The 56,379-nt window shown below is 70.9% G+C and carries 52 protein-coding genes (1 of these 52 cut by a window edge); 19 read left to right on the forward strand and 33 right to left on the reverse strand.

From position 1 onward, the window contains the following. Nucleotides 1-149: 149 nt before the first annotated feature. Together ACFYQA_RS23915 and ACFYQA_RS23920 are read right to left on the reverse strand one after the other, a co-directional pair. Complete coding sequence (locus ACFYQA_RS23915) at nt 150-800, reverse strand: TetR/AcrR family transcriptional regulator (RefSeq protein ID WP_388921295.1); 651 nt, start codon at nt 798-800, stop codon at nt 150-152. Continuing rightward, nucleotides 801-1,661, reverse strand: a complete 861-nt coding sequence (locus ACFYQA_RS23920; RefSeq protein ID WP_388921298.1) for an alpha/beta fold hydrolase — start codon at nt 1,659-1,661, stop codon at nt 801-803. A gap of 187 nt (nt 1,662-1,848) precedes the next feature. On the opposite strand from ACFYQA_RS23920, the gene ACFYQA_RS23925 reads away from it, so the two are divergent. After that, the gene (locus ACFYQA_RS23925; protein WP_388921301.1) at nt 1,849-2,721 is read left to right on the forward strand and encodes a VOC family protein; all 873 of its coding nucleotides are present in this window, start codon (nt 1,849-1,851) and stop codon (nt 2,719-2,721) included. Between the two features lie 77 nt (nt 2,722-2,798). Here the strand turns inward: ACFYQA_RS23925 and ACFYQA_RS23930 are convergent, their stop codons facing one another. The 5 genes from ACFYQA_RS23930 to ACFYQA_RS23950 form a co-directional block, all read right to left on the reverse strand. After that, nucleotides 2,799-2,987 carry a ferredoxin gene (locus ACFYQA_RS23930; RefSeq protein WP_388921304.1) on the reverse strand — a complete coding sequence of 63 codons (189 nt, stop codon included), beginning with the start codon at nt 2,985-2,987 and terminating at the stop codon, nt 2,799-2,801. Continuing rightward, complete coding sequence (locus tag ACFYQA_RS23935; protein WP_388921307.1) at nt 2,971-3,819, reverse strand: NAD(P)-dependent oxidoreductase; 849 nt, start codon at nt 3,817-3,819, stop codon at nt 2,971-2,973. The genes ACFYQA_RS23930 and ACFYQA_RS23935 overlap by 17 nt, the downstream gene beginning before the upstream one ends. An 81-nt stretch (nt 3,820-3,900) precedes the next feature. Beyond that, the gene (locus ACFYQA_RS23940) at nt 3,901-4,713 is read right to left on the reverse strand and encodes a mycofactocin-coupled SDR family oxidoreductase (protein ID WP_388921310.1); all 813 of its coding nucleotides are present in this window, start codon (nt 4,711-4,713) and stop codon (nt 3,901-3,903) included. Nucleotides 4,714-4,720: 7 nt separating this feature from the next. Further along, entirely contained in the window at nt 4,721-4,993 is a 273-nt protein-coding gene (locus ACFYQA_RS23945) for a hypothetical protein (RefSeq protein ID WP_388921313.1), read from the reverse strand. Beyond that, the gene (locus ACFYQA_RS23950; RefSeq protein WP_388921316.1) at nt 4,990-6,135 is read right to left on the reverse strand and encodes an amidohydrolase family protein; all 1,146 of its coding nucleotides are present in this window, start codon (nt 6,133-6,135) and stop codon (nt 4,990-4,992) included. The genes ACFYQA_RS23945 and ACFYQA_RS23950 overlap by 4 nt, the downstream gene beginning before the upstream one ends. Before the next feature lie 203 nt (nt 6,136-6,338). Here ACFYQA_RS23950 and ACFYQA_RS23955 point away from each other — a divergent pair, with 203 nt between their 5' ends. Then, nucleotides 6,339-7,202, forward strand: coding sequence for a mycofactocin-coupled SDR family oxidoreductase (locus ACFYQA_RS23955; RefSeq protein ID WP_388921319.1), 864 nt, complete (start codon nt 6,339-6,341; stop codon nt 7,200-7,202). A 12-nt stretch (nt 7,203-7,214) separates the two neighbouring features. Here the strand turns inward: ACFYQA_RS23955 and ACFYQA_RS23960 are convergent, their stop codons facing one another. From ACFYQA_RS23960 to ACFYQA_RS23980, 5 genes are all read right to left on the reverse strand, one after another. Beyond that, nucleotides 7,215-8,195, reverse strand: a complete 981-nt coding sequence (locus tag ACFYQA_RS23960; protein WP_388921322.1) for an NADPH:quinone oxidoreductase family protein — start codon at nt 8,193-8,195, stop codon at nt 7,215-7,217. Further along, nucleotides 8,192-9,439, reverse strand: coding sequence for an acyl-CoA dehydrogenase family protein (locus ACFYQA_RS23965; protein ID WP_388921325.1), 1,248 nt, complete (start codon nt 9,437-9,439; stop codon nt 8,192-8,194). The genes ACFYQA_RS23960 and ACFYQA_RS23965 overlap by 4 nt, the downstream gene beginning before the upstream one ends. Beyond that, nucleotides 9,436-10,203 (reverse strand): SDR family NAD(P)-dependent oxidoreductase, encoded by a 768-nt coding sequence (locus tag ACFYQA_RS23970; protein WP_388921328.1) that lies wholly within the window; start codon nt 10,201-10,203, stop codon nt 9,436-9,438. The genes ACFYQA_RS23965 and ACFYQA_RS23970 overlap by 4 nt, the downstream gene beginning before the upstream one ends. A gap of 11 nt (nt 10,204-10,214) precedes the next feature. Beyond that, the gene (locus ACFYQA_RS23975) at nt 10,215-11,363 is read right to left on the reverse strand and encodes an acyl-CoA dehydrogenase family protein (RefSeq protein WP_388921331.1); all 1,149 of its coding nucleotides are present in this window, start codon (nt 11,361-11,363) and stop codon (nt 10,215-10,217) included. Between the two features lie 114 nt (nt 11,364-11,477). Further along, nucleotides 11,478-12,977: a FadR/GntR family transcriptional regulator gene (locus ACFYQA_RS23980; protein ID WP_388921334.1), complete on the reverse strand. Its 1,500-nt coding sequence runs from the start codon at nt 12,975-12,977 to the stop codon at nt 11,478-11,480. Between the two features lie 212 nt (nt 12,978-13,189). Between ACFYQA_RS23980 and ACFYQA_RS23985 the strand changes: the two genes are divergently transcribed. Beyond that, a complete protein-coding gene (locus tag ACFYQA_RS23985) occupies nt 13,190-14,425 on the forward strand; it encodes an acyl-CoA dehydrogenase family protein (protein WP_388921337.1) in 1,236 nt (411 codons plus the stop codon). 94 nt (nt 14,426-14,519) lie between these two features. Here the strand turns inward: ACFYQA_RS23985 and ACFYQA_RS23990 are convergent, their stop codons facing one another. From ACFYQA_RS23990 to ACFYQA_RS24035, 10 genes are all read right to left on the reverse strand, one after another. After that, complete coding sequence (locus tag ACFYQA_RS23990) at nt 14,520-16,199, reverse strand: OB-fold domain-containing protein (RefSeq protein ID WP_388921340.1); 1,680 nt, start codon at nt 16,197-16,199, stop codon at nt 14,520-14,522. A gap of 12 nt (nt 16,200-16,211) precedes the next feature. Further along, a complete protein-coding gene (locus tag ACFYQA_RS23995; RefSeq protein WP_388921343.1) occupies nt 16,212-17,357 on the reverse strand; it encodes a thiolase family protein in 1,146 nt (381 codons plus the stop codon). Further along, nucleotides 17,354-18,610: a CaiB/BaiF CoA transferase family protein gene (locus tag ACFYQA_RS24000; protein WP_388921346.1), complete on the reverse strand. Its 1,257-nt coding sequence runs from the start codon at nt 18,608-18,610 to the stop codon at nt 17,354-17,356. The genes ACFYQA_RS23995 and ACFYQA_RS24000 overlap by 4 nt, the downstream gene beginning before the upstream one ends. Continuing rightward, complete coding sequence (locus tag ACFYQA_RS24005; RefSeq protein ID WP_388921349.1) at nt 18,607-19,371, reverse strand: crotonase/enoyl-CoA hydratase family protein; 765 nt, start codon at nt 19,369-19,371, stop codon at nt 18,607-18,609. The genes ACFYQA_RS24000 and ACFYQA_RS24005 overlap by 4 nt, the downstream gene beginning before the upstream one ends. A 25-nt stretch (nt 19,372-19,396) precedes the next feature. Beyond that, nucleotides 19,397-20,713 (reverse strand): MaoC family dehydratase N-terminal domain-containing protein, encoded by a 1,317-nt coding sequence (locus ACFYQA_RS24010; protein WP_388921352.1) that lies wholly within the window; start codon nt 20,711-20,713, stop codon nt 19,397-19,399. Between the two features lie 36 nt (nt 20,714-20,749). Continuing rightward, nucleotides 20,750-22,246 (reverse strand): class I adenylate-forming enzyme family protein, encoded by a 1,497-nt coding sequence (locus ACFYQA_RS24015; protein ID WP_388921354.1) that lies wholly within the window; start codon nt 22,244-22,246, stop codon nt 20,750-20,752. Between the two features lie 132 nt (nt 22,247-22,378). Next, entirely contained in the window at nt 22,379-23,497 is a 1,119-nt protein-coding gene (locus tag ACFYQA_RS24020; protein ID WP_388921357.1) for an acyl-CoA dehydrogenase family protein, read from the reverse strand. Nucleotides 23,498-23,520: 23 nt separating this feature from the next. Further along, nucleotides 23,521-23,988 carry a VOC family protein gene (locus ACFYQA_RS24025; protein WP_388921360.1) on the reverse strand — a complete coding sequence of 156 codons (468 nt, stop codon included), beginning with the start codon at nt 23,986-23,988 and terminating at the stop codon, nt 23,521-23,523. Between the two features lie 14 nt (nt 23,989-24,002). Continuing rightward, the gene (locus ACFYQA_RS24030) at nt 24,003-25,202 is read right to left on the reverse strand and encodes a cytochrome P450 (protein WP_388921363.1); all 1,200 of its coding nucleotides are present in this window, start codon (nt 25,200-25,202) and stop codon (nt 24,003-24,005) included. Between the two features lie 79 nt (nt 25,203-25,281). Further along, nucleotides 25,282-26,514, reverse strand: coding sequence for a CaiB/BaiF CoA transferase family protein (locus ACFYQA_RS24035; RefSeq protein WP_388921366.1), 1,233 nt, complete (start codon nt 26,512-26,514; stop codon nt 25,282-25,284). Nucleotides 26,515-26,715: 201 nt separating this feature from the next. Here ACFYQA_RS24035 and ACFYQA_RS24040 point away from each other — a divergent pair, with 201 nt between their 5' ends. After that, nucleotides 26,716-28,035 (forward strand): acyl-CoA dehydrogenase family protein, encoded by a 1,320-nt coding sequence (locus tag ACFYQA_RS24040; RefSeq protein WP_388921369.1) that lies wholly within the window; start codon nt 26,716-26,718, stop codon nt 28,033-28,035. Next, on the forward strand, nt 28,032-28,808 hold the full coding sequence (locus ACFYQA_RS24045) for an SDR family NAD(P)-dependent oxidoreductase (protein ID WP_388921373.1): 777 nt from the start codon (nt 28,032-28,034) through the stop codon (nt 28,806-28,808). The genes ACFYQA_RS24040 and ACFYQA_RS24045 overlap by 4 nt, the downstream gene beginning before the upstream one ends. Nucleotides 28,809-28,863: 55 nt before the next feature. On the opposite strand, the gene ACFYQA_RS24050 is transcribed toward ACFYQA_RS24045, so the two are convergent. Beyond that, entirely contained in the window at nt 28,864-29,832 is a 969-nt protein-coding gene (locus ACFYQA_RS24050) for an enoyl-CoA hydratase/isomerase family protein (protein ID WP_388921376.1), read from the reverse strand. 55 nt (nt 29,833-29,887) lie between these two features. Here ACFYQA_RS24050 and ACFYQA_RS24055 point away from each other — a divergent pair, with 55 nt between their 5' ends. From ACFYQA_RS24055 to ACFYQA_RS24070, 4 genes are all read left to right on the forward strand, one after another. Continuing rightward, the gene (locus tag ACFYQA_RS24055) at nt 29,888-30,940 is read left to right on the forward strand and encodes a CoA transferase (RefSeq protein ID WP_388921379.1); all 1,053 of its coding nucleotides are present in this window, start codon (nt 29,888-29,890) and stop codon (nt 30,938-30,940) included. After that, the gene (locus ACFYQA_RS24060; protein WP_388921382.1) at nt 30,934-32,214 is read left to right on the forward strand and encodes an amidohydrolase family protein; all 1,281 of its coding nucleotides are present in this window, start codon (nt 30,934-30,936) and stop codon (nt 32,212-32,214) included. The genes ACFYQA_RS24055 and ACFYQA_RS24060 overlap by 7 nt, the downstream gene beginning before the upstream one ends. A gap of 178 nt (nt 32,215-32,392) precedes the next feature. Continuing rightward, nucleotides 32,393-33,658, forward strand: coding sequence for an amidohydrolase family protein (locus ACFYQA_RS24065; protein ID WP_388921385.1), 1,266 nt, complete (start codon nt 32,393-32,395; stop codon nt 33,656-33,658). 201 nt (nt 33,659-33,859) lie between these two features. Continuing rightward, entirely contained in the window at nt 33,860-34,369 is a 510-nt protein-coding gene (locus ACFYQA_RS24070; protein WP_388921388.1) for a DoxX family protein, read from the forward strand. A 135-nt stretch (nt 34,370-34,504) separates the two neighbouring features. On the opposite strand, the gene ACFYQA_RS24075 is transcribed toward ACFYQA_RS24070, so the two are convergent. From ACFYQA_RS24075 to ACFYQA_RS24085, 3 genes are read right to left on the reverse strand one after another with little or no spacing between them, the layout of a single operon-like run. Continuing rightward, nucleotides 34,505-35,530, reverse strand: coding sequence for a phosphotransferase family protein (locus ACFYQA_RS24075; RefSeq protein WP_388921391.1), 1,026 nt, complete (start codon nt 35,528-35,530; stop codon nt 34,505-34,507). A 31-nt stretch (nt 35,531-35,561) separates the two neighbouring features. After that, nucleotides 35,562-37,085, reverse strand: coding sequence for a class I adenylate-forming enzyme family protein (locus tag ACFYQA_RS24080; RefSeq protein ID WP_388921394.1), 1,524 nt, complete (start codon nt 37,083-37,085; stop codon nt 35,562-35,564). 16 nt (nt 37,086-37,101) lie between these two features. Further along, on the reverse strand, nt 37,102-37,416 hold the full coding sequence (locus ACFYQA_RS24085; RefSeq protein ID WP_388921397.1) for a hypothetical protein: 315 nt from the start codon (nt 37,414-37,416) through the stop codon (nt 37,102-37,104). 144 nt (nt 37,417-37,560) lie between these two features. Between ACFYQA_RS24085 and ACFYQA_RS24090 the strand changes: the two genes are divergently transcribed. From ACFYQA_RS24090 to ACFYQA_RS24100, 3 genes are all read left to right on the forward strand, one after another. Beyond that, nucleotides 37,561-38,334, forward strand: a complete 774-nt coding sequence (locus ACFYQA_RS24090; protein WP_388921400.1) for an enoyl-CoA hydratase/isomerase family protein — start codon at nt 37,561-37,563, stop codon at nt 38,332-38,334. A gap of 66 nt (nt 38,335-38,400) precedes the next feature. Continuing rightward, nucleotides 38,401-39,405 carry an LLM class flavin-dependent oxidoreductase gene (locus ACFYQA_RS24095; RefSeq protein ID WP_388921403.1) on the forward strand — a complete coding sequence of 335 codons (1,005 nt, stop codon included), beginning with the start codon at nt 38,401-38,403 and terminating at the stop codon, nt 39,403-39,405. Between the two features lie 28 nt (nt 39,406-39,433). After that, on the forward strand, nt 39,434-40,912 hold the full coding sequence (locus ACFYQA_RS24100) for an aldehyde dehydrogenase family protein (RefSeq protein ID WP_388921405.1): 1,479 nt from the start codon (nt 39,434-39,436) through the stop codon (nt 40,910-40,912). 36 nt (nt 40,913-40,948) lie between these two features. Here ACFYQA_RS24100 and ACFYQA_RS24105 read toward each other — a convergent pair whose 3' ends face one another. Next, on the reverse strand, nt 40,949-42,202 hold the full coding sequence (locus tag ACFYQA_RS24105; RefSeq protein ID WP_388921408.1) for an ABC transporter substrate-binding protein: 1,254 nt from the start codon (nt 42,200-42,202) through the stop codon (nt 40,949-40,951). Between the two features lie 224 nt (nt 42,203-42,426). Between ACFYQA_RS24105 and ACFYQA_RS24110 the strand changes: the two genes are divergently transcribed. Genes ACFYQA_RS24110 through ACFYQA_RS24120 form a run of 3 tightly spaced genes read left to right on the forward strand, consistent with a single transcriptional unit; the run spans nt 42,427 to nt 46,006 of the window. Further along, nucleotides 42,427-44,379, forward strand: a complete 1,953-nt coding sequence (locus ACFYQA_RS24110; RefSeq protein WP_388921411.1) for an ABC transporter permease — start codon at nt 42,427-42,429, stop codon at nt 44,377-44,379. Then, nucleotides 44,376-45,287: an ABC transporter ATP-binding protein gene (locus ACFYQA_RS24115; protein ID WP_388921414.1), complete on the forward strand. Its 912-nt coding sequence runs from the start codon at nt 44,376-44,378 to the stop codon at nt 45,285-45,287. The genes ACFYQA_RS24110 and ACFYQA_RS24115 overlap by 4 nt, the downstream gene beginning before the upstream one ends. Beyond that, entirely contained in the window at nt 45,284-46,006 is a 723-nt protein-coding gene (locus ACFYQA_RS24120; protein ID WP_388921417.1) for an ABC transporter ATP-binding protein, read from the forward strand. The genes ACFYQA_RS24115 and ACFYQA_RS24120 overlap by 4 nt, the downstream gene beginning before the upstream one ends. Before the next feature lie 219 nt (nt 46,007-46,225). Here the strand turns inward: ACFYQA_RS24120 and ACFYQA_RS24125 are convergent, their stop codons facing one another. The 3 genes from ACFYQA_RS24125 to ACFYQA_RS24135 all read right to left on the reverse strand — a co-directional run bounded on the left by ACFYQA_RS24125 (nt 46,226) and on the right by ACFYQA_RS24135 (nt 49,297). After that, entirely contained in the window at nt 46,226-47,065 is an 840-nt protein-coding gene (locus ACFYQA_RS24125; protein ID WP_388921420.1) for a sugar phosphate isomerase/epimerase family protein, read from the reverse strand. A gap of 70 nt (nt 47,066-47,135) precedes the next feature. Then, nucleotides 47,136-47,894 carry an SDR family NAD(P)-dependent oxidoreductase gene (locus ACFYQA_RS24130; protein WP_388921423.1) on the reverse strand — a complete coding sequence of 253 codons (759 nt, stop codon included), beginning with the start codon at nt 47,892-47,894 and terminating at the stop codon, nt 47,136-47,138. A 230-nt stretch (nt 47,895-48,124) separates the two neighbouring features. After that, nucleotides 48,125-49,297 carry a thiolase family protein gene (locus ACFYQA_RS24135; RefSeq protein ID WP_388921426.1) on the reverse strand — a complete coding sequence of 391 codons (1,173 nt, stop codon included), beginning with the start codon at nt 49,295-49,297 and terminating at the stop codon, nt 48,125-48,127. A 119-nt stretch (nt 49,298-49,416) separates the two neighbouring features. Here ACFYQA_RS24135 and ACFYQA_RS24140 point away from each other — a divergent pair, with 119 nt between their 5' ends. From ACFYQA_RS24140 to ACFYQA_RS24150, 3 genes are read left to right on the forward strand one after another with little or no spacing between them, the layout of a single operon-like run. Then, nucleotides 49,417-50,547 carry an acyl-CoA dehydrogenase family protein gene (locus ACFYQA_RS24140; protein WP_388921429.1) on the forward strand — a complete coding sequence of 377 codons (1,131 nt, stop codon included), beginning with the start codon at nt 49,417-49,419 and terminating at the stop codon, nt 50,545-50,547. A gap of 40 nt (nt 50,548-50,587) precedes the next feature. Beyond that, on the forward strand, nt 50,588-51,361 hold the full coding sequence (locus ACFYQA_RS24145) for an SDR family NAD(P)-dependent oxidoreductase (protein WP_388921432.1): 774 nt from the start codon (nt 50,588-50,590) through the stop codon (nt 51,359-51,361). 46 nt (nt 51,362-51,407) lie between these two features. Further along, nucleotides 51,408-52,163 (forward strand): SDR family NAD(P)-dependent oxidoreductase, encoded by a 756-nt coding sequence (locus ACFYQA_RS24150; protein WP_388921435.1) that lies wholly within the window; start codon nt 51,408-51,410, stop codon nt 52,161-52,163. A 236-nt stretch (nt 52,164-52,399) separates the two neighbouring features. Here ACFYQA_RS24150 and ACFYQA_RS24155 read toward each other — a convergent pair whose 3' ends face one another. The 3 genes from ACFYQA_RS24155 to ACFYQA_RS24165 are packed head-to-tail and all read right to left on the reverse strand — an operon-like array spanning nt 52,400 to nt 54,882. Continuing rightward, complete coding sequence (locus ACFYQA_RS24155; RefSeq protein WP_388921438.1) at nt 52,400-53,140, reverse strand: hypothetical protein; 741 nt, start codon at nt 53,138-53,140, stop codon at nt 52,400-52,402. A gap of 30 nt (nt 53,141-53,170) precedes the next feature. Beyond that, nucleotides 53,171-53,692: a flavin reductase family protein gene (locus ACFYQA_RS24160; protein WP_388921441.1), complete on the reverse strand. Its 522-nt coding sequence runs from the start codon at nt 53,690-53,692 to the stop codon at nt 53,171-53,173. 8 nt (nt 53,693-53,700) lie between these two features. Next, the gene (locus tag ACFYQA_RS24165) at nt 53,701-54,882 is read right to left on the reverse strand and encodes a hydroxylase (RefSeq protein WP_388921444.1); all 1,182 of its coding nucleotides are present in this window, start codon (nt 54,880-54,882) and stop codon (nt 53,701-53,703) included. A gap of 351 nt (nt 54,883-55,233) precedes the next feature. Between ACFYQA_RS24165 and ACFYQA_RS24170 the strand changes: the two genes are divergently transcribed. Then, nucleotides 55,234-56,379, forward strand: partial view of an MFS transporter gene (locus tag ACFYQA_RS24170; RefSeq protein WP_388921446.1) — the 5' portion only. Its footprint extends 312 nt past the window's final position; only the first 1,146 of its 1,458 coding nucleotides appear in the window; the start codon lies at nt 55,234-55,236; its stop codon lies off the right edge, out of view.

Genomic DNA, 56,379 nt, shown 5'->3' on the forward strand with positions numbered 1-56,379 from the left:
GGGGGGGGGGGGGGGGGGGGGGCCGCGGGGCGGGGCCCCCGCGCGCCCGCGGGGGGGGGGGCGCCCCCCCCCCCCCCCCCCCCCCCCCCCCACGCCCGTTGTCCGCCACGCCCCTTGTACGTCCATGAGCGTCCATGGGCGCACAAGGGTCACGCGTTCCGGTCGCCGTAGGGCGCGAGAATCAGGCGCACGGCGAGTCGCAGGTCCGCCTCCACCTGCTGGGGCGAAGTCTCCTCGGTCTGGGCCGCCACGAACAGGCCCCACCAGCTGTAGAGGAGCAGCCTGATCGTGCTGCGGTCCTGGTCCCGGGGTTCACGGATACCGAGCAGCCGCAGGATCGTCAGCCCGAGGCAGCTGTCGGCGATGTCGTAGCGGTTCGGGATCGCACTCGCGTACTCGGTGAAGGACGACAGTGCCACGGCCGAGGCAAGCAGTGGACTGTCCAGCAGCTTCACGGTGAGCGCGATGAGTGTGTCCGCCACGTCGCTCGCCCCGTCGGCGGTGGCCGCCTCGCGGTAACCCTCCAGGAACATCTCGATGTGCCATTCGAGGACTGCCGTGAACAGATGTGTCTTGGACGGGAAGTAACGGTACAGCGTGGCGATCGCGACGCCGGCCTCCTTGGCCACGTCGAGCATCTGCACACCGACGAGCCCTTCACGCGCCCCGAGTTCACTGGCGGCCCGCAGGATGGCCACCCTGCGGGCGAGCTGCCTGCGCGACACCGGAGCGGCAGGCTGCCGCGGCTCGGCGGTCCTCGCCACACCGTCTCCCATGTCGTCGAGTGCTCCCGCAGACACTCAGGAGGTCTCCGGGCGGGTCAGGAACGCCAGGACCGCACTCTCCCAGGCCGCCTTCTGCTCGATCATCGCCCAGTGCCCGCAGTCGGGCAGCACGTGCAGCTCCGCCTTCGGGATGGTGCGCATCGGCAGTAGCGCGTTGTCCAGGGGTGTGACCCGGTCGTCCCGGCCCCACGTTAGCAGCGTGGGTGCGGTGATCTTGTGGAGAGCTGCCCAGACCGGCTGGTCGGAGTGGGCCTGCGCGGCGAGCATCGCCGCCATCGCGTCACGGCCGTAGATCCTGCGGGACGCTTCGAGGGTGGCAGGGTCGGTGGCGCTCTGCCAGCGCTCCTCGACGAGCTCGTCGGTGAGGAGCGCTGGGTCGTGGACCATCGACCGCAGCCACTGGACGAGCGCCTCGCGGGTCGGGTTCTCGGCGAACTCCACGAGGAGGTTCAGGCCCTCGCTGGGCGCGGGAGAAAGGATGTTGCGGCCCACACCGCCGATCGTCACGATCCTGCCGAACAGGTCCTTGCGTGCGACAGCGAGACCGACCGCGACATATCCGCCCATGGAGTTGCCGATGACGTCGACGTGCTCCAGTCCCAGGCCCTGCAAGAAGCGCAGCACCGCCTTCGGAGCCGCGACCATCGGGTTCTCGGCGGTCGCGTCGCTCACGCCGAAGCCGGGAAACTCCAGGGCGAGGCAGCGGAACCGCCGCGCCAGCACGGGAAGGTTGTGACGGTAGTTGCGCCAGCCGGTGACCCCTGGTCCCGAGCCGTGCAGCAGCAACAGGGGTGGTCCTTCGCCCGCCTCGTGGTAGCGCAGAGTGCCCTCTTCTGTGTCCAGCTCGCGCAGGGTGTCCTCTGCGGTAAGTGTCATGGCTGTGCCCTCCGGTCGACAGGTGACAGCCAGGTTTCCGTGCCCCGGTCCGTCGGCGTGCCGACGGCTCCCGATCAGTGGGACGGGACCGGGCCCCGGGCGCGCCCGGCTGATTACCGTCGCCCGAGGGGGCGGGACTCGGGGGCCCGCACCGACCGGCACTTGACCACTGTGATGGGAGATACGAATGGGCGTTCGCTCGCTCGGATATCTGCGGCTGGAATCCACCGGCATCGAGAAATGGAAACAGTTCGGCGGTGACTTCCTGGGGCTGATGCCCGTGGAGGGCCCGTCTCCCGAGTCGCTGTACTTCCGGCTGGACGGCCATCCGGCCCGCATCGCGGTCTCCCCGGGTGCGCAGGACAGGATGACATCGCTCGGCTTCGAGGTCCTCGACGAGAGGGAACTGGCGTCCCTGGTCACGGATGTCGAGAAGGCCGGCATCAAGGTGACCGCCGGCACCGAGGCCGAGTCCCAGGAGCGCCGGGTCACCGGATTCGTCCACTTCAGCGACCCGGGTGGCAACACGGTCGAGCTGTTCTACGGACCCATTCTCGACCATGTGCCCGTCAGCACACCGCTGGTGTCGAAGTTCGTCACCGGTGACATGGGCTTCGGCCACGTCATCATCTCGGCCGAGGACGCGCGGGCGACGTTCGACTTCTACGTGAACGTCCTCGGCTTCATCGAGCGCAACACGATGCGGTCGCCGGCCGGCACGACCTGGTTCCTCGGCTGCAACCCCCGGCACCACACCCTGGGCATCACGCCGATGCCCGGTCCGGGGCGCCTGCTGCACTTCATGGTCGAGGGGGCGACTCTGGACGACGTGGGGCTCGCCCTCGACCGGGCGGCGAAGTACGAGATCCCGATGATGCACTCGCTCGGCAAGCACACCAACGACCACATGGTGTCCTTCTACGTGTGGTCGCCGGAGAACTACGCCGTCGAGTTCGGCTGGAACGGGCTGCAGGTCCCTGAGCCCGTGCCCGTCTACGAGATCACCGACGGCGCCTTCTGGGGCCACACGTTCACTCCGCCGCCCCAGCCGCCGAGCTGAACCGACGGCCACCGGCCTGGGCAGGCCGGTGGCCTTTCTCGTTGCCCGGTGGAGCGTTCGAGCGGTCGGTGGGCCGCTCAGTGGAGGGTGATCGCCCGCTCCGGGCAGGCCCGTTCGCCGTCCCGGGCGGCCTCCTCCAGGTCTTTCGGCACCTCACCCTCGATGACCAGTGCATAGCCGTCGTCGTCGAGCCGGAAGAGTTCCGGGGCAGCCGCCGCGCACCGGGCGTGCCCGGAACACGCTGTCGTGTCAACGGTGATCTTCATCGAACCGCTCCGTTCTCGTGGTTGACGGGTCGCCGAGGCGCATCGGCCCGTCGTGCGCCGCGGCCAGCAGCGTCGTCAGGTCGGCTCCGGCTTCGGCCGCGACGGCACGGCAGGCCGCCACGTCCTTGCGCAGGTACGGCGTGACGGTGGCGGTGAAGGGCTCGGCCCCGCCGCGGGCGGTGATGTACCGGCCCGCCGTCGAACCTCCGCTGCCGGCCGCGAGGGCTTCCAGCAGAGCGCTGTCCTCGACGCCGAGCACCCTGCCCGCTTCCAGTGTGCGCAGGGTCAGTTGGGAGATCGCGGCGAACAGCAGGTTGTTGAGCAGCTTCACGTGCAGGGCGGAACCGCGCCCGCCCGTCGTGAGCACGGGACGGGCGTACGCGCCGACGACCTGACGGGCCGGCGCGAGATGCCCGGGATCGCCTCCCAGGTAGACCACCAGACGGCCGGCGCGCACCGCGTCGGGCGTACCGCTGAACGACGCGTCCACGATCGCGGCCCTGCCCCCCGCCGCGTAGGTGTCCAGCCGGTCGAGCGTGCCGGGTAGCCCGGTGGTGTGCGACACGAGCACTGTGCGCGCGTCCATGGCCTCGACGATCTCGGGCAGCACGTCGAGCATCTGCGCGTCGCTGTAGAGGCAACTGACCACGACGTCGGAGGCGGCCACGTCGGCTGCCTCGTCCACCGGCTGCGCCCCCGCGGCCGAGAGCCGGCCACGGACCTCCGGCCGTCGCGCGTACAGGCGGACCCGGTGACCGGCCGCGAGCAGTCGCTCGACCATGGGCTCACCGATTTGACCGGCGCCGAGAAATCCGACCGTCAGCGTACCCAACTTCCCTCCCGGGTCTCGGATTCGACGGATGTGTGGCCTTCACCGGATGCGTGGCCTTCGACGGGTGCGTCACTGCCGTGGCTACGGTTTGTTCGTCGATCCGGCGTCCACGGTGAACTGGAGCCCCGTGACGTACCGCGCCTCGTCCGAGGCCAGGAACAGCACAGCGTTCGAGACGTCCCGCGGTTCGACGTACGGCGCGAGGGGGTTCATCGCGGCGAGCGCGAACAGCGGTTCCTGTGCGGCGAGTTCCTCGACCGGCACGCCGACGGTGATGCCGGTGTCGCTGACCCCGGTGGGGTGGACGGTGTTCACCCGGATCCGGTGCGGGGCGAGTTCGTTGGAGAGGGCCTTCATCAGCCCGACCACCCCGTGTTTGCTCGCCACGTAGTGGGCGTACGGCACATGGCCCCGGATGCCGGCGGCGGAGCTGGTGATGATGACGGAGCCGCCCTCCCCTGCCTCGATGAGATGGGGGATCGCGGCCCGTGCGGTGTTCCAGGCGCCCTTGAGGTTGACGTCCACGACGACGTCCCAGGCTTCCTCGGACAGCTCCCAGGCGGGTCCGATGCTCATGACGCCTGCGTTGGCCACGACGATGTCGAGCCGGCCGAACTCGGTCGTCGCCGCGTCGACGGCGGCCCGTACCTCGGTGACCGAGCGGACGTCGGCCTGTACGGCGAGGCACCGACGGCCCGTGGCCCTGACCGACTCGGCGGTCTCCTCGAGCTGTTCCTTGGTCGCCAGCGAGTACGGCAGCTCGTCGCTGATGTCGTGGCAGACGTCGGTGACGACGATGTCCGCGCCCTCCTCCGCCAGCCGTACGGCGTGGGAGCGGCCCTGACCCCTCGCCGCTCCCGTGATGAGTGCGACCTTGCCTTCTGTACGTCCCATGCGCACCTCAGTTCCTCGTGTTGTCGGTCAGTGCGTCGGCGGCCTCGCGCAGGGCGCTCAGCCGCGTTTCGATGAGTTCCCGCTCGGCCTGGCCGGGGTCGGGGTGCGCGTCGGAGCCGGAGTCCGCGTCGAAGCCGGAATCGGAGCCGAGGTCGCCCAGTTCGGCCAGGTGGGCCTCGGTGGCGGCGATCTCCTCCCGGAGCCTGCCGTACGCCTCTTCGCGGGTCAGCAGGTCCAGGTCGGTCCAGTCGGACCGCTCGGGCTCGGGGCGCCCGCTCACGCGGGAAGGTTGTAGAGACGGCGGGTGTTCAGCTCCACGATCTTGTGGACCTCGTCGTCCGGCACGTCGGCCAGCACCTCGGCCGCGTATGCGCGGCTCTTGGGCCAGTACGAGTCGGAGTGCGGGTAGTCGCACTCCCAGGTGATCTTGTCGACGCCGATGTGGTGCCGTACCTCCACACCGAAGCGGTCGTCGATGAAGCAGCCGTGGAAGTGCTTGTGGAACAGCTCCGAGGGCCGCACGCGCTGGTTGACGTTCTGGTAGAAGCGGTGCCGCTCCCAGGTGCCGTCGCTGCGCTCGAGGAGGTACGGGATCCAGCCGATCCCGCCCTCGGACAGCCCGATCTTCAGCTCGGGGTGTCTGTGCAGCACCGGGGAGAACAACAGGTCCGCGGTGGCGTACATCGAGTTGCAGCCGAACAGGGCGATCGTCACCGCGAACGGTGCCTCCGGGGCGGTTTTCGGCGCGGCGCCCGAGGTGCCGAAGTGCAGGCACATCGGCATGCCGGTCTCCTCGGCCGCCGAGAAGACCGGGTCCCAGTGGTCGGTGTGGAAGGACGGCAGCCCGAGCGGCGCCGGGTTCTCCGGGAAGGAGATCGCCTTCGCGCCCTTGGCCGCGGTCCGCCGGATCTCGGCCACGCAGGCCTGGACGTCCCACAGCGGAAGGATGACCAGCGGTATGAGCCGGCCCGGCGCGGTGGCGCACCACTCGTCGAGGACGTAGTCGTTCCACGCCTGCACGCACAGCCGGGCGAGTTCGAGGTCCTGCCCCTCCAGGAACACGGTCCCGGCGAAGCGCGGGAAGGACGGGAAGCACAAGGCCCCCCACACCCCGTCCAGGTCCATGTCACGTATCCGGGCTCCGGGGTCGTAGCAGCCCGGGATCATCTCGTCGTAGCGCGTCGGTTCGAGACCGAACTCCTCGGGCTTCTTGCCCGCCACGGCGTTCAGCCCGAGGTAGGGATAGATGCGGCCCTCGTACGTCCACACCTCGGCCGGCGCCTCACCTTCTCCTCGCGCCCGCTCGATGATCCGCGGCCCCGCCTCCCGGTACTTGGCCGGCAGCCGGTCCGACCACAGCCGGGGCGGCTCGATCAGATGGTCGTCGGTCGACAGCAACTTCATCCAGGGTTGCAACGGCATCGTGGTGCTCCCTCGAACGCAAGCGGTACAAAGCCACGGACCAGCGCGGCACCGGCCCGGGAACGTTACACCCGGTCACCTATTGCGTGCACTGTATGGGTCCCGCTGAGTGGGAGCCTGCCCCTCGATTACCATTCGAACCTGCAAGGCTACTAGCGGAACTCTAATTGAGGTCACTCTTTTGCGACGGAAGGAGACCCTCGATGGGTCGAGTGGACAACAAGGCCGTCTTCATCACGGGTGCCGCGCGGGGACAGGGGCGGGCGCAGGCCCTGCGACTCGCCGCCGAGGGAGCCGACATCATCGCGGTCGACCTCTGCGAGGACATCGCCACCAACGGCTACCCGCTGGCCACCCGGGACGACCTCGACGAGACCGTGCGCCAGGTCGAGGAGCTGGGGCGCCGGATCGTGGCCCGCAGGGCCGACGTACGGGACCCGGCGGCGCTCAGGGCGGCCGTGGCCGACGGGGTCGCGGAACTCGGACGGCTCGACGCCGTGGTCGCCCAGGCCGGTATCTGCCCACTGGGACCCGGACAGGGCCCGCAAGCCTTCCTCGACGCCGTCACCGTCGACTTCAACGGCGTCGTCCACGCTGTCGACGCGGCCTTCCCCCATCTGCCCGACGGTGCCTCGATCGTCGCGACCGGATCCATCGCCGGGCTGATCCCGGCGACCACGGACAACCCGGCCAACGGGCCCGGTGGACTGGGCTATTCGTTCGCCAAGCGACAGGTGGCCGCCTTCGTCCACGACCTCGCCACGGTCCTCGCCTCCCGGCGGATCCGCGTGAACGCGCTGCACCCCACGAACGTCAACACCGACATGCTCAACAGCGACGTCATGTACCGGTCGTTCCGGCCCGACCTCGACAACCCGAACCGTGAGGACGCCCTGCCGTCGTTCCCGGCGACGACCGGCTTCGGCATTCCCTATGTCGAACCCGAGGACATCGCGGACACCGTACTCTTCCTCGTCTCGGACGAGTCCAGGTACGTCACTGGTATGCAGATGCGCGTGGACGCCGCCGGATACGTCAAGCGGCGCCCCCAGCTGCCCACATTCTGAGGGCGGCCGGGCTCACCCGTCCACCAGATCCAGGACGACCTTCCCGGTGGTGCGGCGCTCGGCCACGTCGGTCAGCGCGTCGGCGACGCCGGCCAGGGGATGGACCCGGGAGACCAGCGGACGCATCCCCTCGCGCACCATTCGGGCGAGGGCGCGGTCCGCGGCGGCGACCGCGTCCGGCGCGTACCGGCGCACCGTACGGATCTCGAAGCCCCGCACGACCAGGTCCTTGAGGAGGACCAGGTTCAGCGGGATCCGCGGGATCTCTCCGTCGGCGTAGCCGACCGTGACGAACCTGCCGCCCCGCCGCAGTCCGCGCAGGGCGGCCTCCGCGTACCGCCCGCCCACCGGGTCGATCACCAGGTGGGCGCCCTCGCCCCCGGCCAGTTCACGGATGCGGAGCTTGAGATCCTCCCGGACATAGTCGACGCCGACGGCGGCGCCGAGCTTGCGGGCCACCGCGAGCCGCTCCGCACCGGACGCGGCCGCGACCACGCGCATGCCGAGCCGGGTCGCGATGTCGACCGCCGCCGAACCGACGCCGCCGGCCGCTCCGAGCACGGCCACCCACTCCCCCGCCGTGCCCTGCCCGACGGTGACCAGGGAGTGGTAGGCGGTCGCGTACGTCACGTGGAAGGCGGCGGCATGGACCATGTCGAGGCCGTCGGGGATCTGGCGCAGGCTCGCGGCGGGTACGACGACCTGCTCGGCGAAGGCGCCGGTGAGGACCGCCCCGGCCACGGGGGATCCGACCGGGGGCCCTGTCACGCCGGGTCCCAGAGCGGCGACGACGCCGGCGAACTCGCTGCCCGGCGTGAACGGCAGGGGCGCCGGCACCTGGTAGCGGTTGGCCGTGATCAGCACGTCCGGGAAGTTGACGGCAGCCGCGTGCACCCGGACGACCACCTCCCCCGGACCCGGCTGCAGGTCGTCGAGTTCGACGACGGTGAGGTCCGCGGGCGGCCCGTACTGCGTACAGCGTGCTGCTCTCATCGCGTCCTCTCCGCGGTCGGCATCGCCGGGTCCCGGGGCAGGCCCAGCACCTGCTCGGCGATGGTGTTGCGCTGGATCTCGGCCGTGCCCGCCCCGATGGTCGAGGCCCGGGTGCGCAGGAATCCCCAGACCCAGCGCCCCCCTTGGACGGCGTGCGGGTCTCCGCGGCCGAGGATTCCGTACGAGCCCAGCAGGTCCACGGCGAACTCGTGCAGGTCCTGCTCGAACGTCACGATGAACAGCCTCGACGTCGACGACGCCGGTCCGGGCTCGCCCTTGGCCATGATGTCGGCGATGGTGCGCATCCCGGTGAAGCGCATGATCGACACCCGTATCTCGAAGTCCGCGAGCCGGTCGCGCACCAGCGGATCCGCTGTCGCCCCGCGCTCACGCGCCAGCTCGATCAGCTCGTCCAGCACGCGCCGGTACAGCGCGGCCTGGTTCATCGCACCGGCCGCGCGCTCATGGCCGAGGCTCGTGCGCACCAGCGGCCAGCCGCCGTTCTCCTCGCCGATCCGGTGGGCGGCCGGGACGCGGACGTCGTTGAAGAAGATCTCGCAGAAGTGGGCGTCCCCGGTGAGGTCGCGCAGCGGCCGTACGGTGATCCCCGGGGCGTGTGCGTCGACGAGGAGGTAGCTGATCCCCTCCTGGCGCGTGCCGGGCGGGCCGGTGCGGACCAGGGTGAAGAACACGTCGGCGATGTCGGCCGCGCTGTTCCAGACCTTCTGCCCGTTGACGACGTACTCGGCGGCGGGATCGTCGGGACCGCCGCCCTCGCGCCGTGCGGTCGTGCGCAGCGCGGGCAGGTCCGACCCGGCCTCCGGTTCGGAGTAGCCCTGCGCCCACACCGTGTCGCCGCGCAGCATCGGCCGCAGGAAGCGCTCCTTCTGCTCCGCCGTGCCGTACTTGATGAGAGTGGGAGCCGCGATGCCGAGTCCGGTGCCCAGCGGTCCCGGGACCCTGGCGCGGGCGTACTCCTCCTGATAGATCACCTGGCGGGCGAAGCTCAGGTCCATGCCGCCGTACTCGCGCGGCCAGCTCGGCCCGGCGTGACCGGCGTCGTACAGCATGGCCAGCCACCTCTTCTGCCACGCGAGGCGCTCGGCGGGGTCCTTGGGGCGACGGCCGGGGTGGTGCTCCGTGAGGAACACGCGCAGGCGGACGCGGTACTCCTCATCGGTCTCCGTCCGGTCCTCGTGACGTTCCCGCACGGCCGACGTCGTCTCCCCACCTCCCCCGCTCACCGCGGAGCCATACGGATGGCGCCGTCGAGGCGGACGGTCTGGCCGTTGAGGTAGGGGTTCTCCAGCATCTCCACGGCCAGGCGTGCGAAGTCGTCGGAGTCGCCCAGGCGCTTGGGGTGCGGCACGGCGGCGGCGAGGCCCTCGCGGATGTCCTCACGGAGGCGGCCGAGCATGGGGGTGTCCATGACGCCGGGGGCGATGGTGTTCACCCTGATCTGCCAACTGGCCAGATCGCGGGCGGCGACCAGAGTCATACCGTGCACCCCGGCCTTGGCCGCGGTGTAGGAGGTCTGGCCTATCTGGCCGTCGAACGCGGCCACCGAGGCGGTGAGGACGACGGCACCGCGGTCGCCGTCGACGGCCTCGTTCTCCGCGAGGCGGGCGGCGGCCAGCCGCAGCACGTTGTACGTGCCGACGAGGTTGACCCGTACGACCTCGGCGAACGTGGCGAGTTCGCCGGGTGTGCGGTCGCGGTCGATGATCCGGGTGCGGTCGCCGCCGCGGCCCGCGCAGTGCACGACGAAGCGCAGGGGGCCGTTCTCCCGGGCGGCGTCGAGGGCTTCGGTGACCCCTGCCTCGTCGGTGACGTCCGCGCGGACGAAACGCGCGGCCCCGCCGAGATCGGCGACGGCCTTGACGCCCTGCTCCTCGGAGATGTCGGCGAGGACCACGCGGCCGCCGCGGCCGATGATCCGGCGTGCGGTGGCCAGACCGAGCCCGGAGGCGCCGCCGGTGACCAGTGCCGAAGAACCGTCGATGTGCATGAACACACTCCTCACAGACCGAGGGACTTGCTGATGATGGTCTTCATGACCTCGCTGGTGCCGCCGTAGATGCGCGTCACGCGAGCGTCCACGTAGAGCCGGGCGATCGGGGATTCGAGGATGTAGCCGTAGCCGCCGTGCAGCTGGAGGCAGCGGTCCACCACCCGGCCCTGTGTCTCGGTGCAGAACAGCTTGGTCCTGGCCGCGTCCACGGAACTGAGTTCGCCCGCGACGTGCGCGGTGAGAGCCGCGTCGAGGAGACACTGTGCCGCCTCCGACTCGGTGGACATGGAAGCGAGTTCGAACTTGGTGTTCTGGAAGTGGGAGAGCGGTTCGCCGAACACCACACGCTCGCGGACGCAGGAGACGGTCAGGTCGATCGCGGCACGCGTCTGGGCGACCGCTCCGACCGCGATGGCAAGGCGCTCCTGGGCGAGGTTGCGGCCGAGGTGGGAGAAGGCCGCGCCCTCCTCGCCGAGGAGGTTGGCGGCCGGGACCCGGACGTCGGCGAAGGAGAGTTCCACCGTGTCCTGGACGGGCAGTCCGATCTTCTCCAGCTTCCGCCCGACCGTGAATCCGGGCATGCCCTTCTCCACCACGAGCAGGGACAGCCCGGCCCGCCTGTCGTCGGGATCGGTGCCGGTCCGGGCCACGACGACGACCAGTTCGGCGTGGTGTCCGCCGGTGATGAAGGTCTTGGCCCCGTTGAGCACGTAGTGGTCGCCGTCACGGACGGCACGCGTCGTGACACCGGCCAGGTCGGACCCCGCGCCGGGCTCGCTCATCGCGATCGCCGTGTACAGCTCGCCCGTGGCCAGGCCGGGGAACCAGCGGGCCCGCTGCTCGGCGTTCGCCAGCCCGGTGAAGTACGGGACGACGACGTCGAGGTGGGTACGCAGGCCGCCCAGAGTCACGATCGCACGGGCGCACTCCTCCTGGATGACGACGTTGAAGCGGTAGTCGTCCTGGCCGCCCCCGCCGTACTCCTCGGGTATCGCCGTGCCGATGATGCCCAGCTTGCCCATCGCGGTGAACAGTTCGCGGGGGACCAGGCCGGCGCTCCGCCAGTCCTCGTACGCCGGAGCGACCTCGCGGGCGATGAAGTCGCGGACCAGGAGGCGGAAGTCCTCATGGTCCTGCCCGAACAGCGACCGGCGCATCGGATCTCCTTCAGCTCGACCTAATTGAGTGTACGTAATTATCTCGCACTGACACAGCAGAACACCCCATGCGCCGGAAAATCGCATGGGGTGCCCTGAAAAAGTATCCCTAAATCAGTGCCACCAGGGGATAAGGGCGTCCAGGTGACGCCGCATGCGATGCCGCGCGAGCCCGGCGTCCCCTTCCAGGATCGCGTCGAGGACACGCTGGTGGACGTGCTGGACCTCTTCGGCCGCGGTGTCACCCGGCAGCGGCTGGTCGTGACCGGCCGCGTGCCGGCGGAACAGTTCTGTGATGATGGAGAGGAACAGTGACAGCACGGGGTTGTGGGCCAGTTCGGCCAGTTCGGAGTGGAACAGGTCGGCCTTGCGCGGGTCTTCGGCGGGGCCCTCCGTGGTCCACCGCACGGCCCTGGCCAGACGTTCGGCCACCTGGGCGTCGCCCTCGGCCTGTTGAGCGGTGACCCGGGCGACGACGCCGAGTTCGATGGCGTTGCGGACGATCCGCAGATCGTCGGCCGCGACACCCTGGTACTCCAGGAAGAGCGCCATCGTGTCGATGCTGGCCTGCGGTTCGGGTGCGGCGACGACCAGTCCGCCGCCCGGCCCGCGGCGCATCCGGGCCACCGAGTGGTACTCGAGAAGCCGGACGGCCTCACGCAGGACGGCACGGCTGATGCCGTAGCGGGCAAGCAGATCGGTCTCCGAGCCGAGCACCTGTCCGACCTGCCAGCCGCGTGCGGCGATGTCGTCGTGGATGCGGGCGGCCACCACTTCGGCGAGCTTGGCTCCCGGGCCCTCGACCCGCTGGGGTTCGACCACGCCGCCCGCGATCCGCGGTCCACGTCGCACCCGGTGCTTCTCGATCCAGGCGGCCACCGACTCCAGGTGTGCCGTCAGCGCGGTCTGCGCACGCGCCCCGTCACCGGCGATCACGGCGTCGACGACCGCGCGGTGCGCCTGGTGCGAGGTCTCCTTCGCCCTCAGCATCTCCGCCCTGGAGAGCCGCCGGGAAGTATGCGCGTACCGCGCGGTGAGGCGGGTGAGCACGTCGATGAACAGGTGCAGCGCCGGGTTTCCCGACAGCTGACCGAGCATCGGATGCAGCGGGTCCTGGGAGTGGACCCCGGGCTCGTCCCAGTGGGCGCGTTCCTCGTCGACGGTGGTGCGGAGAGCGCCGATGCCGTCCTCGGTGATCCGGTCTGCGGCCAGTCCGGCGGCGATCGGCTCCAGCAGGAGGCGGGCATGGAGCAGGTCGGCGACGCTGGTGCCGACATACTCCAGGTAGATCACCATGGCCCGGGTCGCCGGACCGGCGTCGGGCGCCGACACGAACAGACCGCCGTTCGGCCCGCGTCGCATCCTGGCGACCTGGTGATGCTCGACCAGCCGCACGGCCTCGCGGAGTACCGCGCGGCTCACTCCGAAGCGCTCCCGCAGATCGACTTCGGATCCCAGTGACTCCCCGACGGGCCAGCCCCTGCGGATCACGTCGGCCTCGACACGCTGGGCGATCTGCGAGGCCAGAGTGCCGACCCGTGCGTCGGTCCCGCCCACGTCGGAGTCGGGCTCCGGCTCACTGTCGGCGGGGTCGAGGCCGGCGGCGGTCGCCATGGGGCAACTCCTCAGACGGGGGACTTCGAGACCTCAGTCTAGTTGCCCCGAAGGCCGTCGATGTGCGCCTCGAAAGTGCACTCTTTCATCCGGCAGCGGTATGAAGCCCATGGACGCCCTCTGGCCCGCTCGCCGATCCGGCCATTAAAGTGACCTCATCCAAGCATCGGAACTCCGACCGCTGGTCTTTGACGGCCGCCGGCCGATGACCGATGACTGACTCCGACGACGAGGAGCGGACAGCGATGCGGCTGGAGTCGACTCCGGAACTCGAAGCGTTCCGGAGCAAAGTACGGGCCTTCGTCGCGGAGCACGCTCCCGGCGTCAAACGGCACGCGGGCGTACGCGCACCCGACCCCGGTCTCATGCCGGCGATCCGCGAGTGGACCGCGAGGCTGTACGAGGCGGGATTTCTCGGCATCGACTGGCCGGCCGAGTACGGCGGTCGGCCCGACGCGCATCCGCTCGAACCGTTCGTCGTGGCCGAGGAGATCGCCCGGGCCCGCACCTGGCCGCCGGTCGGGGCGGCCTCCCTCGCGTCGGCCGCTCTCATCGAGTTCGGCACCGACGAGCAGCGGGCCCGCTTCCTCCCCCGTGTCCGCGCCTGCGACGACGTGTGGTGCCAGCTGTTCAGCGAGCCGGAAGCGGGCAGTGACCTGGCATCGCTGCGGACCCGGGCGCGCCGCGAGGGCGAGGGCGACGACGCGGTGTTCGTCGTGGACGGTCAGAAGGTGTGGACCACCAACGGGCAGCACGCCGACATGGGTTACCTGCTGGCGCGCACCGACCCCCAGGCTCCCCGGCACAAGGGCATCACGGCGTTCGCGCTGGACATGCGCAGCCCGGGGGTGGACATCCGGCCGCTGCGTGAGATCACCGGGACCACCGACTTCAACGAGGTCTTCCTCGACGGTGTACGGATCCCGGCCGCACAGGTGATCGGCGAGGTGAACGACGGCTGGCGGGTCGCGATGAGCAGCCTCGGCCATGAGCGTTCCGGTGTGGCTGCGCGCGGGGTCGAGCTGTTCGCCGTACTGGACGGCCTGCTGCGGCTCGCCCAAGAGACGGAGGTCGGCGGCAGGCCGGCGCTCGACGACTCCGCCACCCGTCAGGCGATCGGCGCCCTGGCCACGCGGGTCCAGGTCAACGCGGCAATGATCGGCCTCTCCCAGTCGCGGATGCTGGCCGGCACGGAACAGCCCGCCGACGCGCTTCTGGGCAAGATCTTCTTCAGCGAACTCAACCACGACCTCGTCGAGTTCGGCCTGAGGCTGCAGGGCACCGAAGGGCTGCTCACCGAAGGCGACCCGGCCGCGGTCACCGACGGCTGGTGGCAGGACGCGCACCTGTACTCGCGTGCCTACACCATCGCGGGCGGGGCGAACGAGATCCTGCGGACGCAGATCGCGGAGCGGGGGCTCGGGCTGCCGCGCGAGCCCCGGCGATAGCGCCGGGGCGGCGCGCCGCGTCGCGGCGGAGGCGGCGCACGGTTGCTGCGCCTTCCGCGGACGTACGACTGCCGCGCCTTCCACACGCGTACGGTTACCACGCCCTCCGCAGCAGCATCGCCCCGGACGGCACCCCGCCGCCGGCCGTGACCACCGCGACCCGCGCGTTCCGCACCTGCCGTCCGTGCGCCTCTTCGCGCAGTTGCAGCATGGCCTCGCGGACGAATCCGTAGCCGTGCAGCCGGCCGGCGGACAGCTGCCCTCCGTGCGGGTTGAGGGGCAGCTCGCCGTCCAGGGCGATCGTCCTGCCGCCGGCGACGAAGTCGGTGGCCTCCCCCGGCCCGCAGAAGCCGAGGCCCTCCATCCAGGACAGGGCGTTGAAGGTGAACCCGTCGTAGAGCAGGGCTACGTCGACGTCGGCGGGCGTGAGATCGGTGCGGGTCCACACGTGTGCGGACGGGCCTTGCGACTGGGGCACATGGGTCAGCGTGTCCTGGTCCCAGCTGAGCCGTTCGAGGATCGCCGTGCCGACGGCCTCCACCAGGACGGGCGGCCGGGGGCGGTCGTAGGCGGTCTCGACGGCCGAGACGATGACGGCCACCGCGCCGTCGCAGGGCACGTCGCAGTCGTAGAGTCCGAACGGCGTGGTGACCATGCGGGCGTCGTAGTAGTCGTCGGGGGTCAGCGGGTCGCGGTAGAGCGCCTCGGGGTTGCGGGCCGCGCCCGCCCGCGCGGTGACGGCGATGGCGGCCAGCGCCTCGCGGCCCACGCCGTAGCGGTGCATGTAGTGCGAGGCGTTGCAGCCGATCCACTGTGCGGCCGACACGGCACCGAAGGGGGTGCGCCACTCGAACATACCGGTGGCACGGCCTCCCGCGGGGAGCCACTGTCCGGAGCGGACCAGCGCGGCGTGGGACGACTCCCAGACCGTGCGGAAGCACAGCACATGGCGGCACAGCCCGGAGGCGACCGCGAGCATGGCGGCGGTGATCGAACCGATCTGGCCGGGAACCTCACGGGCACCGTTGACCCAGGTGGGCCGTAGTTGCAGCGCCTCGGTCAGTGCGGTGGTCCCGCCCTCGCTGAAGCCGTCCGGGCTCGGCCCCGGGTAGGTGGACAGCCCGTCGATCTCGTCCAGGTCCAGGCCCGCGTCCGCCACCGCGGCCAGACAGGCGTCGACGGTGAGCGACAGGGGGTCGACCATGAGCCGCCTGCCCACCTGCGACTGTCCTACGCCGGTGAGCGCCACCCGGTCCTCGTACTTCCGGGGGGAGGCCATCGGCCGCAGGGCGTTGCGGACCTCACGGGGTTCGGGCAACGGGCCCGGGGTCGTGGCATCGGGATCCGGCTCGAACAGCGGGAGGTACACCTCGGCGTCCGCGTCGGGCCGCGCGAAGCGCACCCGGACCCGCATACCGATGTGCACCCGGTCCGGCTCGCAGCCGACGATGTTGGTCGTCAGACGGGCCCGGTCGTCCTCGGCGAGCGCGACCACCGCCACGACGTACGGCGGCGGAAAGGACGGCAGCCAGGTCTGGTGGGTGACGGTGAATCCGACCACCACCGCGCTTCCCGAGACGGGTTCGAGCTTCAGCGCCGGCCCGCGGCACGACGGGCAACGGGGCAGCGGCGGGTGGCAGTACCGCCCGCAGTCGCCGCAGTGCGTGATCCGCAGCACGCCGTCGGCCCCGGAGCGCCAGAACTCGGCGCTGGCCAAGGTCGGTTGGGGCAGAGGTGGCTGGGGCACGGCCGGCGGAGGCGGGGTCAGGTCCATGGCGTACGTTCCTCAGCCCACGAGCTCTATGACAGTCGCGTTCGCCGTGCCGCCGCCCTCGCACATGGTCTGCAGACCGTAGCGGAGGTCGCGGCGCCGCATCTGCGCGAGCAGTCGGGTCAGCAGGATCGCTCCGGAGCCGCCGAGCGGATGGCCGACCGCGATGGCGCCGCCCAGCGGGTTCAGCCGCTCGGGGTCGGCGCCGGTCTCCGCCAGCCATGCCAACGGAACGGGCGCGAACGCCTCGTTGACCTCGAACACGCCGATGTCGTCGACGGAGAGCCCGGCCCGGCGCAGGACCTTCGCGGTCGCCGGGATCGGGCCGGTGAGCATCATGACCGGGTCCGCGCCGCTCACCGCGCCGCTGTGGTAGCGCGCGAGAGGGGTCAAACCCAGTTCGCGGGCGCGTTCCGGGGTGGTGATGAGCAGGGCGGCCGCGCCGTCCGAGATCTGGGAGGAGTTCCCGGCGTGGATCACGCCGTCCTCCTTGAACGACGGCTTGAGACCGGCCAGCGTCCCGGCCGACGTGCCCCGCCTCAGCCCCTCGTCGACGGCGAACTTCGTGCCGTAGGCCTCGACCGGCACGATGTGGTCCTCGAAGACGCCGTCGTCGATGGCGGTGGCGGCCTTGGCATGCGAGGCGGACGCGAACTCGTCCAGTTGATGTCGGCTCAGTCCCCAGCGTCGCGCGATGAGTTCGGCGCCGAGACCCTGGCTGAACTCGATGCCGTCGTAGCGTTCGAGGACAGCGGGACCGTACGGCATGCCCGTGACCCGGTGCGAGCCGAGCGGGACCCTGCTCATCGTCTCCACGCCACCGGCGACAACGAGGTCGTACTGGCCCGCCATGACTGCGTGCGCGGCGGAGTCCACCGCCTGCTGGCTGGATCCGCACGCCCGGTTGATCGTCACCCCGGGCACGTGTTCGGGCCAGCCGGCGGCGAGTACGGCGAACCGGCCGATGTTGCTCGACTGGTCGCCGATCTGGGTCACGCACCCCCACATCACGTCGTCCACGGTCGCGGGGTCCACGCCGGTGCGCTCCACCAGTGCGGTGAGCACCCGGGCCGACAGATCCGCCGCGTGCACCGTGGACAGCGAGCCGTTCCGCTTGCCGATGGGGGTGCGTACGGCGTCGACGATGACGGCGTCCCTCATGAACGGATCCTTTCGTTCGGGTTGTCGCTCTGGACAGCCGGGCCGGGGTCCCGCACGGCCGGACCGTTGCTCCGCAAGGCCGGATCAGCGTCGTCCAAGGCCGCTTGCAGGCTCTGTACGGCGGCGCCGCTGTCGACCAGGTCGTCGATGCCGCCCACCTCCCAGTCCCGGAACACGGCGCGGGTGTCGGCGCCGACGGCGGGTGCGGTGGTGCCTGCGTTCGACGGCGTGGCCGAGAAGCGGGGGGCGGCGGCGGGCCGTACGACGCCGTCCCGAGTGACCAGGCTGCCGCGAGCGGCCACATGCGGGTGGGCGGCCGCCTCAGTGAGGCTCAGGACGGGCGCGACACAGGCGTCGGTCCCCTCGAACAGCGCCGCCCACTCGTCCCGGGTGCGCTCCGCGAACCTGTTCGTGAGGCGGCGGCGCAGTTCCGGCCAGGTGGACCGGTCGTGCTGCAGGTCCGGGTCGGCGTCGAGACCGAGCAGCTCGACCAGCCGCCGGTAGAACTTCGGCTCCAACGCGCCCACCGCCACATGCCCGCCGTCCCGGGTCCCGTACACGGCGTAGAAGGGCCATCCGCCGTCGAACCGGTTGACGCCCCGTTCGTCGGTCCACTCGCCGCGCCCGAGCTTGGCAAAGGTGCTGGCGAGCAGATGGGCGGTCCCGTCGACGATGGCCGCGTCGACGACCTGTCCCCGGCCCGTACGCCCGGCGGCGTGCAGCGCGGCCAGTACGCCGATGACGAGGTAGCAGCCACCGCCCCCGAAGTCGCCCACGAGGTTGAGCGGGATCCGCGGCGGACCGCCCGCCTCCCCGATCGCGCCGAGCGCACCGGTGAGGGCGATGTAGGTGAGGTCGTGCCCGGCCGCCGCGGCGAGGGGGCCGTCCTGGCCCCAGCCGGTCATCCGGCCGTACACCAGGCGGGGGTTGCGGGCCAGGCAGGCGTGCGGGCCGACGCCCAGCCGCTCGGTGACACCTGGGCGGAATCCCTCGATCAGCACGTCGGCGCGCTCGACGAGGTCGAGGAGGGCGGCGGGCGCGGACGGGTGTTTCAGGTCCAGCACCACCGATCGCTTGCCCCGGTTGAGTACGTCGGCCGGTCCGCCCGCGCCCGGTTCGTCCGCGCGTCCGGGCCGGTCCACGCGGACGACTTCGGCCCCCAGGTCGGCGAGGAACATACCGGCGAACGGTCCGGGGCCGATCCCGCCGAGTTCGACCACCCGGCAGCCTGCCAGCGGGCCTGCCGCCGTCATCGTCCCTTCCACACCGGCGGCCGCTTCTCGGCGAACGCCGCGGCCCCCTCCCGCGCGTCCTGCGAGGCGAACACCGGCGCGGAGATCTCGACCTGCCTGGCCCACCCCTCCTCCAGCGTCCAGTCGGCGGTGGCGCGGGCGATCTGCTTGGTGGCCGCGACGGCGAGCGGCCCGTTCGCCGCGATCGTCCCGGCGAGTTCCAGAGCGCCGTCCAACGCGCCTCCCTCCCCGGTGAGCCGGTTGACCAGGCCCACCTCGGCCGCACGTACGGCGTCGATCGGCTCACCGGTGAGGAGCAGTTCCAGCGCGACGGCGAACGGGATCCTGCGCGGCAGATGCAGCGCCGCGCCGGCCCGCGCGACCAGCGACCGCTTGACCTCCGGCACTCCCAGCCGGGCCGTACGGGCCGCGACGACGAGGTCACAGGCCAGCAGCAGTTCGAATCCGCCGGCCAGGGCCCAGCCCTCGACCGCGGCGATGAGCGGCTTGCGGGGCGGGGTCACGCTGATCCCGCACAGTCCGCGGCCCTCGATGGCGGGTGTCTCGCCTTTCAGCCACGCCTTCAGGTCCATCCCGGCGGAGAAGGTACCGCCCGCGCCGGTGAGCACACCGACGCGCAGTCCGCCCGACTCGTCGAGTTCGTCCACGGCGGCGGCCACCCCGGCGGCCACCCGGGCGTCGAGCGCGTTCTTGACCGACGGGCGGTTGATCGTGATGACCTGGACCGCACCGCGGCGCTCCACCAGCACCTCGTCCGACACGTTGCCTCCTTGGGTGTTGCCGGTGTTATCGGCGTTGACGGTGTTGTTCACGCTGACCGGTCACGGCGAACCGGGCCAGTTCGTGGGCGACCATGCCCTCCAGGTCCGAGGCGGGCGGCGCCGGTGGTTCCACGGGGCGGTCGCGGGTCGGCAGGAGCACGACGGCCGTGCCGGGGGTCGTGACCTCGCCCCGCTGGTTCTCGCAGCGCACCTCGACGTGCACCTCGCCGCGCCCGTCCGTCCACCGCTTGTCGACGACCGTGCCGCGCACCCAGGTGGTGTCGCCGAGGTAGTTGAACCTGCGGTGCTCGCAGCGCAGTTGCCACAGCCAGCCGTCGTCGCCCATCCAGTCGGTGAGCAGATGACACAGCCAGGTCTCGCGCATGCCCCCGTAGTCGTAGGGGTTCGGCAGGCCGAGCTCACGGGCCCGCTCGGGCTCCCAGTGCAGGCGCTGAACGGTGTCGGGGATGTTGAGCGGGTTCGGCGGGTAGAGGCCCGGGGCCTTGCGGCGGATCCGCGCGGCGATGCCGAACACGCCGGGCGGGGTGAGCTGCATGCCCCAGCCGAGATGCCAGACGACCACGTCCGTGGTGGTCAGCGGCCCCTTCACCCGCGGCTGCAACTCCTCACCGATCTCGACGTCCTCCCAGTGGCGGGGCTCGGCGCCGCGCCTCGTCTCGGCCGCGTACGCCGCGTCGATCACGTGGAGCTGGTCCGCCGTGTAGGGCTCCTGTACGAGGCGCTCCTTGGCCCGCTCCTTCGAGGTGTGCCGCTCGGCGTTGATCCAGGTGCCCCGCCGCAGGGCGTGCGGTTCACCGTGCCCGTCGGCGTACAGGTAGTCGCGGACGACGTGGGCGGAGCGTCCGCCGAAACTGCTGCGCCTCGGACGCACACCCACCTGGGTCTCCAGCACCCGGCAGCGGTCGCCCAGTCGCAGCGGTCGCCACCACTCGAACTCCATCACCGCCTGGTAGGAGCCCAGCCCAGCGAAGGGGTCGCCCCTCAGCAGCGCCTTCGTCTGCGGGTCGGGCTGCGGGGCGGCGTCCTCCCCCATGGTGTAAAGGAAGGTGGGCGGCGCGAGAAGGGAGCCCCACCTGGTCTTCTTCCCGTACTCCGGATCGCAGTAGAGGGGGTTGTCGTCGCCGTAGCCGAACGCGAAGTGGCGTGTGCCGTCCCGGGTCACCTCGTAGTTGTGCGGCGGGTTGCGCTGGGGGACCGGGATGCCCAGGCGGCGCCGGGAGCGCTCGATCGCCTCGTCGGTCAGTACGCCGAATCCGTCGGAGCCTCCCGTCCCGGTGTTGCCCTCCCGGCCCGTGCCCGTCTCCGTACCGGTGCCCGTCATCGCAGCTCCTCCTGGAACACTCGAACGCTCGGACCGTCAGGCCGTCGTGGGATGCGCGAGCCGGGCGCGCACGATGTCCAGCAGCTCCACCCGGCTCACCTTGCTCGACGGCGTACGCGGCAGTGCGTCGACGACGACGATGTGCGCGGGCACCTCGTACGGCATGAGCTGTCCGCGGCACAGCGCGACGAGTTCGGCGACCGCCGGGGACGGCCGCCCCGGTTCGGTCTCGACCGCCGCCACCGGCACCGCCCCGAGTCGCACGTCCGGCAGCCCGGCCACCGCCGCCTCCCGCACCGCCGGGTGGGTCTCCAGCACCCGCTCGACCGTCTCCGGCTGCACCTTGAAGCCACCGCGGATGATGGCGTCGTCGGCGCGTCCCGCGATCCATACGAAACGGTCGGCGTCGATCCGGGCCCGGTCACTGGTACGCACCCAGGTCCGGCCGCCCTGCGTGCTCTGTTCGGTGCGGACCTCCAGGCGCCCGGTCCGGCCGGGCGGAAGCTCGGTGCCGTCGTCGCCGGTCACCCGCAGTTCGACGCCGGGAAGGGCACGTCCGGCACTGCCCGCCTTCCGCTCCCACCACCTCTCGTGCAGTGGGAGCGTCCAGCCGGCGACCGCGCCGGCGAACTCCGTGGCGCCGTAGGTCATCAGGACCGGGATGCCGTACTTCCGGAAGAACGCGTCGGCGAGCTCCGCCGGGCAGGGCGCCGTACCGGAGGTGACCGCCTGAAGACTCGCCAGCCGCTCCCGGGGTACGTCGGCGTCGAGCACGGCGCGGATCGCCGCGGGCACCAGGCTCGCCGCCCGTAACGCGTGCCGTTCCACGGCGTCGGCCCACGGTTCGACGGCGAATCTCGGGAGCAGGAGCATGCGCCGCCCGGTGGCGAGGCAGCCCAGCGCCCTCCACAGTCCGCCGATGTGCACGAGCGGGGTGGCCACGAGCGACGCCGAACCCGACAGCAGCCTGCCGCCCTTCGGCGTCTGTCCACCGGAGACGAGCGCCTGGTCCAGCTGCTCGTCGCGCAGGTGGACCCGCTTGGGTGGGCCGGTCGTACCGGAGGTGAGCATCTCCACGGCGACACCGGTACGGGCGGCGGGGTCGACGGGTGCCGCGCCGCCGGTGTGGCGTACCGCGCCGTCGGCGTCCAGTCGCAGGGCCGCCCCGTGCGCGGTCACCGCGGCCAGCACCGCCTCGGACGCCGGGGGTTCGGCCCCCAGCACCACGACGGGCGGTGCGCAGCGGGTGACGTCGGCCGCGAGCCGTGCCGCGGGCTGGAGCGGGCTGAGCATCACCAGGCAGCGCCCGGAGGCCAGGACCGCGGCGACCACCGCGACATGCTCGGGCCGGTTCTCCAGTACGACACCGACGCGGGCCCCGGCACCCGGTCCCGCGGTGTCGAGCGCGTGGGTCACGTTCCTCGCGGTCTCCTGCACCTGCCCCCAGGTCCACCAGGCGCCGTCGTGCTCGATCGCCTCGGCGTCGACGGGCGCCTCGGCCAGCAACCGGAACAGTCGGTCGCGAATTCCCACGTGATCAGCCTTTCAGGAGGCCAGGGCGACACACCGCATCACCTAGAGACAGAGTGCACTCTATTGGTCTCAACGTGGGCCGTCGGGCGACATTGACCTTATTTAAGTATACTTAATTAGCAAGATCGCCTGTCAGATCCCGACCAGATCTGCCAGCCGGGCGCGGTGCTCCACCGGACCTCCGAACAACTGCTCACTCGACTTCGCCCGCTTCAGGTACAGGTGCGCGTCGTGCTCCCACGTGTAGCCGATGCCGCCGTGGATCTGGATGTTCTCCTCGGCCGCGTGACTGAAGGCGTCGGAGCAGTAGGCGGCGGCCAGCGCGGCCGGCACCGACAGCGCGGCCGGGTCCCGTGCCGCCACGGACGCGGCGTGGTACGCCGCCGAGCGCGCTCCCTCGACCTCCAGCAGCATGTCCGCGCACTTGTGCTTGATCGCCTGGAAGGATCCGATCGGCCGGCCGAACTGCACCCGCACCTTCGCGTATTGCACCGCCATGTCCAGGCATGCCTGTGCCCCGCCCACCTGCTCGGCGGCCAGCGCCACCACGGCGAGGTCGACCACGGTACGCAGGTACGCCGAGGCGTCGCCTTCGGGCCCGACCCGCAGCGCCGGGGCGCCGTCGAGGTCGATCCGTGCCAGCCGCCGTGTCGGGTCCAGCGCGTCGAGCCGCCTGCGGGACACCCCGGTCGCGGTACCGTCCACGGCGAACAGTCCCGGCCCGGTGTCGGCGCGCGCCACGACGAGAAGCAGGTCGGCGGTGTGACCGTCGACCACGAACATCTTGGTGCCGGACACCGTCCAGCCTCCGCCGTCCCGCTTCCCCGCCACAGCCTCGACGTCCGTCGGCCGCCATGATCCGGCCACCTCGGCCAGCGCCAGGGTGGCGGTCAGTGAGCCGTCGGCGATCGCGGGCAGCCAGCGCTCCTTCGCCCTGTCGTCGCCGGAGACGGCGAGGGCCCGGCCGGCGAGGGCCACCGTCGCGAAGTACGGCGATGGCGTGAGAGACCTCCCCAACTCATCCAGCACGATGCAGAGTTCGACGAGGCCGTCACCGGAGCCTCCGTACTCCTCCGGTACCCCAAGGCCCTGGAGCCCGAGTTGGCCGGCCATCTGCCGCCACACCGCCGGATCGTGACCCTGCGCCGGCTCCATCCAGCGGCGCACCGCGGCACTCGGTGACTTGTCCGCCAGGAAACGACGCAGCGTCGCCCGTAGTTCGTCCTGTTCCTCGGTGAGTATGGGTGCCACCTGGTTCCTCCACGTCCGGGTCTTCAGCGCGGCGTTCTGTCCCGCAGGTAGGCGGAGAAGTCCGGCACCCGGGCTCGATCGACGATCTCGATCCGCACGCCCGAGGGGTCCAGCAGATAGGCGAAGATCGCCGGGGCTCCGTCGACCACCGCACAGGCCTCCAGCGCGAACCCCGCCTTCCGGAGCCGCTCGGCCGTCTCCGGGACGTCGTCGCAGAAGTAGCCGAGGTGATGCGGCGCCGACTGCGGTTCCGCCGCCCACGGAGTCCCGGGAATCTCCTGTACGAGCTCTATGTACGGGGCGTCGAGGGAGAACGCGTAGCGCATCCGGAGCACCCGCTCGCCCTCGGCCAGCCGGACCGGCAGCTCGGCGGACATCGTCCCGGTCCACCGGTACCCCGCGATCCCGGTCATCGCAAACTTCGACGCCTCCAGGTCCGGCACCACGATGCCGGTGTGGTACAGGTCCGTGGCTCTCAGGGGATGCGTCACGGCATGCGGCCCGCTCACCACGCGAGCCGCAGGGACTTGATGCCGTACATGTTCCCGTGCTGTTCCAGGTCCTGCCCCGGCACGAGCCGGTAGTCGGGGATCCGTTTGTGCCACTCCTCGACGGCCACGTTCAGTTCGAGACGTGCGAGGTGCGAGCCCAGGCAGCGGTGGGGGCCGGAGCCGAACGCGATGTGGTTGGTGGTCTCCCGGCGCGGGTCCACCTCCAGCGGGTTCTCGAACCGCTCGGGGTCACGGTTGGTGACCGCGAGCGGAAGCATCACCATCTCGCCCGCCCTGACCGGGCAGCCGCCGATCCGCACGTCCTTGGTCGCCTTGCGGGCCGGCACGACGAACGAGTAGACGCGCAGGGTCTCCTCCACACTGGTCGCGATGAGCGAGGGGTCGGCGACGATCGCCGCCCGCAGCTCCGGGTGCGTGGCGAAGTGGTACAGGGCCCAGCCGATCGAGATGGGGACCGTGTCGAAGCCGGCCTGGAACATCAGGATGCAGAAGGCGTGCATGTCCCGGTCGTCGATCAGCTCGCCGTCGATCCGCCACGTCATGGCACGCGACAGCAGGTCGTCCCGCGGTGTCTCCCGGCGCAGTGCGATCTGCTCCTCGAAGTAGTCCGACACGGCGTTCATGGCGGCCATCTGCCGGGCGCCCTCGGGGTCCTCGCCGTGGGCGAGGTGCAGGAGGTCGTGCACCCACGCCAGGAACATGGCCAGGTCGTCCTCGGGCAGGCCCATGAGACGCATGAAGATCAGGGTGGGGAAACGGCGCGCGAACTCGTCGAGGACGTCGGCGCCACCGCTGTCCTTCAACCGGTCGATCATGTCCGCCGCGACCTGCCGGACCTCCGTCTCCCGTGCCGCGACGGCGTTCGGCGAGAAGTCCTTGCCGAGCAGGCGCCGCCACTTGGTGTGCAGGGGCGGGTCCAGCATCTCGGGGATCCACAGGAACCGGGGGTTGGGTTCGAGGGCCGTCACCGACGTGTTGGAGAAGGTCCGCCAGTCCTGCAGCGCCTCCTGTACGGCCGCGCCGTCGGTGACGACCCAGTAGCCGCGCGCCATGGTGCTCCGGAAGCCGGAGTGGGCACGGGCCATCTCGTCCCAGCGGTGCTGGTGACTGAGGATCGGGCCGCCGAGACGGTTGTCGAAGTGGTACGCGGGCACACCTTCGTGGGTTCCGTCGGGTTCGAGGGTCGTACTCATCACGGGTCCTCTCTTCGTTGTGCCGGGGCGAGGCGGGCCGCGCACCGCGGCCTCGGTCGGAACGGGCCTCAAACGGGCCTCAGCTGACCGCCCCGTCGATCTTGAGTACGAGGAGCTCCTCCTCGGTGATGCCGAGCGACAGCAGGACCTCGTCCGTGTGTTCCGCGAACTGCGGCGCACGGGTCAACGTGGCCGGGGCTTCGTCGAACTGGACCGGACTGGCGACCAGTTCACGCTCCACCCCGTCGGCGTCCACGACCGGTGCGATGAGGCCGTCGGCCCGCAGCGAGGGGTCCTGGCCCACCTCCCACGCGTTCTGTACCGCCGCCCAGGGCCCGTCCCCGCGGGAGAGGATCTCCACCCACTCCGCGAAGGGGCGGCCCGCGATGATGTCGGCGACGATCCCGGCCGCCTCGCGCGCGTTGGCCATCAGCTTCTCGGTGCTGTCGAACCGCTCGTCGACGGCCAGCTCCTCGCGTCCGGCCAGCTTGCAGAAGTCCGCCCAGTAGCGGCCGGGTTGCAGCATCGACAGCTCGATCCACCGTCCGTCCGAGGTGAGGTACGCGCCGATGAGGGGGTTGGTGGCGGAGCCGTGCCGCGGTGGGGCCTTCACGGGGAGCGGGCCGCCGGTCATCAGCGCGAGATTGACCGAGAACTGGGTGGCCCAGGCGCCGACACCGAGCAACGAGACGTCCACGACGGAGGGTTGTCCGGTCGTCGCGCGCGAGTAGAGGGCGGCGGCTATGCCCCCGGCGATCGTGATGCCGCCCATCGAGTCGCCGTAGGCGCCGGCCGGCATCCGCGTCATGCGGTCGGCGCCGGGTGTGGTGACCCCGGCGGCGCTCCCGCCGCGCGCCCAGAAGGCGGTGCTGTCGTAGCCGCCCTTGTCCGCCTCGGCTCCCCGGGTTCCGAAGCCGCTGCCCCGTACGTAGATGATGTCCGGGTTGACCGCCCGCACGTCCTCGACGTCGATGCGCAGTTTCGTCCGCGCACCGGGCAGGAAGTTGGTGAGGAACACGTCGCTTCTGCGGATCAGTTCTTCGAGCACCTTGCGCGCGGACGGCTTCTCCAGCGCCAGGCCGACACTGCGCTTCCCCCGGTTGGGCCCCTCCATGATCGGGAAGAAGGACGATCCCGCACTGGCGGCTTCATAGCCGAGCACCTGGACCAACCCCCTTTGCGCGTCGCCCCGTTCGGCATGCTCGATCTTGATCACCTCGGCTCCCCAGTCGGCGAGCACGGCTCCCGCCGCCGGGACGAAAGTGAACTGAGCGACCTCGAGAACGCGCACGCCCTCCATCGGGTTCCGCATGGACCTGCTCCTCCTGGCGTCGATTCGTCGAAGGCACCGCCTCTCCAGCCTGACCGCGTCGTGCCGAGGACGGGCCGACGAGCCCGCTCAGTGGGACTGGACCGTCGAGCGAGGCCGCGGATGCGCGATCGTCGGGCCCGGACAGCTCGCCGCTCGGGCAGCGGTATGTGCGACGTCACGCAGACGACTCCCGGAGGAGCGATGCTCGACTTCACGGTCGACCCCGAGTTCCAGGCCAAGCTCGACTGGGCGGCGGCCTTCGTCGAAGAGGAGGTCGAGCCGCTCGACCTCCTCTTCCCGCACGGCGGCGACCCCTACGACACCCTCAACGAGAAGGCCCGCGCCATCCTCGGCCCGTTGCGGGAACGGGTCCGGGCGCAGGGGCTGTGGGCCTGTCACCTCGGTCCCGAACTCGGTGGTCCCGGGTACGGACAGGTGAGGCTCGCGCTGCTCAACGAGATCCTCGGCCGGTCCTACTGGGCACCGACGGTGTTCGGCACCGCGGCGCCGGACTCCGGCAACGCGGAGATCCTCGCGATGTTCGGCACCGACGAGCAGAAGGCACGCTATCTGCAGCCGCTGCTCGACGGCGACATCGTCTCCACCTTCTCGATGACCGAGCCGCAGGCGGGTGCCGACCCGAAGGAGTTCGTGTGCGGCGCCCGGCGTGACGGCGACCACTGGGTGATCGACGGGGAGAAGTGGTTCTCCTCCAACGGCCGGTACGCGTCGTTCCTCATCGTCATGGCCGTCACCGACCCGGACGCGCCCCCGCACGCTCGTATGTCGATGTTCGTCGTGCCGGCCGAGACTCCCGGCATCGAGATCAAGCGCAACGTCGGCACGATGGACGAGCGCGACTCGCTGGAGGAGGGCATTCACGCCTACATCCGCTACCACCAGGTCCGGGTGCCGCTCGACGCCATGCTCGGGAGCCCCGGCGAGGGCTTCAAGGTCGCTCAGGCCCGTCTCGGGGGCGGTCGCGTGCACCATGCCATGCGCACGGTGGGCAAGTGCGCCCGTGCCTTCGACATGATGTGCGAGCGGGCGCTCTCGCGGCGTACGCAGGGCACGCAACTGGCCGAGAAACAGGCGGTGCAGCAGTTCATCGCGGACTCCTGGCTGGAGTTGCAGCAGTTCCGACTGCTCGTGCTGCACACCGCCTGGACCATCGACACCCAGCCGCACGGTGCCGCCCGCACCCAGATCGCCATGTGCAAGGTCGCGACCGCCAAGGTGCTGCACGACATCATCCAGCGGTCGTTGCACCTGCACGGCTCTCTCGGCACCACCAACGAACTCCCGCTCGCGAAATGGTGGATGGCCGCCCCGAACCTCGCCCTCGCGGACGGCCCGACCGAGGTGCACCGCACCACCATCGCCCAGCAGGTGCTGAAGAAGTACCGCCCGGCAAAGGGACTGTTCCCCAGCGAGCACATCCCGCCGAAGCTGGAGGCCGCCCGCAAGCGGTACGCGCACATCATCGGCGACGACGGTCTCACGGGCCGGGTGCAGGCATGACCGGCCGGCCCACGAAGTCCTCCCTCGCGGCGACGGACCTGTTCGACCTGTCCGGCAAGGTCGCCCTCGTCACCGGCGGCAGCCGCGGCCTGGGACTGGAGATGGTGCGCGCCTTCGCCACCGCCGGCGCCGACGTGGTGATCGCCAGCCGCAAGGCCGAGGTGTGCGAGACGGCGGCCGCGGAGGTCCGCGGCCTCGGCCGGCGTGCCCTGCCGGTCGCCGCCCACGTCGGCCACTGGGACGACCTGGCCCGGCTCACCGACGCCGCGTACGACGAGTTCGGCAAGGTCGACGTCCTGGTCAACAACGCCGGCATGTCTCCTCTGGCACCGTCGTCGGCGGAGACGAGCGAGGAGCTGTTCGACAAGGTGATCGGGGTCAACTTCAAGGGTCCGTTCCGGCTGGCCTCGCTGGTCGGGCAGAGGATGGCGGACGCCGACGGGGGTTCGATCATCAATGTCTCCTCCTCGGGGGCGTTGATGCCGCAGCCCAGGTTCGGTCCGTACGCGGGTGCCAAGGCGGCGCTGAACGTGCTGACGACCGTCTTCGCCCTGGAGTACGGCCCGGCGGTGCGGGTCAACACCATCTCGGCGGGACCGTTCCTCACCGACATCTCCAGGTCCTGGCCACAGGAGAAACGGGAGAGCACCCGCAGCGCGGCCGGCCGGCCCGGGGAGCCGGAGGAGATCGTCAGCACGGCGTTGTACCTGGCCAGTGACGCCTCGAGTTACACCACGGGGGCGCTGATCCGGGTCGACGGCGGGCTGTACTAGCGGATGGTGAGCCGTGCCGGCCGACAGCGGCCTGTGCCGGCGAATGGTGGGTGTGCTAACCGTGATCCGTGACCTGCGACGGGACGACCGGGCTCGTGATCTCGTCGACGAGACCCCACGCGAACGCATCCCCCGCCGGCAACCCGACGCCGGACAGGGCGAGATAGGCGGTCCGCTCCCTGCCGATGCGGACCGGAAGGCTCGCCGTGCCGCCCGCGCCCGGGATCAGGCCCATCCCGACCTCGGGCAGCCGGATCACGGTGTCCGGCGCGGCGAGGACGCGGCCGGCGAACGCGGCCAGTTCGATGCCGGCGCCGACGCAGGCGCCGTGCAGATGGGCGGTCACCTTGTGGGCGCACCGCTGGAGGAGGGCGGCCGGGCTGCGTCCGACACGTATCAGGTGGGCCTGTGCGGGGTCGCGGGACGTACCGAACTCGGCGAGGTCACCCCCGCTGCAGAATGCGGGGCCGTTGCCGCGCAGGTCGAGCCGGGTGATCGACGGGTCGGCCAGGGCGACGTGCAGCGCCTCGCACAGGGCGTCCCGGGTCGCGGCGTCGAAGGCGTTGCGCACCCCGGGCCGGTCCAGTGTCGCGGTCAGCCGCGCGCCGTCCCGGGTCAGCCGCACGGGTACGGCAGCCGGACGCGCGGGACGCCGGCGGGCCGACGCCAGCCACGCACGGAAGCCGGCGCCGCCCTGGAGCGTCGAGTAGGCGAGGGATTCGAGGACCAGCCGGTCGGGTCCGGTGAGCCGGGCTCCCATGCGGAGCACCTGCACGAGGGCGACGGCAGCCGCGGGCTGGGCCGTGACGGCGTCCGCCAGACCGCGGGCGGTGGCGTGCGGGTCCGCGCAGGCCACCCACGGCCGGGGCGGGTGCGGGGCGGCGGTGAGCAGGATGTCGAAGTCCCGCGGCGGCTCGACGGGTTGTGCCGCCACCCCCACGAGCACGCGGCCCCCGGGCTCCCCCGTGTCCGTGTCCGGCGGTACTGCACGGTCCAGATCGACCAGGTGGAAGGGCGGCTGCATGACCACCAGATTGTCACGTGGGGCCGCCCCCACGGAAAGGGGCGTCTACATGCCCATGAGTGCTGTTCGAGATCAGTGGGCGGAATCCGTGGAGCCGTTCCTCGCCCCGCTCGCCGACGTGGCCCGGGACTTCACCCGCCTCACCGGGGTACCGGTCGACCTGCCCACCCTCCTGTTCCTGCGCGCGGAGCTGGCCGGCCGTTCCCTCCCCGGACAGACGTCGGCCGGTGGTTCCTGCCGCCTCCTGCGTACGGCCGACGGCTGGGCGGCGGTCAACCTGGCCCGGCCGGACGACACGGCCGCCGTGCCCGCCCTGGTCGCGCTGCTGGGCTCACCGGAAACGGAGCTGTCCGATGCGGTGCGGCGGGCCACGGGGGCCGAGGTCGCCCGGAACGCGCAGTTGCTCGGCATCGCGGCGGCCGCGCTCGGACCGGCCCGGCGGAGCCGTCCACCTGTCCGCGTCCGGCGCCCGGGAGCCCGGCGCCCGGGGCAGCCGTACGGCCGCGGCCCGGGTGCGTCGCGTGTCGTCGACCTGTCCGCCCTGTGGGCGGGACCCTTGTGCGCCCGGCTGCTGGGGCTGGCGGGAGCCGATGTGGTCAAGGTCGAGAGCACGACCAGGCCCGACGGTGCCCGTTTCGGATCGCCCGGCTTCTACCGCTGGCTGCACGACGGGCACGAGAGTCTCACCCTGGACTTCTCCTCCGGCGCGCTCGCCGAGGTCGTCGCCGGGGCCGACGTGGTGATCGAGGCGTCACGGCCGCGGGCCCTGCGCCGGCTCGGCGTCCACGCCGAGCGGTTCCTCGCCGCCCGCCCCGGCCGGGTGTGGGTCGGCATCACCGGGTACGGCCGCGACGACGACCGCATCGCCTTCGGGGACGACGCGGCGGTGGCCGCCGGGCTGACCGGCCTCGGCGCCGACGGAGACCCCGTCTTCCTGGGTGACGCGCTCGCCGATCCCGTCACCGGGGTCTTCGCCGCCCACGCCGCGGCACGCTCCCTCGCCCGGGGCGGAGGGGAGTTGCTGTGCGTGTCCATGGCCGGTTGCGCCGCGGCGCTCGTGGATTCCGGCGTGCGGGGAACCGCCGGTGAGCGGCCTCGCCCATGCTGATCAGGAACGTCGAGATCGAGGGCCGCGGACGGGTGGACGTCCTCGTCACGGACGGGCGCGTCGTCGAGATCGGGAAACGTCCGGCGGGGCGGGGCGAGCCGGCCCCGCAGGGCGTCGACGAGATCGACGGGCGGGGCGGGGTGCTGCTCCCGGGCCTGCACGACCACCACATCCACCTCGCGGCGCTCGCCGCCCAGGCCGCGTCGGTGCGGGTCGGTCCCGGGGACGTGTCCGGCCGGGACGGGTTCGTGGCGGCGCTGAGGGGCGGGGCGCCGGGCAAGTGGGTGCGGGCCGTCGGGTACCACGAGAGTGTCGCCGGGGCACTCGACCGGTGGGTGCTGGACGGATACGCGCCCGACCGGCCGGTCCGGGTGCAGCACCGCAGCGGGGAGCTGTGGGTGTGGAACAGCGCGGCGCTGCGTGCGGCCGGGCTCGGCACGGACGGCGACGGGCGGTTCTGGCGGGAGGACGAGCGGCTGAGAGGGTACGTCCCACCGGTGCGGCTGGACCTGGAGCGGCTGGGGCGGCGGGCGGCGGCGTGGGGAGTCACCGGATTCACCAACGCCGACCCACGTCCGGAACCCGGTCTCACTCGGCTGCTGTCTGCGCTGCCGCAACGCCTCGTCGTGATGGGGGTCGACCCGCCGGTAAAGGTGCTGCTAGACGACATGACCTTGCCGACGCCCGCCGACCTCGCGGTCTCGGTGGCCGCCGTACGGCCGCGGCCGGTCGCCGTGCACTGTGTGACCCGGGTGCAGTTGCTGGTGACGCTGCTCGCCCTGGACGAGGCGGGATCCGTCGCGGGAGACCGGATCGAGCACGGGTCGGTGATCCCGGCCGAGACGATCCCGTGGATCGGGCGGCTGGGGCTCACGGTCGTGACACAGCCACACTTTCCCGTGGAGAGAGCCGCCGCCTACGCCTCGGACACCGACGCCGACGACCGGCCGCATCTGTATCGCTGCCGGACTCTCGCGGAGGCGGGTATCCCGGTCGCCGCCGGGACGGACGCGCCGTACGGAACGGCCGACCCGTGGGCGGTGATACGGGCGGCGGTCGGGCGCGACGACGGGGAGGCGATCGGCCGCAGGGCGGCCCTGGATCTCTTCCTCGGGGATCCAGGGCGCCCGGGGCGCGCCCGCAGGGTGTCGGCGGGATCCCCCGCCGACCTCTGCCTGCTTCATGTGCCTCTGCGCGAGGCTCTCGGCACGCTTTCCGGGGAGACGGTCCGCCTCACGCTGGTGGGCGGACGGCCCGTCCCACCGCTCGGGTGACGAGACCCGGGGACGTGTTCGATCTCTTGACGCAGGATACAGAGAAGGGTACACCTAATAATAGAACGACCGGTCGGTACTTATATTGTGGTGCCAGGCGACATGCCCCCCCGGTATCGGTTCCGGAGCGAACAACGACGTTCGGAGAGAGGTACGGCCTGTGTTCAAGGAATTCGTCGTGTCGGGCGACTCACACATCATCGAGCCCGTCGATCTGTTCAAAACGCGACTCCCCCAGCACCTTCGCGAACGGGCCCTCTGGGAAGAGGAGTTCACTCTCGACGAGCCGATCGTGGAGGGCGGGCACACCGAGTTCAAGAAACTGCACACGATCGGGTTCGACGGCTGGACCATCTCCAAGTACCGGCAGCTCGGCGGGGAGACCCCGGACGGCGAGCCGGACCACATCATCCGGGACATGGACCTCGACGGCGTCGATGCCTCGGTGATGTTCCCGAACCTCTCCCTGTTCGTTCTGTTCACCGACGACCACGAACTCTCCATGGCACACGCCCGCGTGTGGAACAACTATCTCGTCGAGCGGTATCTCCCCTACAAGGACCGGCTGCGCCCGACGGCCGCGATCCCGCTCACCGACGTCCCCGAGGCCGTCGCGGAGATCGAACGGTGCGCGCGGCTGGGCCTTGGCGCGATCCTCCTCCCGGAGATCCCGCCGCTGCCGTACTACGCGCGGGAGTACGACCCGGTCTGGGCGGCCGCGCAGGCGCACGGTATGCCCGTGTTCATCCATGTGGCCACCGGCGGGGTGAAGGTCAGGGAGACCGTGTCCGAGACGGCGGTGACCGTCCGGGGCCTGATGTCGGCCATGAACATGGGCAAAGGCAACCTGACCGACGACATGGTCGCCGGCCGGACCATGGGCAGCGCGGTCGGGTCGGCCGTGGCCGGCCCGCAGGGCATCATTGCCAGCCTCGTCGGCGGCGGCGTGTGCGAACGCTTCCCCAGCCTCCACTTCAACCTGATCGAGTACACCGCCGGCTGGCTGGTGTCCTTCATGGGCTACATGGACAAGTCCTGGAAGACCGGCACCGGCCAGGACCCCGACTGGTGGCTCGGCTTCTGGGACGACAACCGCCCGCCGACGGAACAGCCCTCCATGGGACGGCTGTTCGCCATCAACGACAAGTGGCCCTACCCGCTCAAGCCCACCGAGTACGTCCAACGGCAGATCCACGTGCAGTTCGCGGACGACCCGACGGCCGTCAAGGCCCGTCACATCACCGGCCTGTCGACGGTCATGTGGGGCAACGACTATCCCCACGCGGAGGGCACCTTCCGCAGCAGCGCCGACTGCATCGCCGAGAACTTCGAGGGGGTTTCCGACGAGGACCGCGCGGCCATCCTGGGTGGCACGCTGGCCGACGTCGTGCACTTCGACAAATCCAGGAAGCTGGCCCCGGTGCAGGTCATCGAGGACGCCTGAGCCGCCCCCGGCCGAGCCTCGGACCGTCCCCCGCCGCCGGCGCCACCCACCGGGGCACACCGGCGCCCCGGCTGCCGCGAACCGAGCCGGTGCCCGGCGGCAGGGTGATCATCACATGGGTGTGCCGTCCGCCCGCGACGTGTCCCGTGTCCGCGTACGATCACGTGCCCCGGAGGGCTCGACGAGGAGTAGGAGGCGGCCATGACCCATGACGCAGGCATGCTGGTGATCCGTTTGGCCCTCGGGCCCATGCTGGTCGTCCACGGGGCGAACAAGGTCTTCGGGCCAGGCGGCCTCGGCGGCACCACCGCCTGGTTCGCCTCGCTCGGCCTGCGACCGGCGTGGGTGCACGCGCGGCTCGCCGCCGCCACGGAGATCGCCGCCGGAGCTCTCCTCGCTCTCGGCCTCCTGACCGGCCCGGCCTGCGCGGCGTACGTGAGCCTGATGCTCGTGGCGGCCCTCACCGATCACCGGGGCAAGGGCTACTTCGTCTTCAAGGGCGGCTACGAGTACGTACTGCTCATCGGTCTCGTGGCGGTCGGCGTCGCCTCCGTCGGACCCGGCGCGTGGTCGGTGGACAACATGCTCGGGCTCGATCTCTCCGGTGGCTGGTGGCCCGTGGGCGTGGCGGTGGCAGGAACGTGTGCCGCGTCCGGCCTGCTGGCCGCGTCCTACCGGCCGTCCGCCGCCCCCGAGGGCGGGACCGGCTGAAGCCTCGCCTCCGCCCCGCGCACGCGCGGGGTCGCCGGCGACCAGAGGTCCGGTCACCGGCCTGCGAGTCCGGTACGGCTGTCCTCGGCGGCACCCGGCCGACGTCCCGCAGTGCACTACGACAGCGCCGGCGGGTCAGCCCAGAAGATCCAGTGCCTCGTCCAGCAGCACCGGCAGCGCGGGCAGCATGCGCCGGTGCATGTCCTTCACGTGGCCGCTCCTCCTGGCACGTTTGATGAGCAGCGCCGTCGCGGCGGACTCCTTGTACTTCGTCAGCGCCTCGAACCACGGCAGGTCGCGCAGCGGATCACCTCGCGCCTCCTGGTAGGCGTCGAGCAGCTCCGCGTTGCCCGGCATCCCGGTCGGTTCGGGTGAGACGGACGCGGGATGCCGGGCCTCGTCGGTGAAGAAGGTCAACCAGGTCACGTCGACCCTGGGATCGCCGAGCGCCCAGATCTCCCAGTCGATGACCGCGTTGACCGCGTCCGTTTCGCACAGCGTGTTGCCGAGCCGGTAGTCGCCGTGGGTGAACACCGGTTGCATGGCGGGCGGCACCGTGGCGTGCAGCCGTTCCGCGACCCTTTCGCATCCCGTGCGCAGGTCGTCGGGGACAGTGGTGAACGCGCGCGTCCAGCGGTCGATCTCGTCGCTGAGGGAGACCACGGGCTCGGTCCCCGCGGCGGTGCGCAACGGATCCACCCGGTGCAGTGCGGCGAGCATCCGGGCCGCGTCCAGGGCGCGGGCACGTACCTGCCCGGCCGGCACCGTGCCCCGTGGCACGAGCACCGGCTCCACGCACTCCCCCGGCACCAGCTCCATGGCCACGAACGGCGGGACTCCCGGTGGAGCCCCCTCGTCGTGGAAGAGGACTTTCGGCACGCGTACGCCCGGCCGGTCCGCCAGGGCCGCCATGATCCGCGCCTGCCGCAGTACGTCCCGGTTGCGCACCGGCGCCAGGCCGGGCGGGGTCACCTTGAGGACGACACGCTCGTGCCCGGCCGGAGTCCCTGACAGCGCGGCCACGTAGGTCAGGCTGGAGGTGCCGCCGGTCAGCGGTTCGATTCCCTCCACCACGGCGCCGGGGGCCCAGCGGCGGACGGCGACCGCGGTACGCGCGATCAGTTCCCGTACCGGCTCCGGATCGCTGATGACAGTGCTCACCCTGGTCGACCTGCCCTTCTCGACGAGACGTTCACCCGACGGCCGGACGGTCCTCGCCGCTCAGGGCGGCGACGATGTTCCGGCGTATCAGCTTGCCGGTGGGGGTGCGGGGCAGTTCGGGCCAGTATGTGATGCGGTCGGGGGTCCTGGACCCGCGCAGCGCGTCACGCACCGCCGTACGCAGTTCTCCGGCGGCGACCCGTGAACCGTCGCGGGGCACCACTACCGCTTCGATGCGCTGACCCCACTCCTCGTCCGGGACACCGACGACGACGGCGTCGAGCACGGCGGGGTGCCGCAGCAGGACGTCCTCGATCTCCGCGGGGGCGATGTTCTCCGCGCCGCGGATGATGGTGTCGTCGATCCTGCCTTCGACGAAGAGGTATCCGTCGTGGTCGAGACGGCCCCGGTCGCGCGTGGGGAAGAAGCCCCGCTCGTCGGTCGCGGAGCCCTGCCCCGCGTACTCACCCGAGACCTGCTCGCCCCGCACCCAGATCTGCCCGGCCCCGCCCGCGCCCACCGGGGCGCCGGCGTCGTCGCGGATCTCCAGTTCGACACCGGGCACGGGCAGTCCGGCCGAGCCGAGCCTGGCCCGTACCGCTGGATCGCCGCTCGCGACGGCCGCCCGGTGTTCCGCCGGGCCGAGTACGGAGATCGTGGACGAGGTCTCCGTCAGTCCGTAGGCGTTCACGAAGTCGACGTGCGGCCACTCGCCGAGCGCGGTCCCGATCACCCGCACCGGCATCCTCGCCCCGCCGTAGGCGAGTGCGCGCAGCGAGGGCACCGTGCGGTCGAGTCCGTCGGTGTCCATGATCCGGGCGAGCATCGTCGGCACCACCATCGCGTTCGTGACGCGCTCCTCGCGTACGAGGTCGAGCCACCCCTGCGGGGTGAACTGTTCGAGAGTGAGGGTGCGGCGTCCCGCGTAGAGGTTGCTCAGCACGTTCGACACGGCGGCGATGTGGTACGGCGGCACACTCACCAACGCCGTCTCGTCGGGCCCCGCGCCGGCGAACTCCACCGTGCCGAACACATAGGACACGAGGTGGTGATGGCGCAGGACCACGCCCTTGGGCGCCGACGTGGTCCCACTGGTGTAGATCACGACGGCCGGGGCCTCGGACTCTGCCGGAGCGTCGGGCCCGACCGGACCGTCGGTGCCGTGACCGGTGGCCGCCGCGGTCTCCAGCCACCGCTCCGGGCTCAGCACCGGCAGGCCGGCACCGCGCAGCGCCTCGGACTGCTCGGGGGCCGCGATGCCCAGGGCGCGGGGGTGGTTGGCCAGCAGCGCGTCGAGCTGTCCGGCGCCCAGCCGGTAGTTCACCGGTACCAGCGGTACCCCGGCCAGGGCCGCGGCGAACAGCGCGACCGGGAAGGCCGGTCCGTTCACCGCGAGGTACACGATCGCGTCGGCGCCCGCCTCCCGGACGGCCCGCGCCCCGCCGGCGGCGAGCTCGCGCAGTCGCACCGGGCTCAGTCCGCCCTCGCTCCGTCCGGTCACGATACGGTCGCCGAACCCGTCGGCGGCCATGTCCAGCAGCATGGTCACGTTCATCGGGCCGGTCCCTTCCTCAGTCCGAAGCAGGCAGCGGTTTGGGGCCCTTGAGCGACAACGGGACCCCGTTCACCGCCAGGCTTCCCTCTCCCGCCTTCGTGCACAGCACTTCCACACCGAACCCTTCCTCGGCATAGCGCTTGCCGAGCTGCGACCCGCCCATCTGCTCGGGGTCGGGGGTACCGGTGGTGGCAGCCTCCAGCTCGCCGGGCTCGGTCATCACCGCTCCGCCGCAGGTGATCTCCAGGTCGTCCGCCGGAGCGCGCACGACGACCACCGTCGTCGTGTCGACCGTGCTGATGAGTGTCTGCCCCACGCGTGGCTTCGTCACAGCTTCCTCCGCGGCTCTCGGGGTGCCGTCTCGGCAGGAAAAGAGTATACGGCTTTGCTCGATCAGGTCGAGAGGACACCGGACCGGTCCCGGTGAGTGGGCCGCGGGGAACGACACGTGCGTCGATGCGCCTACGTTGTCCCGATGGACCTCACGACCGTCCTCTACGGGGTGACCGATCACGTCGCCACCGTCACCCTGAACCGGCCCCATGCCATGAACAGCTTCACCCAGGAGATGCTGGCCGACTTCGCCCTGATCTGGCGCACCGTCAAGCAGGACGACGACGTGCACGTCGTCGTCCTGCGCGGAGCGGGCGACCGTGCGTTCAGCACCGGGATGGACGTGAAGGAGGGGATCGACCGGCACCCCAACATCTGGTCGCGGACGGACCCCGGGGAGCACCTGTCGCCCAAGCTCAACCAGGTGTGGAAACCGCTGGTGTGCGCGGTGCACGGCATGGCCGCCGGCGGCGCTTTCTACTGGCTCAACGAGGCGGACATCGTGGTCTGTTCCGAGGATGCCACGTTCTTCGACCCGCACGTCAGCTACGGACTCACGGCGGCGCTGGAGCCGATCGGCCTGGCCCGGCGCATCCCGCTCGGCGAGACGCTGCGCATCGCACTGCTCGGCCTGGACGAGCGTGTGTCGGCCGCACGCGCCCTGCAGATCGGCCTGGTCAGCGAGGTGCTGCCGCGTGATCTGCTGTGGGAGCGCGCCGACGGCATCGCCCGGATCATCGCCGCCAAACCGCCCGCCGCGATCCAGGGCACGGTCCGGGCGATCTGGGAGTCGCTGGACGCGACCCGCACCCAGGCCCTGCGCACCGGCCTGTCCTACACCCAGCTCGGCAACCCCGTCGGCACGGCCGGGGTCGACCGCTCGTCGGTGCCCCGGGACCAGTGGACACTGCGCTGAGATCTCTCAAGTCGGAACAAAAAGAGGGTACTTTTCTAACCCAGGGAGGATCGTATGCGGTTCGGCATGCCATGGCCGGGTACCGAGGTCGCGCGCGAGGCCGAGGAGGCCGGCGTGAGCGCCTTCTGCGCCGCGGAGTTCGCCGACCACGACGCCTACGTCACCCTGGCGGAGATCGTCGCCAACACCGAGAACGCCCTGGTCGGCCCCGCCATCGCCTACGCGTTCTCGCGGACCCCCTACGCACACGCCACAGCCCTGCGGCAACTGCACGCCAAAGCGCCGGGCCGACTGTTCCTCGGCCTCGGCAGCGCCGCGTTCCGCATCAACCGCGACTGGCTCGGCGTACCCCCCGAACGGCCCGTGGCCCGGATCGCCGACACCGTGGAGGCCGTCCGGGCCTGGCTGCACGCGGAGAACGGCGAGAAGGTCCGCCACGACGGGGAATTCCACTCGATCGACGCCGACGTCCGCGCCCCGGTACTGGGCCGGCTCGACATCCCCGTGCTGCTCGCCACGTTCAACGCGGGCATGGCCCGCACCGCGGGCCGCGTCGCCGATGGCGTCATCGGGCACGGGCTGTTCACCCGCTCCTGGTGGAACGACGTCGTACGGCCTGCCGTCGACAACGGAGCGGGCACCCGGCCGCGCCTCCTCGAACACGGCTGGATCATCACGGCCGTCGACGACGCCGCCCCCGAACGCGCCGTCGCGGACGCCCGCCGCATGATCGCCTTCTACCTCACCGTCAGGACGTACGACCCCTTCGTCGCGCACCACGGCTGGGAAGGTCCGGTCGAGCGGCTGCGGGCGGCCTTCCACGCCGGGGACACCGACGGCATGGCCAGGGCCGTCACCGACGAGATGGTCACGGCGATCGCGGTCTGCGGAACCACCGCCGAGGCACGCTCCGCCCTGCACGCGCGCGCCGACGCCCTGCCCCGCGACATCGGATACCTCGCGCCGCCCACCTTCCTGGTCGGCCGCAAGCGCCGTGCCGCCTACGCACGTGCCAGTTTCGCACTGATCGACGCCCTGCCCGGACAGGCCCCCGAGGCCGCCGGTCAGTAAGGACAGCCCGGACAGTAAGGAGACGGACATGCCCACGCCGTACGCGTTCTCCACGCGGCTGTACATCGACGGGCGGCGCACCGACGGCGGGTCGGACGAGCCCGTCGTCGTACGCAACCCGGCGACGGAGGAGACCGTCGCGGAGGTCCCGCAGTCCTCGCTCGCGGACGTACGGCGCGCGATCGCCGCGGCGCGCCGCGCCTTCGACGAGGGGCCGTGGCCGCGGATGAGGCCCGCCGAGCGGGCAGCGGTGCTCCTGCGGCTGGCCGAGGAGGTGGAGCGCCGCCTGCCCGAGCTCGTGGCCGTGAACATGGCCGAGGCCGGATCGGTGCGGTCGCTCGCGGAGAGCCTGCAGACGCGGGTCCCGCTCGCGCACCTGCGCGACATGGCCGAGCGGGTGGTCCCCTCCTTCGCCTGGGAGCGGCCGATGGATCCCACGGTCGCCCCGGGTATCGGCATATCCCAAGGGGTGCTGCGCCGCGAGGGATTCGGGGTGTGCGCCCTGATCCCGGCCTACAACTTCCCGTTCTTCCTCAGCATGATGAAGGTGATCCCCGCGCTCGCGGCGGGCTGTACCGCCGTACTGAAACCGGCACCCGCGACGCCGCTGGAGTCCCTGCTCATAGGTGACTTCGCGGACGCCGCCGGGCTGCCGCCCGGTGTGCTGAACATCGTGACCGGTGACACCGAGGCCGGCCGGGAGCTCACTACCCACCCCATGGTGGATCTCGTGAGCTTCACCGGGTCGGACGCGGTCGGGCGCATGGTGCACACCCAGGCCGCGGACTCCCTGAAGAAGGTCGTCCTCGAACTGGGCGGGAAGTCCGCGAACATCGTCCGTGCGGACGGTGACCTCGACGGGGCGGTCCGCTCGGCGTTCACGGGCATCACCACCCATGCCGGGCAGGGCTGTTCGCTGCTGACCCGCACGATCGTCCACGAGTCCGTGCACGACGAGTTCGTCGAGCGGCTGTGCACCGCCCTCGCCGTGATCAGGGTCGGCGATCCCGCGGACGAGGCCACGACGATGGGCCCGCTGATCAGCGGGGCCCAGCGCGACAAGGTGGAGAAACTGATCCGCGCGGGCGAGGAGGAAGGGGCTCGTCTCGTGTGCGGTGGCGGACGTCCGGCCGGACTCGACCGGGGCCACTTCGTCGAGCCGACGCTCTTCGCCGACGTCGACAACGCGATGACGATCGCGCGGACGGAGTTCTTCGGGCCGGTCGGCGTGGTCATCCCGTTCCGCGCCGACGAGGAGGCGGTGCGGATCGCCAACGACAGCCCGTACGGCCTCTCCGGCGCCGTCTGGAGTGCCGACACGGTGGCGGCGTACGACATGGCCACCCGGATCCGCACCGGCGGGGTCACGATCAACGGCGGGAGCGCGGGGGTGAACCCGCGCTCCGCGTTCGGCGGGTACAAGCAGAGCGGACTGGGCCGGGAGTGGGGCGCGTTCGGGCTCGACGAGTACCTGCAGACCAAGAGCATCAGCTGGGCGGCACGCTGACCGGTGCCGCCCGGACCGACTGCGAGGGGTTCACCCCTACTTGGGGCTGACCTTCACACCTGGGATCTGCTCACCGCAGGCCGGCGAGCCGTTCGGGTCGGGCACGAACTTCTCACCGCGCAGGATGGAGATGAACGTACAGTCGCCGGGGCCGCCGACCGAGTACGTTCCCTTGTTCCGGAAGTCGGCCGGCTGGGCGAACAGACCGCCGGCGGTCCAGGTCCGGTCGGCCCGCAGGGCGGTCGTCAGCTGCTTCTGGCTCGCCCCGCAGCCCGCCTTCTCCAGTCCGTGCAGGAGCAGGTCGGCGCTGATCCAGCCGGCCGCCTGGGAGAACGACGGCATCCCGGACTCGGACTTCGCGTACTTCTTCAGCGCCGCCGACCAGGTACGGGCCGCTTCGGTGTCCCGCTCGACGGGTGTGTAGGACGTCATGAAGCCCACGCCCTGTGCCGCCCGGATCGTCGGCGGCGATTCCAGCAGATCCGCTCCGTACCCGGTGGCCAGCAGGATCGACTTCATCTCGACCCCGGCCCGGCGCAGACCGGTCGCGAGGGCGAAGGCGGTCTCGGGGATCACCGGTGCGTACAGCACGTCGGCGCCGGACTTCTTGATACCCAGCACAAGGGGTCCGACATCGGTGCTCCCGAACGGGACACGCTCGTTGACATAGCCGCGCGCCAGCCCGGCGTGCTCCGCCGACACCGCCGCTCCTTCGGCCGCCTTGGCCGAACTCGGGGTCGTGTAGGCGACCACGGCGACCTTCGATCCACCGAGTTTCTTCCAGTACGAGCCCAGCGTGGTCGCGGCCCGGTCGTAGTCGGTGCCGGACATCGCCGGGAACAGGTTGTCGTAGTCGGGGTCGAACCACTGCTCGCCGCCGTCGAAGGCGCCCCCGAGGAAGGGCGTGCCGCCGGCCTGGGCGCCGGCGTACTGTCCGGCGCCGAAGAAGTACGTGCTCACGGGCAGCACCGCGTACACGTGGTCCTGCTGCACCAGGCGCCGCGCCGCCGTCAACGCCCCCTGTGGCGTGGACTGGTCGTCCGCCGTGACGACGTCGAAGCCACGCGAGGCGCATGTCCCGTGGGCTGCCTCGTAGGCGGCGAAGCGGGCCTTCACTCCGCTTTCGGTGCCGGCGTAGTGCGCCCCAGCCGCACCGCTCAGCGAGGTGAGGACTCCCACCTTGACCGGCCCGTCCGTATCGCCCGCACCGGCAGAACCCCCTTTGCCGCAGGCGCCCAGCACCAGTGTCGCGGCGCACGCCCAGATCACGATCGAACCGACTCTCCCCATCTGCGTTCCTCCTGTCCGAGAGCCACACGCGAGCCACTCGAGAGCCCCACGCGAGCCACAGTGGAGCATATTCAGTATCCTTTGTCACCGGTTGACGTAACCATCGATGCACATGTGCGCCATTGAACTGGGCATACTTGTTACGAGGGTTGACGACGCCAAAATAAGAGCGCACTTTATTTCGTATCCGCGCTCACCGGATCCGAACTCTCAGGAGGCCGCCGTTGCTCTCCTACGTCGTCGCCGGCCTGGCCCTCGGGGCCATCTACGCGATCGCCGCGGCCTCGCTGGTCGTCACGTACGTCTCGTCGGGGGTGTTCAACTTCGCCTTCGGCGCCATGGCGTTCGCCGTCGCACGCTTCTCCTACTTCCTGCAGGTCGAGCAGGGGTGGCCGCTCCCGCTCTCGGCAGTCGTCGCGGTCGGGCTGTTCGGCCCGGCGTTGGGCGTCGCGTTGTACGCGGTGCTCTTCCACCACCTGCGGCGGCGCTCTCCTCTGGTGAAGATCGTCGCCACGATCGGCCTGTCCGTCGCGCTGCCACCACTGGTCAATCTGGTGCTGGGACACCTGGTGAATGTCACCGCTCCCGGCCTGGCGCCCCAGCCACCCACCGTCTTCCGCCCGTTCGGGGCGGTGATCGACATGAACCAGGTGATCACGTACGCGGCTCTGGCCGTGATCCTGGTCGTCGGCACGGCACTGCTGCGGTACACCGACGTCGGCCTGAAAGTCCGGGCGCTGGTCGATTCCGAAGCCCTCACCGCGATGTCGGGTGTCAGCCCCACCCGCGTCTCGCTGGGAGTGTGGGCGTTCAGCGCGCTGCTGGCCGGGCTGGCCGGCGTGCTCGTCGCGCCCACCGCGGGACTCACGGTGGACGGTATGACGTTCCTGATGGCCGCCGCCTTCGCGGCCGTGGTGGCGGCGCGCCTGCGCAGCCTCCCGGCGGCCGTCACGGTCGCGCTCGCCATGGGGGTCGTCACCAGCGTGATCCAGCGTTACCTCGACCCGCAGAGCGCGTTGTCGGCGCAGATCGTCCCCAGCATCCCGTTCCTGTTCATGCTGGTCTTCCTGCTGTACTACGCGCTGCGCGGACAGGCGGGCGACATCACGACGGGCGGGGCACTGGACCGTGCGGTCCGGACGGAGGGGGCCGCCGGTCCGGTACGGCCGACGGCCGGGCTCGTCGCTCCCCTGGTGACCCTCGGTGCGGTCGCGGTCCTCCCCTTCGTCCTGGACGAGTTCTGGACCGGCCTGACCGGCACGGGCATCGCTCTGGCGATCGTGCTGCTGTCGTACACCCTCGTGACGGGAGAGGGCGGCATGACCTGGCTGTGCCAGATCACGTTCGCGGGTCTCGGTGCCCTCTTCGCCGCCGACCTCACGACCAACTCGGGGTGGCCGCCGCTCACCGCGGTCCTGGTGAGCGCATTGTGCGTGGTGCCGGTCGGCGTGGTGCTCGGGTCACTGACCATCCGCCTCGGCAATCTGTACATCGCCCTGGTCACGCTGACGTTCGGCCTCCTCGCGCAGAACCTGGTCTTCCAGCGGGACCGGTTCTACAACACCGGGCAGGGCATCTACATGCCCCGCCCCGCCTGGGCGGTGGACAACACGTCCTTCGCACTGCTCTCGCTGGCGGTGTTCGCCGTGCTCGGGCTGTTCGTCGTGAACCTGCGGCGCTCGACCGCCGGGCTCGCCGTGACGGCCGTCCGGTGGAGCGGGACCGGCTCGCGCACGCTGGGCCTCAGCGTTCTGCAGACCAAGGTGCTCGTCTCCGCCGTGGCCGCCTTCGTCGCCGCGGTCGGCGGCGGATTCCTCGCGCTCGGCTACCAGTCGGCGCTGCCCGACGCGTTCAATCCCTTCACCGGGCTGGTCTGGCTGGCGGTCCTGGTCACCGTGGGGGCCCGGTCGGTCATCGGCGCGCTGGTCGCTGGGCTGGCCTACGCCATGCTCCCCAGCGTGTTCCAGACGTACCTGCCCATACGGTGGGCAGAGGTGCCCGTCATCCTGTTCGGGCTCGGGGCGGTCATGCTCGCCCGCAATCCCGACGGCGTCATCGCCATGCACGCGCGGCAGGTGCGGGACTGGAAGCGGTGGCGGCAGGCCAGGCGTACGTCCGCCGACACGACGCCCCGGAGCGTCGAGGAGTCACCGATCCCCCAGGGAGACCCGGTATGACCGGTACGAGCACACGCACGAGTACGGGCACGGACACGGGTCCTGGTACGGCGTCGCCGCGTATCGAAGCCGCGGGGGTGACCGTCCGCTTCGGCGGGCTCGTCGCACTCGACGATGTCGGCCTCCAGGTCCCTCCGGCCTCCGTCGTGGGCCTGGTGGGCCCCAACGGCGCGGGCAAGAGCACGCTGTTCGCCGTACTGTCCGGACTGCTCGGACCGAGCGCGGGTGCGGTCCTGATGGGTGGTCGGGACGTCACCGGGGTCAGTGCCCAGGTGCGGGCCAGACGTGGTCTCGCCCGCACCTTTCAGCACCCGGAACTCTTCCCCGGGCTGACGGTGCGGGAGCACGTGGTACTGGCCCACCGGGTCCGCCACGCCCGGCGGCGGATCTGGACGGACCTGGTCACCGCCGGTGGCTTCCGGCGCCCGGCCGCCGACGAGGACCGGCGCGTCGACGAGATCCTCGCCGCGCTGCGGCTGAGCGGGCAGGCGCACCTACCGGTCCCGGGGCTGCCGTTGGGAACGAGCCGGCTGGTGGAGATCGCGCGTGCACTGGCCGTCGATCCGGATGTTCTCCTGCTCGACGAGCCCTCGTCGGGGCTCGACGCGCGCGAGACCGACGAACTCGCGACGACACTCACCCGGGTCGTGGCCGAACGAGGGGTGTCGCTGCTCCTCGTCGAGCACGATGTGGAACTCGTGCTCGGACTCAGCGACGTCGTCCATGTCCTGGACTTCGGCGTCAAGATCAGCGAGGGAACCCCGGCCCAGGTCCGCGCGGACCCGGCCGTGCGAGCCGCGTACCTGGGCGCGGAACACGAGTCGGGCGAGGGCTCGGGCCCCGGCCCCCGTTCCGGTGCCGGTTCCAGCCGCGGTACCGGCACCGGCGAGGAAAGGACTTCGGCATGACCACCGCGTCTCCCCTGCTCGCCGTGCGCGACCTGGACGTCCGCTACGGCACCGCCCAGTCCCTGCGGGGACTGTCCTTCGATGTGTTCCCGAACAGCACACTCGCCGTGCTCGGCCCCAACGGAGCCGGAAAGAGCACGCTGGCCAGAGCTTTGTCGGGACTGGTGCGACCGGCCGGCGGACAGGTCCGGCTCGACGGCAGGGACATCACCGGAAAGGCACCTGAGCACATCCGCCGGGCCGGACTCGTACACCTTCCCGAGGGCAGAGGTGTGTTTCCCACCCTGACCGTCACGGAGAACCTGCGGATGGCCACCGCGTGCGGCAGACGGCAGCGGGCGGCGGCCATCGAGCGGGCCCTGGAGGTCTTTCCCGTCCTGGCGGCGCGGCAACGGCAGACGGCGGGCACCCTGTCCGGTGGCGAGCAGCAGATGCTGTCCCTCGCACGGGCCCTGACGGCCGACCCCCGGCTGGTGGTCGCCGACGAGTTGTCCCTCGGTCTCGCGCCCAAAATGGTCGACGTCGTGTTCGAGAGCCTGCGCCGGGCCCGGTCCGCCGGAGTCGCCGTGATCATGATCGAACAGTTCGTCGGACGCGCCCTCGCCTTCGCCGACCACTGCCTGGTCCTCCAGCGCGGACGGATCGCCTGGGCCGGCGAGGCGGACCGGGCGGAGGGCGAGTTGTCGCGCCGCTATCTCGGCGAGGCCACCACGGCCTGACCCGGGGGCGTGCGCCAGACGATCGCAAGGCACCGGAGCGCGTCCCGGCGGGATCCCCCGTCCTCGGCGTGGGCAACAGACTTCGGAACCGGAACCGGCGCCCCGGTTCGTGGCGACTTCGCTTTGGCAGCCCGGTCCCTGCCCCGGCGTCACCCGGTGGAGCACCCACCAGCCGTCATCCACCGCGACCGCCGGCATTGTCGAAGCCGGGGAGCACCGCTACGGCCTGGTCCAGGCCGAGCGGCGCGCTTCCGCCCGGGCGAGCAGGGAGCGGGCCGCCTCGACGCAGGGACGCATCCGGTCATGGGGCCCGACGCCGGATTCGATCTGCGAACGGCGCGGAACCTCAAGTGCGACCACCCGGTCCGGTGGAAGCGCGGCGAGTACGTCCACAAGCGGCAGCTCACCCGTGCCAGGGACCATCCGCTCGTTCATCGCCTCCTCCATATAGCTGTCGTAACGGGATTCGAGCGGCGCGTCGGACAACTGGATGTAGCCGATCAGGGCGGGATCGATCGCCGCGACATCGGCCGCGCCGGCCCCGGTGCGGCACAGGTGCATCGTGTCGATCAGCAAGCGGAAGTCCGGACGCGCGACATGGCGTACCGCGGCGAGCGCCGTCGGCAGATCAGCCACCGTCAGACCGGGCGCGAACTCCACGGTCGTCTCCATCCCGGCCGCCGCCGCCATTTCGGCAAGGATCCCGAACTGGTCGAAGGTACGCGCGAGGTCCGGGTCGAAACTGACGGTGTTGATACGTGTGACGCCGAGTTCGGCCATCACCTGGATGCCCCGGGCGCGAGTCCGGCGCACGTCGGTCCCGGCCTGCAGCAGGAAGCCCTCACCCAGCGAGATCGAGACGCCACGGTCGCGCATCGCCGCATTCGTCTCACGCCGAAGCACTGGATCTTCGACGAGGGAGGCCGGGGGATGATACGGAAGGTCGTACGACGAGAGCGTGGCCGAGATGTGCCGGCAGCCGAGGTCTGCCGCGAGGTGGACCGCCAGGACCGGCGAGAGACCGAAAAGGCTGATGTGTTCGATCCCGATCGCTCTCACTGCGCACTCTCCCCTGGAGCCGGTTCACGTTGTGGCTGAGCGTCATGGCTGCTGGAGCCGAGGCAGGACATCAGGCGCCGAACATCTGCAGGCCGCCATCGACCGCGATCAGCTGACCCGTCATGAAACGCGCCCCCGTGCCGGCCAGGAAGACCATGACGGGCCCAAGGTCCGTGTACGGATCACCGAGCTCACCTCGTAGGGGCATGGTCGCCCGCAAGTGCTCATCGAGCGCCGCGGCGCCGTCCGGGCCCAGATGCTCCCGCAGCCGTTCCGCGCCCGGCGTCTCGACCGCCGGCGCCAAGGCGTTGACCGTCACGCCGAACCTTCCCCATGCCGCGGCCACGGACCTGGTCCACGCATGGACACCGGCTTTCGCCACCGCGTAGTGCGGCGCCCGGGGGTTCCCCCGAACCCCCTCTCCCGATCCGAGATTGATGATCTGCCCGCCCTGCGCACGCATACGCTCGAACGCCGCCTGGTTGGTGAGTACCGTCGTGCGCAGGTTGGCATCGAGGACGAAGTCGAAATCTTCCTCGGACAGCGTGTCCGGCGTGCCCGGAAGCCAGACGCCCGCCGCGTGCAGCAGCACGTCGAGTCCGCCCAGGATCTCCGTGGCCGACCCGAAGGCAGCGTCGACGGAACGACGGTCACGCGCGTCGCACGACAACCACTCGCAGCGGCTCTTCAGTTCGTCCGGCGGAGGCGTGTGGTGGAACAGACCGACGACGTCGGCCCCGGCCGCCAGGAAAGAGGCCACGGCCGCCGCGCCGATTCCGGTGGCCGCCCCGGACACCACCACGCGCCGGCCCGCGAGCGGCAGGTCCACTGTCACCGGCACCGGCACCGACCCCTGCCTCTGCCCCTGCCCCTGCCCCTGCCCCGACAGACTCGTCACGAGACCTCCCTGGAACGCCGACAAGCCGGTATACCCGGAATTCGCTCACGGTTCACGATCTCGATCACCCTCCGTCGCCTCGGCATTCGGCTCTTCTCTCCATCAGGTCTCCATCAGGCGGCCGTTCGATCACTTGGCTCGCGCGCGTCGATCACGGCCCTTCACGCCGTCAGCACCACGGCCGAGCCCATGCCGCCACCCGCGCACATGGCCGCGACCGCCGTACCTCCCCCGCGGCGGCGCAGCTCGTGCGCCAGCGTGACGACCATGCGTGCGCCGGTGGTCGCGATCGGGTGCCCGAGGCTGCAGCCGCTGCCGAACGGGTTGACCCGCTCCGGGTCGAGGTCCAGCTGCCGGATGGCGGCCACGGCCACGGCGGCGAATGCCTCATTGACCTCGAACACGTCGACGTCGCCGATGTCGAGGCCAGCCCGGTCAAGTGCCTTGCGAATGGCGGCGACCGGCGCCAGTCCCGTCTCGACGGGGTCGACACCCACGCTCGCCCACGCCCGTACCGTCGCGAGCGGTGTGAGCCCGTGGGCGGCGGCGACCTCCGAAGAGGCGACGACGACCGCGGCCGACCCGTCGTTCACCCCGCTGGCGTTCCCGGCCGTGATGGAGAAGCCCTCGATCTCGGGGTGCAGCACCTTCAACGCCGCCAGCTTTTCCATGTCGGTGTCGCGCCGCGGGTGTTCGTCGGTGTCGAACACCGTGACCGCCCCGTCCCGACCGGTTACCTTCACCGGGACGATCTCGTCGGCGAACCTGCCCTCGTCGATCGCCCGGACCGCCCGTTCGTGCGACCGCAGCGCCCAGGCGTCCATCTCCTCACGGGAGATGCCGACCCGCTGGGCCGTGTTCCACCCCACGAGTATCGCCATGTCGTCGTTGGGTGCCGCGCGGGTCGGGACGTGCGAGGGTGACATCCAGGGATCCTGCCAGTCGTCCGTGCCGGGAATCCGCCGCCTTGCCACCGGGGCCGTCGACGACGACTGCGTCCCGCCCGCGATCACCGCGCGGTCCATGCCGGCACGCACGCTCGCCGCGGCGGTCGCCACACTCGCCAGTCCGGAGGCGCAGTGGCGGTTGTGCGCCAGGCCCGGGACATGTGTCAGTCCGGCCTGGAGTGCCGCGTACCGGGCGATGTCGCCGCCGCCCGCCAGGGACTCCCCGAGGACGACGTCGTCGAGCCCCTCGGGCGGCAGACCGCAACGTAGTGCGGCTTCACGGACCACGACGGTGGCCAGATCGAAGGCACTGATGCCGCGCAGGGTTCCTCTTCGAGCGGTCCCGATCGCGGTGCGGCACGCGGAGAGAAGAACGGCGTCAGTCATGAATTGATAGTACTCAACTCGGTCCAGATCGGGGATACATTCGAGAAGATCTCGACCCTTGACTCAATAGAGGATACCTTTAATGGAAGCCGATGTGCTGTCGATCCAGGTGGTGACGGGTGAACTTCGAGCTCAGCGAGGAGCAGGCCATGGTGCGCGCGGCGTCGCGCGACCTGCTGTCCGACCGGGCGCCGATCGAGCGTGTGCGGGCGTGGACGGACCGGGTCGACAGCGCTGACGCCGCCCCCGAAGTGTGGGCGCTCGCCGCCGAGTCGGGCTGGCCGGGTCTGGCCCTGCCGGAGGAGTACGGCGGTGCCGGCCAGGGGCTGGTCGAGCTCGCGCTCGTCGCCGAGGAGGCCGCGCGGGCGCTCGCAAGGGTTCCCTTCCCGCCGACCGTGATCGTCGGCAGGGCGCTCACCTCCGCCGGGTCGCCGGGCCTCAGGGCGAAGGCGCTGCCGGTGCTCGCCGCAGGATCGCGGTGGGCCACGTGGGCCTTCGCGGAACCGCACGCGCCGTGGACGCTCGACGGCGTCCGGAGCACCGCCCGGACCGACGGGGACGAGATCGTCCTCGACGGGACCAAGACCGCCGTCCAGGATGCCGCCGGCGCCCACTGGCTGCTCGTCACCGCACGGCACGACGGCGTCCCGGTGTCGTTCCTCGTCGACCGCGACGCCCCCGGCGTGACGGTCCGCCGCCAGCACGTCCTCGATCCGACCCGCGCGTTCTACGAGATCCGTTTCGACGGCGTGCGCGTCCCGTCCGACCGCCGGCTCGCCGGCGGGTCCGCCGAGATCCAGCGACTGCTCGACGACGCGGCGGTACTGCGCTGCGCCGACGCTCTCGGGGTGATGGAACGCATGCTGGAACTCACCGTCGCCCACGCGAAGACCCGTGTGCAGTTCGGGCGGCCGATCGGCGCCTTCCAGGCCGTGCAGCACGCGTGCGCGGACATGGCGATGCTGGTGCACGGAGCCCGTGCCGCCACCTACTACGCGGCGATGGCAGCCGACGCCGACAGCACCGACTTCGCGCGGTCGGCCTGCGCCGCCGCCGCCTACACATCGGACACCGCGAGTGAAGTCTCCGCCCAGGCGCTTCAGTTGCACGGCGGCATCGGCTTCACCTGGGAGCACGACCTGCACCTCTACCTGCGCCGGGCCAAAGCCGACAGCGTCCTGTACGGCGACGCCGGCGTCCACCGCGACCGGCTGTGCACCCTGCTGCGGCAGTCTCCCGTGTCCGTCTGAGCGTTTCGCGCGCCTGCGCGTGCAAGTGGAAGGGGATTCGATGGAGATCAGGGGCAAAAAGGCAGTCGTGTTCGGCGGCGCGTCCGGGATGGGCCGGGCCAGCGTCGAACTGCTCGCGGCCCGCGGCGCCGACGTCGCCGTACTCGACCGTCCCACGTCGGCCGGCGCCGAGGTCGCCACGGCGCTCGGCGGACGTTTCCATCCCGTCGACGTCACCGACTTCGAAGCGACCGGGAAGGCACTTGCCGACGCCGTGGAATCCCTCGGCGGACTGCATGTCTGTATCACCACCGCGGGCGGGGGAAGTGTGCAGCGCACACTGGGCAAGAGCGGCCCCCACGACCTGGACACCTTCCGCCGGGTCCTCGACCTCAACACCGTGGCCACTTTCAACATCAGCCGGCTCGCAGCCTCGCACATGAGCCGTAACGAACCCGAGGATTCCGAGGGCGGCTCCGGTGAACGCGGCGTCATCGTCAACACCTCGTCGATCGCCGCCTTCGAGGGACAGGTCGGCCAGGTCGCCTACTCGGCCGCGAAGGCCGCCATCGCCGGGATGTCCCTCACCATGGCGCGTGACCTCGGCTCGCTCGGCATCCGGGTCCTCGCCATCGCGCCCAGCCTGTTCGAGACGGGTGCGACCCAGAAGATCCCCGCCGAGACGCGGGCCGCCCTGGTGAGGGACGCCGCTTTCCCCAAGCGGCTGGGCCGCCCGGAGGAATACGCCAAGCTCGCGCTCGCCGTCATCGACAACCCCATGCTGAACGGCCAGTGCCTGCGCCTCGACGCGGGCCAGCGGTTCGCGCCCAGGTGACCGGAAGTCCCCTGACCATCCGCACGGCGACGACGGGAGAGGCCCCATGCCGGACAACGAACATGAGGGAAAGATCGCGTTCATCACAGGAGGCGGTCGCGGCTTCGGCAAGGCGTTCGGCACCGCCCTGTCCCTGCGCGGCGCACACGTCGTCCTGGCCGACGTCGACGGCGACGCGGCCACGGCCGCCGCCGGGGAACTCACCGCACTCGGCGCCAGTGCCACCGGGGTGACCTGCGACGTGGCCGACGAGGTCGCGGTCGGCGCGGTCATCGATGAGGTGGCCGAACGGCACGGCGGCCTCGACATACTGGTCAACAACGCGGGTCTGCACGCCGCGTTCAACAAACCGTTCGCGGAACTGGGTCTGTCCAACGTCCGGCGGGTGTTCGACGTCAACGTCATGGGCGTCGTCATCTGCTCGCTCGCGGCACGGAAGGTCATGAGCGGACGCCCCGGCGCCGCGATCGTCAACATCTCGTCGTCAGCGGCCTACGCCAACCGGACGGTGTACGGCGTGTCCAAGCTCGCCGTACGCGGCCTGACGGTGTCGTTCGCGCGCGAGTTCGCCACCGACGGCATCCGCGTCAACGCGATCGCGCCCGGCTTGATCTTCACGGACGCCGTCCGGGCCCAGTTGTCACCCGCCGAGGCGGAGCGCGTCCTGGGAGAGCAGATCCTGCGTCGCGAGGGTGAGGAGCGGGACGTCGTCGAGGCGCTGTTGTACTTGGTCTCGTCCCCGTCGTCCTTCATCACCGGGGAGACACTGCGGGTGACGGGCGGCTTCGCCCTCTCGGTGTGACACGGCACATGTGACGACTGGCCGGGGGGGGGGGGGGGGGGGGGGGGGGGGGCCCCGCGCCCCCCCCGGGGGGGGGGGGGGGGCGGGGGGGCGGGGGGGGGGGGGGCGCCCCCCCCCGCCGGGGGGGGGGGGGGCGCCCCCGCGGGGGTTGCCCCGCCCTCTCGCCCCGGGGGCGGGGGGGGGGGCGCGGGGCGCCCCCCCCCCCCCCGGCCAGTCGTCAGTGTCGTCGGGTGCCGCTAGGCGTCGGCGAGTTGCACCTCCGACGCGTCATCGGGGAGCTCCGTCTCCTCCTGCTTGACCGCCCGCAGCAGCACGATCGGCGTGGCGATCTTCCAGACGAAGTACGTGGCTGTGGGGATCATGTTGGCAAGCAGGCCGTTCCAGGCCAGCGGACCGCTCTGGTTGAGGAAGACGAAAGCCCCGGGGATGAGCAGCACACCCAGCACCATGCTCAGCCAGCCGTACCAGCGGGGGAAGATCGGCTGGGCACGGCGGTCGACGAACGACGCGTACCCGATGGACCAGACCTGAAGGACGAAGATGCAGGCGTTGCCCACGAACATCAGCCAGAAGGTGTCGGACATCGCGGTCAGGACGTCGGCGGAGTGGATCTCGGGCCGGTAGGCCGCGGCCGCGAGGATCGCGAGCGGGAAGAAGAAGCCGAGCGGGGCGACGACTCCGGTGGTGAGTTGGATCATGGACAGCAGACCCCAGCCGCCTTCGACACGGCGCATCTGGAGGCTCGTCACGACGACGTACGGGTATTCGAACGGAACGGTCAGCACCATGATGACCACACAGGTCAGGATCCCCGTGCGGTGGTCGTTCAGGAACGTGACGATTCCCTCGGGGCTCTCCGTCGGACTCATCGGTGTGATGATGTGGCCCGCGGTGAAAGCGGCTATGAACCCCACCAGCAGGATGAATCCGCACCAGGCCGACCAGCGTTGCAATCTGAAGTACAGGTCTTTCCGCATGAACGATCTCCTTTGATCGTCTCGGCTCATTCACCAGCCGACGAGTCTGTCCATCACCAGGGTTGTGGTGGACAGGTAGTCGCCGTATCCACCGCTGAAGAACAGCAGCGGGGTCCTCTTCGATTCGACGCGAAGATGCCGGACGCGTCCAACGACGAGATAGTGGTCACCGACCTCGACGACTTTCTCCACGGCGCAGTCGACCCACGCGATGATCCCGTCCAGGACGGGATTTCCCAGCGGAGACGCTTTCCAGGTGGCCCCCTCGAATCTGTCGGCCGCGCTCCCGGACGCCATCTGCCGGGACAGCCGTTCCTGGTTCCCCGCGAGGGCGTTTGCACAGAACCGACCGGCGGTCCGGATCGTCGGCAGGGTCGTGGAGGATCCGTCCACGAGGAAGGAGACCAGGGGCGGGGCCAGAGAGACGGACATGAAGGTTCCGACGACCAGTCCCCTGGGCCGGCGGTCGGCGTCCGTGGTGGTGATCGCGACCACACTCGTCGGGAAGTGGCCCAGGACGTTGCGGAAGTACCGTCCGTTGATCGTGTCCATGTGCGCCCTCAGATCATGACGCGCATGGACTCGGGCAGCTCGAGACCCATCTGGGCCAGGGAGTCGGCGTGGTACGCCGAACCGGGCACGTGGATCATGTGCTGGAGTCCCACGTGCGCGTCCCGCCAGAACCGCTGCAGGGGGTTGCCGCGCCGGATCGCGTTCCCGCCGGACCGCACGAAGATCTGGTCCAGGGCGGAGACGGCACGCCACGCACAGCGCACCTGGTTGCGCCGGACGTTGGACCGGTCCTCGATGGTGACGGGCCTGCCTGCCTCGATCTGGTCGTACAGCCGGCTGATGCCGTCGATCAGCTGGACCCGCGAGGCTGCGATCTCCGCCGCCGCCTCCCCCGCGGCGTAGAGCACATACGGATCGTCACGCACCTGCACGCCCGTCACGGCGACCCGGTCGAGCTGCTGGCTCAGGTGCAGGGCCAGTGCCCCTTCGCAGATGCCGACGACCGCCGCGGTGATTCCCAGCGGGAACATCGCGGCGAAAGGCAGCCGGTAGAGGGTCCCGGTGAGCCCGACCGCCTCGGCCGCGGCGCCCTCGGTGACCAGTTCCTGGCGGATCGTGCGGTACTCGGGGATGAACGCCCCTTTCACGACGACATCCTTGCTGCCGGTGCCCGACAGCCCGATCACGTCCCAGGTGCCGTCGATGATCTCGTAGTCCTCGCGCGGCAGCACGACGTGCAGCACGCTGATCGGCCCCGCCGGCTTTCCCTTGCCGTCTCCGACGAGCGCGCCGAGGAAGTCCCAGGAGCAGTGGTCGCTTCCCGAGGAGAACGGCCAGCGTCCGTTGAGGACGTACCCGCCGTCCACCGGATCGGCGACGCCGTTCGGCATGTAGGGCGAGGCGATCCAGGTGTCCGGGTCCTCACCCCACACCTCGTGCGCGAGCCGGGAGTTCATCTGGGCCAGCTCCCAAGGGTGCACGCCGACGACTCCGCTCACCCAGCCCGCGGCCCCGTCGTAGCTCGCGACCGCCATGACCGCTTCCGCGAAATCCCGTGGATGGGCGGCGTAACCACCGAATTCCTTGGGCTGCAGAAGCCTGATGACCCCTGCCGAACGGAGCAGTGCGACGGTCTTGTCGCTCAGCTTGCCGAGTTTCTCGTTCTCTTCGGCGAGTGCGGCCAGTTCGGGCCCGATCTCTCCGATACGACCGACAACTTCGTGCGCCACGCCGCACACCTCCTGCTGACCGGTGAATCACGTGCATCACGTGTGCCGCGCGTCGGCGGCGGGATCGGCTCATTGTCATTTCGTGGTCCGCGCCGCCGCTGCGCGCTTTCCGCTGACCGGGACAGCCCTTGTCCGGAAGCGGGACGCAGGGCACTCGAAAAACCGTTACTGAACGATTTATTGATTGTACCGACCGGTAGGTCTACGTTACGGGACGTCGTGTTGCCGACGGGCCCCGGCATGCGAGGCGCACGGTCCGTCCTGTCCCCGGCAGGGCTGAGCCCGAAGCCCGCCGACACCGGAGCACCATCGCTCTTCCCCGCACCCTCCGATCACCCACGGAAGGCCCCCATGTCCCAGGCACACACCGTTTCCCCGCAGGGCACCGAGACGACCCGCTCCACCGCGCGCAACGCTCTCATCGTCCTCGCGCTGTTGTGGGCGGTCCAACTGGTCGCACTGGTCGCCGCGTTGTCCGGCATCTCCCAGGCCGAGGTCGCGATCCACTTCCACACCACCGAGATCGCCTGGTTCACCCTGATCACCCTGTTGGCGGGGACCTTCTTCCTGCCCTTCGTGGTCAAGGGAGCGGCCCTGTACGGCAAGAGGCGCGCCCTGCTCGTCGCCACCGGGCTCGGCCTGGTCGGCGACCTGATCGCCGCCCTCGCCACCGACTACCGCACCCTGCTGATCGGGCGCGGTATCGCCGGCATCTACGCGGCGGCCGCCCCACTGGCGTATGCCATCACCCGTGACCTGTTCCCGCGCCGCTGGGTCGGACTCGCCACCGGCATCATGGCGGGTGGTGTCGGGCTCGTCGCCTTCGGCGGGCCGTTCATCGCCGGCTGGCTTCTGGACGACTACAGCTTCCGGGGCGTGCTGTGGTTCATGGTCGTCAGCACTGCCGTCAGTCTCGTGCTGGTCGCTGTCCTCGTCCCCGAGAGTCCCGTCCGCGAGCGGGGCGGCCGGATGGACTGGCTCGGCGGAGCGCTCCTGGGAGGGGGAGTCACCGCGCTCGTCCACGCCGTCGGCCAGGGGACGCACTGGGGCTGGAGCAGCGGAAAATTCGTCTCCTTCGTCGTCGGAGCACTGATCGTGCTGATCGTCTTCGTGCTCGTCGAGCGCCGGGTCGCCGAACCGCTGTTCCCACTGTCCATGACGCGACGCCGCTCGGTGTGGAGTGTTCTGCTGGCCACGTCCATCGCGGCCGGCTCACTCAGCGCGGTCGGCGTGGTGATACAGATGCTCGTCCTGATGCCGAAGATTCCCACGGTCTCCGAGGGTCTGGGCTGGTCCGGCACACACAACGCCATCGTCACCAGTCCGATCAGTGCCATGATCATCGTGGCCGCGGTCGGCACCGGCGCCCTCGCCCGCCGGATGGACACCCGGATCCTGCTGGGTACCGGCTCCGCGCTCACGGTCCTCGGATACGGCATCGGGACACAACTGCACCACAGCGCCGGGGAGATCATCACGATGGGGCTGATCGCCGGG

The sequence above is a fragment of the Streptomyces sp. NPDC005774 genome (assembly GCF_042871645.1).
Lineage (GTDB): Bacteria > Actinomycetota > Actinomycetes > Streptomycetales > Streptomycetaceae > Streptomyces > Streptomyces pratens.

What these genes read in the sequence shown, in the direction of transcription:
- ACFYQA_RS24060 (WP_388921382.1), top strand. Translation starts at nt 30,934, where the DNA reads ATGCTGATCAGGAACGTCGAGATCGAGGGCCGCGGACGGGTGGACGTC.
- ACFYQA_RS23925 (WP_388921301.1), top strand. Translation starts at nt 1,849, where the DNA reads ATGGGCGTTCGCTCGCTCGGATATCTGCGGCTGGAATCCACCGGCATC.
- ACFYQA_RS23960 (WP_388921322.1), bottom strand. Translation starts at nt 8,195, where the DNA reads ATGAGAGCAGCACGCTGTACGCAGTACGGGCCGCCCGCGGACCTCACC.
- ACFYQA_RS24155 (WP_388921438.1), bottom strand. Translation starts at nt 53,140, where the DNA reads ATGCGGAAAGACCTGTACTTCAGATTGCAACGCTGGTCGGCCTGGTGC.
- ACFYQA_RS23930 (WP_388921304.1), bottom strand. Translation starts at nt 2,987, where the DNA reads ATGAAGATCACCGTTGACACGACAGCGTGTTCCGGGCACGCCCGGTGC.
- ACFYQA_RS24135 (WP_388921426.1), bottom strand. Translation starts at nt 49,297, where the DNA reads ATGACTGACGCCGTTCTTCTCTCCGCGTGCCGCACCGCGATCGGGACC.
- ACFYQA_RS23950 (WP_388921316.1), bottom strand. Translation starts at nt 6,135, where the DNA reads ATGCCGTTGCAACCCTGGATGAAGTTGCTGTCGACCGACGACCATCTG.
- ACFYQA_RS23980 (WP_388921334.1), bottom strand. Translation starts at nt 12,977, where the DNA reads ATGGCGACCGCCGCCGGCCTCGACCCCGCCGACAGTGAGCCGGAGCCC.
- ACFYQA_RS24080 (WP_388921394.1), bottom strand. Translation starts at nt 37,085, where the DNA reads ATGAACGTGACCATGCTGCTGGACATGGCCGCCGACGGGTTCGGCGAC.
- ACFYQA_RS24100 (WP_388921405.1), top strand. Translation starts at nt 39,434, where the DNA reads ATGCCCACGCCGTACGCGTTCTCCACGCGGCTGTACATCGACGGGCGG.
- ACFYQA_RS24030 (WP_388921363.1), bottom strand. Translation starts at nt 25,202, where the DNA reads ATGAGTACGACCCTCGAACCCGACGGAACCCACGAAGGTGTGCCCGCG.
- ACFYQA_RS24150 (WP_388921435.1), top strand. Translation starts at nt 51,408, where the DNA reads ATGCCGGACAACGAACATGAGGGAAAGATCGCGTTCATCACAGGAGGC.
- ACFYQA_RS24045 (WP_388921373.1), top strand. Translation starts at nt 28,032, where the DNA reads ATGACCGGCCGGCCCACGAAGTCCTCCCTCGCGGCGACGGACCTGTTC.
- ACFYQA_RS24070 (WP_388921388.1), top strand. Translation starts at nt 33,860, where the DNA reads ATGACCCATGACGCAGGCATGCTGGTGATCCGTTTGGCCCTCGGGCCC.
- ACFYQA_RS24050 (WP_388921376.1), bottom strand. Translation starts at nt 29,832, where the DNA reads ATGCAGCCGCCCTTCCACCTGGTCGATCTGGACCGTGCAGTACCGCCG.
- ACFYQA_RS24040 (WP_388921369.1), top strand. Translation starts at nt 26,716, where the DNA reads ATGCTCGACTTCACGGTCGACCCCGAGTTCCAGGCCAAGCTCGACTGG.
- ACFYQA_RS23920 (WP_388921298.1), bottom strand. Translation starts at nt 1,661, where the DNA reads ATGACACTTACCGCAGAGGACACCCTGCGCGAGCTGGACACAGAAGAG.
- ACFYQA_RS23975 (WP_388921331.1), bottom strand. Translation starts at nt 11,363, where the DNA reads ATGCGCCGGTCGCTGTTCGGGCAGGACCATGAGGACTTCCGCCTCCTG.
- ACFYQA_RS23970 (WP_388921328.1), bottom strand. Translation starts at nt 10,203, where the DNA reads ATGCACATCGACGGTTCTTCGGCACTGGTCACCGGCGGCGCCTCCGGG.
- ACFYQA_RS24095 (WP_388921403.1), top strand. Translation starts at nt 38,401, where the DNA reads ATGCCATGGCCGGGTACCGAGGTCGCGCGCGAGGCCGAGGAGGCCGGC.
- ACFYQA_RS24160 (WP_388921441.1), bottom strand. Translation starts at nt 53,692, where the DNA reads ATGGACACGATCAACGGACGGTACTTCCGCAACGTCCTGGGCCACTTC.
- ACFYQA_RS24090 (WP_388921400.1), top strand. Translation starts at nt 37,561, where the DNA reads ATGGACCTCACGACCGTCCTCTACGGGGTGACCGATCACGTCGCCACC.
- ACFYQA_RS24035 (WP_388921366.1), bottom strand. Translation starts at nt 26,514, where the DNA reads ATGCGGAACCCGATGGAGGGCGTGCGCGTTCTCGAGGTCGCTCAGTTC.
- ACFYQA_RS24145 (WP_388921432.1), top strand. Translation starts at nt 50,588, where the DNA reads ATGGAGATCAGGGGCAAAAAGGCAGTCGTGTTCGGCGGCGCGTCCGGG.
- ACFYQA_RS24120 (WP_388921417.1), top strand. Translation starts at nt 45,284, where the DNA reads ATGACCACCGCGTCTCCCCTGCTCGCCGTGCGCGACCTGGACGTCCGC.
- ACFYQA_RS24115 (WP_388921414.1), top strand. Translation starts at nt 44,376, where the DNA reads ATGACCGGTACGAGCACACGCACGAGTACGGGCACGGACACGGGTCCT.
- ACFYQA_RS23940 (WP_388921310.1), bottom strand. Translation starts at nt 4,713, where the DNA reads ATGGGACGTACAGAAGGCAAGGTCGCACTCATCACGGGAGCGGCGAGG.
- ACFYQA_RS23955 (WP_388921319.1), top strand. Translation starts at nt 6,339, where the DNA reads ATGGGTCGAGTGGACAACAAGGCCGTCTTCATCACGGGTGCCGCGCGG.
- ACFYQA_RS24010 (WP_388921352.1), bottom strand. Translation starts at nt 20,713, where the DNA reads ATGACGGGCACCGGTACGGAGACGGGCACGGGCCGGGAGGGCAACACC.
- ACFYQA_RS23990 (WP_388921340.1), bottom strand. Translation starts at nt 16,199, where the DNA reads ATGGACCTGACCCCGCCTCCGCCGGCCGTGCCCCAGCCACCTCTGCCC.
- ACFYQA_RS23985 (WP_388921337.1), top strand. Translation starts at nt 13,190, where the DNA reads ATGACTGACTCCGACGACGAGGAGCGGACAGCGATGCGGCTGGAGTCG.
- ACFYQA_RS24055 (WP_388921379.1), top strand. Translation starts at nt 29,888, where the DNA reads ATGAGTGCTGTTCGAGATCAGTGGGCGGAATCCGTGGAGCCGTTCCTC.
- ACFYQA_RS24105 (WP_388921408.1), bottom strand. Translation starts at nt 42,202, where the DNA reads ATGGGGAGAGTCGGTTCGATCGTGATCTGGGCGTGCGCCGCGACACTG.
- ACFYQA_RS24000 (WP_388921346.1), bottom strand. Translation starts at nt 18,610, where the DNA reads ATGACGGCGGCAGGCCCGCTGGCAGGCTGCCGGGTGGTCGAACTCGGC.
- ACFYQA_RS23995 (WP_388921343.1), bottom strand. Translation starts at nt 17,357, where the DNA reads ATGAGGGACGCCGTCATCGTCGACGCCGTACGCACCCCCATCGGCAAG.